This is a genomic window from Streptomyces sp. NPDC018964, from assembly GCF_044390325.1.
GTDB lineage: Bacteria > Actinomycetota > Actinomycetes > Streptomycetales > Streptomycetaceae > Streptomyces.
Genome location: NZ_JBIRYZ010000004.1, coordinates 392,489 through 447,123, shown reverse-complemented (window position 1 = coordinate 447,123; position 54,635 = coordinate 392,489). Strand labels below are relative to the sequence as shown.

The 54,635-nt window shown below is 71.1% G+C and carries 56 protein-coding genes (2 of these 56 running past the window's edge); 19 read left to right on the top strand and 37 right to left on the bottom strand.

Annotated elements, in window-relative coordinates; all coding sequences use genetic code 11:
* Nucleotides 1–1,860 carry the 3' portion of an ABC transporter permease gene (locus tag ACH5AO_RS09815; RefSeq protein ID WP_398923585.1) on the top strand. Its footprint begins 474 nt before the window's first position, so the window shows 1,860 of its 2,334 coding nt (coding positions 475–2,334); its start codon lies beyond the left edge, outside the window; the stop codon is at nucleotides 1,858–1,860.
* 56 nt (nucleotides 1,861–1,916) lie between these two features.
* Here the strand turns inward: ACH5AO_RS09815 and ACH5AO_RS09810 are convergent, their stop codons facing one another.
* Nucleotides 1,917–2,861, bottom strand: a complete 945-nt coding sequence (locus tag ACH5AO_RS09810; protein WP_398923582.1) for a LysR substrate-binding domain-containing protein — start codon at nucleotides 2,859–2,861, stop codon at nucleotides 1,917–1,919.
* Between the two features lie 133 nt (nucleotides 2,862–2,994).
* On the opposite strand from ACH5AO_RS09810, the gene ACH5AO_RS09805 reads away from it, so the two are divergent.
* Together ACH5AO_RS09805 and ACH5AO_RS09800 are read left to right on the top strand one after the other, a co-directional pair.
* The gene (locus ACH5AO_RS09805; RefSeq protein WP_398923580.1) at nucleotides 2,995–3,549 is read left to right on the top strand and encodes a peroxiredoxin; all 555 of its coding nucleotides are present in this window, start codon (nucleotides 2,995–2,997) and stop codon (nucleotides 3,547–3,549) included.
* 6 nt (nucleotides 3,550–3,555) lie between these two features.
* Complete coding sequence (locus ACH5AO_RS09800; RefSeq protein ID WP_217129338.1) at nucleotides 3,556–4,089, top strand: alkyl hydroperoxide reductase; 534 nt, start codon at nucleotides 3,556–3,558, stop codon at nucleotides 4,087–4,089.
* Between the two features lie 276 nt (nucleotides 4,090–4,365).
* Here the strand turns inward: ACH5AO_RS09800 and ACH5AO_RS09795 are convergent, their stop codons facing one another.
* The 6 genes from ACH5AO_RS09795 to ACH5AO_RS09770 form a co-directional block, all read right to left on the bottom strand.
* Nucleotides 4,366–5,751, bottom strand: coding sequence for an AI-2E family transporter (locus ACH5AO_RS09795; RefSeq protein ID WP_398923578.1), 1,386 nt, complete (start codon nucleotides 5,749–5,751; stop codon nucleotides 4,366–4,368).
* 144 nt (nucleotides 5,752–5,895) lie between these two features.
* The gene (locus tag ACH5AO_RS09790; protein WP_398923576.1) at nucleotides 5,896–6,603 is read right to left on the bottom strand and encodes a transglycosylase SLT domain-containing protein; all 708 of its coding nucleotides are present in this window, start codon (nucleotides 6,601–6,603) and stop codon (nucleotides 5,896–5,898) included.
* A gap of 446 nt (nucleotides 6,604–7,049) precedes the next feature.
* Nucleotides 7,050–8,375 carry a PhoH family protein gene (locus ACH5AO_RS09785; RefSeq protein ID WP_398923575.1) on the bottom strand — a complete coding sequence of 442 codons (1,326 nt, stop codon included), beginning with the start codon at nucleotides 8,373–8,375 and terminating at the stop codon, nucleotides 7,050–7,052.
* Nucleotides 8,376–8,681: 306 nt separating this feature from the next.
* Complete coding sequence (locus ACH5AO_RS09780; RefSeq protein WP_398923573.1) at nucleotides 8,682–9,455, bottom strand: isoprenyl transferase; 774 nt, start codon at nucleotides 9,453–9,455, stop codon at nucleotides 8,682–8,684.
* 745 nt (nucleotides 9,456–10,200) lie between these two features.
* Entirely contained in the window at nucleotides 10,201–11,001 is an 801-nt protein-coding gene (locus ACH5AO_RS09775; RefSeq protein WP_398923571.1) for a class I SAM-dependent methyltransferase, read from the bottom strand.
* Nucleotides 11,002–11,068: 67 nt separating this feature from the next.
* A complete protein-coding gene (locus ACH5AO_RS09770; protein ID WP_398923569.1) occupies nucleotides 11,069–11,944 on the bottom strand; it encodes an LLM class flavin-dependent oxidoreductase in 876 nt (291 codons plus the stop codon).
* 231 nt (nucleotides 11,945–12,175) lie between these two features.
* On the opposite strand from ACH5AO_RS09770, the gene ACH5AO_RS09765 reads away from it, so the two are divergent.
* The 4 genes from ACH5AO_RS09765 (at nucleotide 12,176) to ACH5AO_RS09750 (ending at nucleotide 15,783) form a co-directional block, all read left to right on the top strand.
* On the top strand, nucleotides 12,176–12,874 hold the full coding sequence (locus ACH5AO_RS09765; protein WP_398923567.1) for a DUF4232 domain-containing protein: 699 nt from the start codon (nucleotides 12,176–12,178) through the stop codon (nucleotides 12,872–12,874).
* 93 nt (nucleotides 12,875–12,967) lie between these two features.
* The gene (locus tag ACH5AO_RS09760) at nucleotides 12,968–14,491 is read left to right on the top strand and encodes an alpha-1,2-mannosidase (protein ID WP_398923565.1); all 1,524 of its coding nucleotides are present in this window, start codon (nucleotides 12,968–12,970) and stop codon (nucleotides 14,489–14,491) included.
* 391 nt (nucleotides 14,492–14,882) lie between these two features.
* A complete protein-coding gene (locus tag ACH5AO_RS09755; protein WP_398923564.1) occupies nucleotides 14,883–15,248 on the top strand; it encodes a DUF192 domain-containing protein in 366 nt (121 codons plus the stop codon).
* Between the two features lie 127 nt (nucleotides 15,249–15,375).
* On the top strand, nucleotides 15,376–15,783 hold the full coding sequence (locus ACH5AO_RS09750) for an ASCH domain-containing protein (protein ID WP_398923562.1): 408 nt from the start codon (nucleotides 15,376–15,378) through the stop codon (nucleotides 15,781–15,783).
* Here the strand turns inward: ACH5AO_RS09750 and ACH5AO_RS09745 are convergent.
* The 14 genes from ACH5AO_RS09745 to ACH5AO_RS09680 form a co-directional block, all read right to left on the bottom strand.
* The gene (locus tag ACH5AO_RS09745) at nucleotides 15,758–16,405 is read right to left on the bottom strand and encodes an OmpA family protein (RefSeq protein ID WP_398923560.1); all 648 of its coding nucleotides are present in this window, start codon (nucleotides 16,403–16,405) and stop codon (nucleotides 15,758–15,760) included. The genes ACH5AO_RS09750 and ACH5AO_RS09745 overlap by 26 nt on opposite strands.
* Nucleotides 16,406–16,413: 8 nt before the next feature.
* A complete protein-coding gene (locus tag ACH5AO_RS09740) occupies nucleotides 16,414–16,995 on the bottom strand; it encodes a hypothetical protein (RefSeq protein WP_398923558.1) in 582 nt (193 codons plus the stop codon).
* A gap of 34 nt (nucleotides 16,996–17,029) precedes the next feature.
* Nucleotides 17,030–17,629 (bottom strand): pilus assembly protein TadG-related protein, encoded by a 600-nt coding sequence (locus ACH5AO_RS09735; protein ID WP_398923556.1) that lies wholly within the window; start codon nucleotides 17,627–17,629, stop codon nucleotides 17,030–17,032.
* Nucleotides 17,629–17,865 carry a hypothetical protein gene (locus ACH5AO_RS09730; RefSeq protein WP_398923555.1) on the bottom strand — a complete coding sequence of 79 codons (237 nt, stop codon included), beginning with the start codon at nucleotides 17,863–17,865 and terminating at the stop codon, nucleotides 17,629–17,631. Before ACH5AO_RS09730 ends, ACH5AO_RS09735 begins: the two co-directional genes overlap by 1 nt.
* Nucleotides 17,866–18,022: 157 nt before the next feature.
* Nucleotides 18,023–18,886, bottom strand: coding sequence for a response regulator (locus ACH5AO_RS09725; protein ID WP_398923553.1), 864 nt, complete (start codon nucleotides 18,884–18,886; stop codon nucleotides 18,023–18,025).
* A complete protein-coding gene (locus ACH5AO_RS09720) occupies nucleotides 18,883–20,514 on the bottom strand; it encodes a sensor histidine kinase (protein WP_398923551.1) in 1,632 nt (543 codons plus the stop codon). The genes ACH5AO_RS09725 and ACH5AO_RS09720 overlap by 4 nt, the downstream gene beginning before the upstream one ends.
* An 11-nt stretch (nucleotides 20,515–20,525) precedes the next feature.
* Entirely contained in the window at nucleotides 20,526–21,413 is an 888-nt protein-coding gene (locus ACH5AO_RS09715) for a DUF5936 domain-containing protein (RefSeq protein WP_398923549.1), read from the bottom strand.
* A gap of 22 nt (nucleotides 21,414–21,435) precedes the next feature.
* The gene (locus tag ACH5AO_RS09710) at nucleotides 21,436–22,380 is read right to left on the bottom strand and encodes a type II secretion system F family protein (protein ID WP_398923548.1); all 945 of its coding nucleotides are present in this window, start codon (nucleotides 22,378–22,380) and stop codon (nucleotides 21,436–21,438) included.
* Nucleotides 22,381–22,391: 11 nt separating this feature from the next.
* Nucleotides 22,392–23,729 carry a CpaF family protein gene (locus tag ACH5AO_RS09705; protein WP_398923547.1) on the bottom strand — a complete coding sequence of 446 codons (1,338 nt, stop codon included), beginning with the start codon at nucleotides 23,727–23,729 and terminating at the stop codon, nucleotides 22,392–22,394.
* A gap of 21 nt (nucleotides 23,730–23,750) precedes the next feature.
* Nucleotides 23,751–24,065, bottom strand: a complete 315-nt coding sequence (locus ACH5AO_RS09700; protein ID WP_398923655.1) for a TadE/TadG family type IV pilus assembly protein — start codon at nucleotides 24,063–24,065, stop codon at nucleotides 23,751–23,753.
* Nucleotides 24,066–24,303: 238 nt separating this feature from the next.
* A complete protein-coding gene (locus tag ACH5AO_RS09695; protein ID WP_398923545.1) occupies nucleotides 24,304–24,720 on the bottom strand; it encodes a pilus assembly protein in 417 nt (138 codons plus the stop codon).
* Entirely contained in the window at nucleotides 24,717–25,970 is a 1,254-nt protein-coding gene (locus tag ACH5AO_RS09690; RefSeq protein WP_398923543.1) for a CpaE family protein, read from the bottom strand. Before ACH5AO_RS09690 ends, ACH5AO_RS09695 begins: the two co-directional genes overlap by 4 nt.
* 9 nt (nucleotides 25,971–25,979) lie before the next feature.
* A complete protein-coding gene (gene cpaB / locus ACH5AO_RS09685) occupies nucleotides 25,980–26,687 on the bottom strand; it encodes a Flp pilus assembly protein CpaB (protein ID WP_398923541.1) in 708 nt (235 codons plus the stop codon).
* Nucleotides 26,688–26,749: 62 nt separating this feature from the next.
* Nucleotides 26,750–27,583: a hypothetical protein gene (locus tag ACH5AO_RS09680; protein WP_398923653.1), complete on the bottom strand. Its 834-nt coding sequence runs from the start codon at nucleotides 27,581–27,583 to the stop codon at nucleotides 26,750–26,752.
* A 411-nt stretch (nucleotides 27,584–27,994) separates the two neighbouring features.
* Between ACH5AO_RS09680 and ACH5AO_RS09675 the strand changes: the two genes are divergently transcribed.
* Complete coding sequence (locus tag ACH5AO_RS09675) at nucleotides 27,995–29,707, top strand: chitinase (protein ID WP_398923540.1); 1,713 nt, start codon at nucleotides 27,995–27,997, stop codon at nucleotides 29,705–29,707.
* A gap of 79 nt (nucleotides 29,708–29,786) precedes the next feature.
* Here the strand turns inward: ACH5AO_RS09675 and ACH5AO_RS09670 are convergent, their stop codons facing one another.
* The 7 genes from ACH5AO_RS09670 to ACH5AO_RS09640 all read right to left on the bottom strand — a co-directional run bounded on the left by ACH5AO_RS09670 (nucleotide 29,787) and on the right by ACH5AO_RS09640 (nucleotide 37,207).
* Entirely contained in the window at nucleotides 29,787–31,109 is a 1,323-nt protein-coding gene (locus ACH5AO_RS09670) for an Nramp family divalent metal transporter (protein WP_398923538.1), read from the bottom strand.
* A gap of 161 nt (nucleotides 31,110–31,270) precedes the next feature.
* Nucleotides 31,271–31,924: a hypothetical protein gene (locus tag ACH5AO_RS09665; RefSeq protein ID WP_398923536.1), complete on the bottom strand. Its 654-nt coding sequence runs from the start codon at nucleotides 31,922–31,924 to the stop codon at nucleotides 31,271–31,273.
* A gap of 169 nt (nucleotides 31,925–32,093) precedes the next feature.
* Complete coding sequence (locus ACH5AO_RS09660) at nucleotides 32,094–33,215, bottom strand: hypothetical protein (RefSeq protein ID WP_398923534.1); 1,122 nt, start codon at nucleotides 33,213–33,215, stop codon at nucleotides 32,094–32,096.
* A gap of 137 nt (nucleotides 33,216–33,352) precedes the next feature.
* Nucleotides 33,353–34,840: a GntP family permease gene (locus tag ACH5AO_RS09655; protein WP_398923533.1), complete on the bottom strand. Its 1,488-nt coding sequence runs from the start codon at nucleotides 34,838–34,840 to the stop codon at nucleotides 33,353–33,355.
* A gap of 123 nt (nucleotides 34,841–34,963) precedes the next feature.
* On the bottom strand, nucleotides 34,964–35,374 hold the full coding sequence (locus tag ACH5AO_RS09650; RefSeq protein WP_398923531.1) for a RidA family protein: 411 nt from the start codon (nucleotides 35,372–35,374) through the stop codon (nucleotides 34,964–34,966).
* 13 nt (nucleotides 35,375–35,387) lie between these two features.
* The gene (locus ACH5AO_RS09645; protein WP_398923530.1) at nucleotides 35,388–36,146 is read right to left on the bottom strand and encodes an IclR family transcriptional regulator; all 759 of its coding nucleotides are present in this window, start codon (nucleotides 36,144–36,146) and stop codon (nucleotides 35,388–35,390) included.
* Nucleotides 36,143–37,207 carry a sugar kinase gene (locus tag ACH5AO_RS09640; RefSeq protein WP_398923651.1) on the bottom strand — a complete coding sequence of 355 codons (1,065 nt, stop codon included), beginning with the start codon at nucleotides 37,205–37,207 and terminating at the stop codon, nucleotides 36,143–36,145. Before ACH5AO_RS09640 ends, ACH5AO_RS09645 begins: the two co-directional genes overlap by 4 nt.
* Nucleotides 37,208–37,366: 159 nt before the next feature.
* Here ACH5AO_RS09640 and ACH5AO_RS09635 point away from each other — a divergent pair, with 159 nt between their 5' ends.
* Nucleotides 37,367–38,638 carry an amino acid deaminase gene (locus ACH5AO_RS09635; protein ID WP_398923528.1) on the top strand — a complete coding sequence of 424 codons (1,272 nt, stop codon included), beginning with the start codon at nucleotides 37,367–37,369 and terminating at the stop codon, nucleotides 38,636–38,638.
* Between the two features lie 9 nt (nucleotides 38,639–38,647).
* Nucleotides 38,648–40,258, top strand: a complete 1,611-nt coding sequence (locus ACH5AO_RS09630) for an amidohydrolase family protein (RefSeq protein WP_398923526.1) — start codon at nucleotides 38,648–38,650, stop codon at nucleotides 40,256–40,258.
* A gap of 38 nt (nucleotides 40,259–40,296) precedes the next feature.
* Here ACH5AO_RS09630 and ACH5AO_RS09625 read toward each other — a convergent pair whose 3' ends face one another.
* On the bottom strand, nucleotides 40,297–41,232 hold the full coding sequence (locus ACH5AO_RS09625; RefSeq protein WP_398923524.1) for a serine protease: 936 nt from the start codon (nucleotides 41,230–41,232) through the stop codon (nucleotides 40,297–40,299).
* Between the two features lie 290 nt (nucleotides 41,233–41,522).
* Between ACH5AO_RS09625 and ACH5AO_RS09620 the strand changes: the two genes are divergently transcribed.
* Both ACH5AO_RS09620 and ACH5AO_RS09615 read left to right on the top strand, forming a co-directional pair.
* Nucleotides 41,523–42,734 (top strand): pyridoxal phosphate-dependent aminotransferase, encoded by a 1,212-nt coding sequence (locus ACH5AO_RS09620; RefSeq protein WP_398923522.1) that lies wholly within the window; start codon nucleotides 41,523–41,525, stop codon nucleotides 42,732–42,734.
* Nucleotides 42,735–42,867: 133 nt separating this feature from the next.
* On the top strand, nucleotides 42,868–43,293 hold the full coding sequence (locus ACH5AO_RS09615) for a hypothetical protein (protein WP_398923520.1): 426 nt from the start codon (nucleotides 42,868–42,870) through the stop codon (nucleotides 43,291–43,293).
* A 129-nt stretch (nucleotides 43,294–43,422) separates the two neighbouring features.
* Here ACH5AO_RS09615 and ACH5AO_RS09610 read toward each other — a convergent pair whose 3' ends face one another.
* Together ACH5AO_RS09610 and ACH5AO_RS09605 are read right to left on the bottom strand one after the other, a co-directional pair.
* Nucleotides 43,423–44,709 (bottom strand): serine hydrolase domain-containing protein, encoded by a 1,287-nt coding sequence (locus ACH5AO_RS09610; RefSeq protein WP_398923518.1) that lies wholly within the window; start codon nucleotides 44,707–44,709, stop codon nucleotides 43,423–43,425.
* A gap of 334 nt (nucleotides 44,710–45,043) precedes the next feature.
* On the bottom strand, nucleotides 45,044–46,834 hold the full coding sequence (locus tag ACH5AO_RS09605) for an Ig-like domain repeat protein (protein WP_398923516.1): 1,791 nt from the start codon (nucleotides 46,832–46,834) through the stop codon (nucleotides 45,044–45,046).
* Between the two features lie 291 nt (nucleotides 46,835–47,125).
* On the opposite strand from ACH5AO_RS09605, the gene ACH5AO_RS09600 reads away from it, so the two are divergent.
* Nucleotides 47,126–47,263 (top strand): hypothetical protein, encoded by a 138-nt coding sequence (locus tag ACH5AO_RS09600; RefSeq protein ID WP_398923514.1) that lies wholly within the window; start codon nucleotides 47,126–47,128, stop codon nucleotides 47,261–47,263.
* Here the strand turns inward: ACH5AO_RS09600 and ACH5AO_RS09595 are convergent.
* Together ACH5AO_RS09595 and ACH5AO_RS09590 are read right to left on the bottom strand one after the other, a co-directional pair.
* Nucleotides 47,256–47,531, bottom strand: a complete 276-nt coding sequence (locus ACH5AO_RS09595; RefSeq protein ID WP_398923512.1) for a DUF397 domain-containing protein — start codon at nucleotides 47,529–47,531, stop codon at nucleotides 47,256–47,258. The two genes, ACH5AO_RS09600 and ACH5AO_RS09595, sit on opposite strands and share 8 nt — an antisense overlap.
* A complete protein-coding gene (locus ACH5AO_RS09590; RefSeq protein ID WP_398923648.1) occupies nucleotides 47,512–48,366 on the bottom strand; it encodes a helix-turn-helix transcriptional regulator in 855 nt (284 codons plus the stop codon). The genes ACH5AO_RS09595 and ACH5AO_RS09590 overlap by 20 nt, the downstream gene beginning before the upstream one ends.
* 180 nt (nucleotides 48,367–48,546) lie before the next feature.
* Here ACH5AO_RS09590 and ACH5AO_RS09585 point away from each other — a divergent pair, with 180 nt between their 5' ends.
* The 3 genes from ACH5AO_RS09585 (at nucleotide 48,547) to ACH5AO_RS09575 (ending at nucleotide 49,783) form a co-directional block, all read left to right on the top strand.
* Nucleotides 48,547–48,750: a hypothetical protein gene (locus ACH5AO_RS09585; protein ID WP_398923510.1), complete on the top strand. Its 204-nt coding sequence runs from the start codon at nucleotides 48,547–48,549 to the stop codon at nucleotides 48,748–48,750.
* Nucleotides 48,750–49,166: an ATP-binding protein gene (locus tag ACH5AO_RS09580; protein WP_398923508.1), complete on the top strand. Its 417-nt coding sequence runs from the start codon at nucleotides 48,750–48,752 to the stop codon at nucleotides 49,164–49,166. The genes ACH5AO_RS09585 and ACH5AO_RS09580 overlap by 1 nt, the downstream gene beginning before the upstream one ends.
* A 257-nt stretch (nucleotides 49,167–49,423) precedes the next feature.
* The gene (locus ACH5AO_RS09575) at nucleotides 49,424–49,783 is read left to right on the top strand and encodes a hypothetical protein (protein WP_398923506.1); all 360 of its coding nucleotides are present in this window, start codon (nucleotides 49,424–49,426) and stop codon (nucleotides 49,781–49,783) included.
* 131 nt (nucleotides 49,784–49,914) lie between these two features.
* Here ACH5AO_RS09575 and ACH5AO_RS09570 read toward each other — a convergent pair whose 3' ends face one another.
* The 3 genes from ACH5AO_RS09570 to ACH5AO_RS09560 form a co-directional block, all read right to left on the bottom strand.
* Nucleotides 49,915–50,172: a hypothetical protein gene (locus tag ACH5AO_RS09570; RefSeq protein WP_398923504.1), complete on the bottom strand. Its 258-nt coding sequence runs from the start codon at nucleotides 50,170–50,172 to the stop codon at nucleotides 49,915–49,917.
* Nucleotides 50,173–50,206: 34 nt separating this feature from the next.
* Complete coding sequence (locus ACH5AO_RS09565; RefSeq protein WP_398923502.1) at nucleotides 50,207–50,824, bottom strand: IS5 family transposase; 618 nt, start codon at nucleotides 50,822–50,824, stop codon at nucleotides 50,207–50,209.
* Between the two features lie 504 nt (nucleotides 50,825–51,328).
* Nucleotides 51,329–52,180, bottom strand: a complete 852-nt coding sequence (locus ACH5AO_RS09560) for an enoyl-CoA hydratase/isomerase family protein (RefSeq protein ID WP_398923500.1) — start codon at nucleotides 52,178–52,180, stop codon at nucleotides 51,329–51,331.
* 41 nt (nucleotides 52,181–52,221) lie between these two features.
* On the opposite strand from ACH5AO_RS09560, the gene ACH5AO_RS09555 reads away from it, so the two are divergent.
* Complete coding sequence (locus tag ACH5AO_RS09555; protein ID WP_382779621.1) at nucleotides 52,222–52,626, top strand: winged helix-turn-helix transcriptional regulator; 405 nt, start codon at nucleotides 52,222–52,224, stop codon at nucleotides 52,624–52,626.
* 57 nt (nucleotides 52,627–52,683) lie between these two features.
* Nucleotides 52,684–53,500, top strand: a protein-coding gene (locus tag ACH5AO_RS09550; RefSeq protein ID WP_398923647.1) for an IS5 family transposase whose coding sequence is annotated in 2 segments (ribosomal slippage) — nucleotides 52,684–53,042 and nucleotides 53,041–53,500 — 819 coding nt in all. Because the reading frame shifts where the segments join, the coding sequence is not laid out codon by codon here.
* A 34-nt stretch (nucleotides 53,501–53,534) separates the two neighbouring features.
* Here ACH5AO_RS09550 and ACH5AO_RS09545 read toward each other — a convergent pair.
* Nucleotides 53,535–54,296 (bottom strand): NUDIX hydrolase, encoded by a 762-nt coding sequence (locus tag ACH5AO_RS09545; protein WP_398923498.1) that lies wholly within the window; start codon nucleotides 54,294–54,296, stop codon nucleotides 53,535–53,537.
* Nucleotides 54,297–54,426: 130 nt separating this feature from the next.
* Here ACH5AO_RS09545 and ACH5AO_RS09540 point away from each other — a divergent pair, with 130 nt between their 5' ends.
* On the top strand, nucleotides 54,427–54,635 hold the start of the coding sequence (locus ACH5AO_RS09540) for an AAA family ATPase (RefSeq protein WP_398923496.1). It continues 988 nt past the right edge of the window; the window shows 209 of its 1,197 coding nt (coding positions 1–209); its start codon is at nucleotides 54,427–54,429; its stop codon lies off the right edge, out of view.

The window sequence follows — 54,635 nt, the reverse complement described above, 5'->3', positions numbered from 1 at the left end:
GAACTCGCCTACTACGCGGGCGCCGAGGGCCTCGCGGAGCGGCCCAGCGACGGGCTGGTGGGCCGTATCGACTCCTTCGGGAGCCCCGACCCGGTGGAGGAGGAGGCGGACCCGGTCCTCGTACTGCTGGTCCTGGTCGTCTTCGTGGTGCTGCTGATGCCGGTCGCCGTGTTCATCGCCGCGGCCGTGCGGTTCGGCGGCGAGCGGCGCGACCGCAGGCTGGCCGCGCTGCGGCTGGTCGGCTCCGACGGCGGCATGACCCGGCGGATCGCCGCGGGCGAGGCGCTCGGCGGGGCGCTGCTCGGGCTGGTGTTCGGCACCGGGTTCTTCCTGGCGGGACGTGAGTTCGCGGCGTCCGTCGAGGTGTTCCGCATCAGTGTCTTCCCGAGCTATCTGAACCCCTCGCCGCTGCTGGCGCTGCTGGTCGCGGTGGCGGTCCCGGGGGCCGCCGTGCTGGTGACGCTGCTGGCGCTGCGCGGGGTGGTCATCGAGCCGCTGGGCGTGGTGCGCACGGCGCGGCCCGCCCGCCGCCGGCTGTGGTGGCGGCTGCTGCTGCCGCTGGCCGGGACCGGCATGCTGTTCCCCATGATCGGCCAGGGCCGGGAGAACGGGAACTTCAACCAGTACCTGGTCACCGGCGGTGTCATCTGTCTGCTCGTCGGCGTCACCGCGCTGCTGCCGTGGATCGTGGAGACGGTCGTCGCCCGGCTCGGCCCGGGCAGCGTCTCCTGGCAGCTCGCGGTGCGCCGCCTGCAGCTGAGCAGCGGCGCGGCGGCCCGCATGGTCAACGGCATCGCGGTCGCGGTGGCCGGCGCGATCGCGCTGCAGATGCTGTTCGCCGGGGTGGAGGGCGACTACACCGAGGAGACCGGCTACGACACGTCACTGGCGCAGATGCAGGTACGGGTGCCGGAGGGCACCGAACTCGCCGCCGCCACCACGAAACTCGAGGAGACCGAGGGCGTCCGCAAGGTCTACCCGCTGTCCGAGGGGTACTTCGCCGACCGGCCCTGGGACAAGGATCCGCAGCGCACCGCCCAGCTGACCATCGGTGACTGCGCGACCCTGCGCGAGGTGGCGAAGCTGCCCTCGTGCGCGGACGGCGACGTGTTCACGCTCCGGGGCGGCGAGTACGACACCGACACCCCGTCGCTGAGCAGGCCGGGCCAGAAGCTGTACCTGGAGAAGTACGTCGGCGACGGCAACGGGAAGAGCGTCGCCTGGACCCTCCCCGAGGGGCTGAAGCAGGCCGACTCCATCGAGGACCCGACCGGGAACAGGCGCGGCGGCTTCCTCCTGACCCCGGCGGCGGTGCCCGCGGACATCGCGGAGGCGGTCACCGGCGAGCTGTACCTGTCGGTCGACGACTCGGTGCCGTACGCCCGCGAGCACATACGCAACGCGGCGGCCGCGATCGACCCGCTGTCCCATCCGTCGACGTGGAACTCCGTCGAGTATTCCGAACGCTACGAGTCCATCCGTACGGGCCTGTTCGTCGGCGCCGCCGCCGTGCTGGCGCTGATCGGGGCGAGCCTGCTGGTCTCCCAGCTGGAGCAGTTGCGGGAACGCCGCAAGCTGCTGTCGGCCCTGGTCGCCTTCGGCACCCGGCGCCGCACGCTGAGCCTGTCGGTGCTGTGGCAGACGGCGGTCCCGATCGGCCTGGGGCTGCTGCTGGCCTCGGTGGTGGGCATCGCCCTGGGCGCGGTGCTGCTGAAGATGACCGCGACACCGGTCGGCGTGGACTGGCCGAGCGTGCTGCGGATGACCGGCATGGGCGCGGGCGTGGTCCTCGTGGTGACGCTGCTGAGCCTGCCCCCGCTGCTGCGCATGATGCGCCCGGACGGCCTGCGCACGGAGTGAACCGTACGGGCCGCGGGGGCCGTACAGGGGGTGGGGCCGTGCGGATGGTGGGGCGCTCAGCTCCCCACCATCCGTACCGGAAGGTCCCGCATCGCCGCCCGCAGGGCCGCCGCCAGTTCCCTGTGCTCCGCCGCCCTCGCCGTGCCCGTGCGCATGGCGAGGGCGATGCGGCGGGAGGGGGCCGGGTCGGCGAAGCAGGCGGTGAGCAGCCGGTTGGAGCGGGCGGTCTCGACCTGGACGGCGGTGCGCGGCAGCAGGGTCACCCCGAGGCCGCCCGCGACCAGTTGGACGAGCGTGGCCAGTCCGGCCGCCGTCGTCGTGGCCGGGACGTCGGCCCGTCCGGCCTCCCGGCAGATGTCCAGGGCCTGATCGCGCAGGCAGTGGCCCTCGTCGAGCAGCAGCAGGTTCAGCTCGCGCAGCACCGCGCGGGGGATGCCCTCCCGGCCGCCGAGCCGGTGGCCGAGCGGGGTGACCAGGACGAAGTCCTCGTCGAAGAGGGGGATCTCGGTCACGCCGGGCACGCCGAGGGGCACGGCGAGCAGCAGCAGGTCGAGCCGGCCGGCGGCCAGTCCGTCCAGCAGGCTCGCGGTCTGCTCCTCGTGCACCTGGAGGTCGAGAAGCGGATAGCGGCCGCGGACCAGTCGCAGGACCGTCGGCAGCAGGTAGGGCGCGACGGTCGGGATCACCCCGAGCCGCAGCACCCCGGTGAACGGCGCCCGCAGCGCGTCCGCCTCCTCCAGCAGCGCGTCGACCTCGCCGAGTACGGCCTTGGCGCGGGCGGCGAGCCGCTCACCGGCCGGTGAGAGCAGCACCTTGCGCGTCGTACGCTCCACGAGGGTGACGCCGAGCGTCTCCTCCAGCGTCGACACGGCACCCGACAGCGCCGGCTGGCTCATCCCGATCGCCGAGGCGGCGTCCCGGAAGTGCAGGTGCTCGGCCACCGCGGCGAACGCGCGGAGCTGAGCGAAGCTGGGCTGCCTGCGCCTCTTGCCCACGGTCACTGATAGCTACCTCCGATCAACACGACCGAGTGTAGCTATTTCACTAATCAATGCGCGATGTGCCAACATCAACAAGGACCAACTCATGGGAAATGCTCGCAATCCGGGCATTTCCTTGCTGTAAGGAGAGCCTGTGCTCACTGTCGGTGACAAGTTCCCCGAGTTCGAACTGACCGCCTGCGTCTCGCTGGAGAAGGGCAAGGAGTTCGAGACGATCACCCACAAGACCTACGAGGGCAAGTGGAAGATCGTGTTCGCGTGGCCCAAGGACTTCACCTTCGTGTGCCCGACCGAGATCGCCGCCTTCGGCAAGCTGAACGACGAGTTCGCCGACCGTGACGCCCAGGTCCTCGGCTTCTCCGGCGACTCGGAGTTCGTCCACCACGCCTGGCGCAAGGACCACGACGACCTGCGCGACCTGCCGTTCCCGATGATGGCGGACTCCAAGCACGAGCTGATGCGCGACCTCGGCATCGAGGGCGAGGACGGCTTCGCCAAGCGTGCCGTGTTCATCGTGGACCAGAACAACGAGATCCAGTTCTCCATGGTGACCGCCGGCTCCGTCGGCCGTAACCCCAAGGAGGTCCTGCGGGTCCTGGACGCCCTGCAGACCGACGAGCTCTGCCCGTGCAACTGGAGCAAGGGCGACGAGACCCTGGACCCGGTCGCGCTGCTGGCCGGGGAGTGACCTGACATGTCGCTCGACTCCCTGAAGTCCCGCATACCGGACTACGCCAAGGACCTGAAGCTCAACCTGGGCTCGGTCATCGGCAACTCGGACCTGCCGGCCCAGCAGCTGTGGGGCACGGTGCTGTCGACGGCGATCGCCTCGCGCTCGGCCATCGTGCTGCGCGAGCTGGAGCCGGAGGCGAAGGCGAACCTGTCGCCGGAGGCGTACACGGCCGCGAAGGCCGCCGCCGCGGTGATGGCGATGAACAACGTCTTCTACCGCACCCGTCACCTGCTGTCGGACCACGAGTACGGCAACCTGCGCGCCGGGCTGCGGATGAACGTCATCGGCAACCCGGGCGTCGACAAGGTCGACTTCGAGTTCTGGTCCTTCGCGGTCTCCGCGATCAACGGCTGCGGCATGTGCCTCGACTCCCACGAGCAGGTGCTGCGCAAGGCCGGCGTGGAGCGTGAGGTCATCCAGGAGGCCTTCAAGATCGCCGCGGTGGTCCAGGCGGTCGCCGCCACGCTGGACGCGGAGGCGGCCCTGGCGGAGTGACTCCGCACGCCGTCCCACGTGTCGGGCCCGTCCACCATGACCGGTGAACGGGCCCGACCCGTACACCCCGCATACCCGGTGACCGAGCCCACCCATACACCCCACGCACCCGGCTCCGCACACTCGGTGCCCCGCTCTCCGCGTCCCGCGTGCCCCGCGCCCGCCGCGGGCAGTCGTGCCGCAGGGCGGCACGACTGCCCGCAGCTATGCGGACTGCTCGGCACGGATGCCCGCAGCGGCGGCACGACTGCCCGCAGCTACGGCGGCTGCCCGCGCCTACTCCTCGTCGGTGTCCCCCGGCCGCTTCTCCGTGTCCGGTGTCGGAGGCCGGGCCTCCGACACCGCCGGCGGTGGGGCGTCCGGTTCGGACATCGCCGTGGCACCGCGCGGCCGGGGGGCCTGGACCTCGGCCTTCTCGTGGGAGTACGCGCGCAGATAGCCGACGACGGTGTTGGTGACCGCGACCAGCGGCACGGCCACCACCGCTCCGCCGATGCCGGCCACCATGCCGCCCGAGGCGACCGCCAGCACCACCGCGAGCGGATGGACCCGGACCGCGCGGCCCAGGATGAACGGCTGGAGGATGTGCCCCTCGATCTGCTGTACCGCCAGCACCACCACCAGCGTCATGACACCCGTGAACACCCCCTGGGTGACGAGCGCGACGACCACCGCGAGCGCCCCCGACACCACCGCACCCACCAGCGGGATGAACGAGAACAGGAAGATGAACACGGCGAGCGGCACCGCCATCGGCACGTCGAGGAAGTAGATGCCGAGGCCGATGAAGATCGCGTCGATCAGAGCCACTATCACCGTGCCGCGCACGTACGCCGTCAGCGTCCGCCACGCCGCCGGACCCGCCCCGGCGACACCCGGACGGGCCGCCGCCGGAACCAGCTTCAGCGACCACTGCCAGATCCGCCTGCCGTCGTAGAGCAGGAACAGCGTCGAGAAGACCGCCAGCAGGATGCCGGTGAGCGCCTCGACCACGACGGTCACGCCCTCCAGGCCCGCCGAGGTGATCTGCTCGGTGTTGGCTCCGACCGCCTCCCGCAGGTTCTTGGCGATCTCGTTGATCTGCTTGTCGGTGACGTGGAAGGGGCTGTTGAGCAGCCAGTTGCGCAGCTCGTCGATGCCGTCCTGGATCTGGTCGGAGAGGTGGTCGATGTTCTCCATGACCTGCCAGGTCACGAACCAGCCGATGAGGCCGATCACGACGAACCCGAACAGCGCCGTCAGTGCGGTGGCCGGCCCGCGCGGCACGCCGAGCCGCTTCATCCGCGCCACCGTCGGCTGCAGCAGCGCGGTGATCAGCAGCGCGGCCGCGAACGCCAGCACCACCAGCTGTACGGCGCTGATGATCCGCATGAGCACCCAGAGCGTGCCGGCCAGCACCAGCAGCCGCCAGCCGGCCTCGGCCGCGACCCGTACCCCCCAGGGCACGGCCTGCGCCGGGTCGGGGCGGACCGGGGCGACGGTGGCCGGGCGCTCGGGCGGCGGCTCGGGGTCGGGGCGCGAGGGCTCCACCCGTTCGGGTCCGGGGTCGTCGGCGTCCGGCCGGCGCTCCCGCTCCACCTCGGCGCGGCGCTCCTCCAGCCGTTTGCTGACCTCGGTCAGTCCGGCTCCGACCCGGCCGAGCCACCCTGGCACTCGCGACATGATCCGTCCTCTTCCCCCGTTTCTCCCCACCACTCCCCCTGGAGTCGTCGGTCAGACCGTACATGGCGAAAGCCCCACACCGTAGGACGGTGCGGGGCTGTGCCGTGGTTGAGCGGGGCCGGGGGCGGCGGACTCCCGGTCGGCCTAGTAGTAGTGGTTGGCCTGCCAGAACGTCCAGGCCTCGCACGGGCTGCCGTAGCGTTCGTTCATGTAGCCGAGACCCCACTTGATCTGGGTGGCCGGGTTCGTCGCCCAGTCGGCCCCGGCGGAGGACATCTTGGAACCCGGGAGCGCCTGCATCAGACCGTAGGCGTCGGAGGTGGGGTTGTCGGCCCTGTAGTTCCAGCTGGACTCGTGGTCCACGATGGTGCTGAAGCACTGGAACTGGTCCGCCGGGACGATCTGCCGGGCCATCGCCTGCACTTCGGCGATCGTGTAGGAGGACTGGACCGGGAAGCTGGACGCGTCGCGGGTCGTGGAACGGCTGGAGGCGGTCTTGAGCTCCTCGCGCTCCTTGGCCGCCTGCTTCGCCTTCTCCGCCTTGTCGGCCGCTTCCTGCTTCTTCGCGATCGCGGTCTTGGCGGCGGCCTTGCGGGCTGCCTCCTCGGCGTCCTTCTTGGCGCTCGCGTCCGCGGCGATGGCCATCGTTTCGGCCTGCTGCGTCAGGGACGCGGTCTGCACCTGGGCCTGCTGGCCCGCGGGGATGTCCGCGAGCAGCGTGGTGCCGCTTGCCGTCGCTTCGGCGTCGTTGTTCTGCGCGGTGCTGCCCGAGGCAACGCCGACGACGCTTCCGACAGCGGTGACCGCGGTGGCCGAGGCCACTGCGAATCCCCGGACCGAGATCCGGCTCACACGGTTTCCTTCCAGCATCGCCCGCTTCGGTGACCCTCGCGGACGCAATCGTGCCCCTGGCACTGGCCTCCCCAACTACGGGTCACGGAAGGCGCGGGCCCGGTGGGCAACTCCCGTGCGGGAGCGCCGCGTGGTGCTCGGGCGGCATACGACGACGCTATGGAGTTGGAACTGTGTCCTGCTGTGGTGCCGTACCTCCCCCACTGCAAAAGTGTGGGGGTACCCCCAGGGGTACAGGTGTGTCGTATGCGGGGCCTGACAGGAGTGAGACTCTGCCGTAACCCGGCGCCGCAAGGCAATTCTCCGTTGCGTGTGAAAGCTCACATCTCGTTCGGCCCCAGGGAATCCCGGAAATCCGCCCACACGCCGACGCCGCCCGGCTAGGCTCTACGCCTTTCCGGACGGCGCCAACTATCGAGTGACCGACCCTTGTTGGAATGTGCGGATCAGATCTGCCCGTCTTCGAGCATTTCGGTCACGAGTGCGGCGATCTGGGACCTCTCGGACCGCGTCAGGGTGACGTGCGCGAACAGCGGGTGCCCCTTCAGCTTCTCGACGACGGCGACCACACCGTCGTACCGGCCGACCCTCAGATTGTCCCGCTGGGCGACGTCGTGGGTCAGGACGACCCGCGAGTTGGCGCCGATGCGGGACAGCACGGTCAGCAGGACGTTCCGCTCCAGCGACTGGGCCTCGTCCACGATCACGAACGCGTCGTGCAGCGAGCGGCCCCGGATGTGGGTGAGCGGCAGGACCTCCAGCATGCCGCGCGCGGTGACCTCCTCGATGACCTCCCGGCTGGTGACCGCCGACAGCGTGTCGAACACCGCCTGCGCCCAGGGGCTCATCTTCTCCGCCTCGGAACCCGGCAGATAGCCGAGCTCCTGCCCGCCCACCGCGTACAGCGGACGGAAGACCATCACCTTCTGGTGCTGCCGGCGCTCCAGCACCGCCTCCAGGCCGGCGCACAGGGCCAGCGCCGACTTGCCGGTGCCGGCCCGGCCGCCCATGGACACGATCCCGACGCCCGGGTCGAGCAGCAGGTCGAGCGCGATGCGCTGCTCGGCGCTGCGGCCCTTGATGCCGAACGCCTCCCGGTCGCCGCGCACCAGACGGACGTCGCCCTCGGGGGTGACCCGTCCGAGCGCCTTGCCGCGCTCGGACTGGATGGTCAGCCCGGTGTGCACGGGCAGCCCTGCGGCTTCGGGCACGTACACGTGTCCCTCTTCGAAGAGGACGTCCACCTGCTCGCCGGGCAGGGTCAGTTCGGACATTCCGGTCCAGCCGGAGGAGTCCGTGATGGCGAGCTCCGCGCGGTACTCCTCGGCGAGGAGTCCCACGGAGGACGCCTTGATCCTGAGCGGGAGGTCCTTCGACACCACGGTGACGTCGAACCCCTCGGCCTGCAGGTTGCGGGCGACCGCGAGGATGCGGGAGTCGTTGTCCCCCAGGCGGTAGCCGCTGGGCAGCACGCTGGGGTCCGAGTGGTTGAGCTCGACCCGCAGCGTCCCGCCGAGGTCCCCGGTCGGGATGGGGGCGTCGAGACGGCCGTACCGCACCCGGTAGTCGTCCAGCAGGCGCAGCGCCTGACGGGCGAAATAGCCGAGTTCGGGATGGTTCCGCTTGGCCTCCAGCTCCGTCACCACGACGACGGGGAGCACGACCTCGTGCTCGTCGAAGCGGGTCAGGGCGCCTGGATCGGCGAGCAGGACACTGGTGTCGAGAACATAGGTGCGCCGGTCGGGCTTGTGGCGCTTTGCGCTGGTCACCACGGAAGAACGTACCCCCTCGGATGAGGTCGGGGAGCGACGAGGCGGGACTGGACCGGTCGACGGCCCGCATGCACAGCGGGCCGGAAACCGGCCCTCCGCCGCTTCTTCCGTGCCGTGACCGCACGGTCGGGCTGGTGCAAAGGGCCTCCCGGGCGGACGGCTTCTGCGCCGCCCGCTGAGATCCGACACCCGTGGTTCGGGTGTCGACCTGTCTGGTCTATGCCCTCGAACGAGTGCCGCCATGCCACGGCATATGACGGCGCGCCGGTGAACTCCGTGTGACCCGCGGAGGATGCGCGGGGGTGCTCAGCCGCCGTAGCGCCGGTGGCGGGCGGCGTAGTCGCGCATCGCGCGCAGGAAGTCGACCTTGCGGAAGGCCGGCCAGAACACGTCGCAGAAGTAGTACTCCGAGTGCGCGGTCTGCCAGAGCATGAATCCGGACAGCCGCTGCTCGCCGCTGGTGCGGATGACAAGGTCCGGGTCGGGCTGGGCGCGGGTGTAGAGGTGACGCCCGATCATGTCGATGTCGACGGCCTCGGCGAGCTCGTCCATCGACGTGCCCCGCTCGTGGGCGTCCAGCAGCATGGACCGCACCGCGTCGGCGATCTCCTGGCGGCCGCCGTACCCGATGGCGACGTTGACCACTATCCCGTCGATGTCCGCGGTGGCCTGCTCGGCCTCCTTCAGGGTGGTCTGCATCCCGGAGGGCAGCAGGTCGCGCGTGCCGACGTGATGGACCCGCCAGCGTCCGTCGGCGGCGAGGGTGCGCACCACGTCCTCGATGATGCCGAGGAGCGGGACGAGCTCCTCCTTCGGCCGGTCGAAGTTGTCCGTCGACAGCAGCCAGAGGGTGACGACCTCGACGTCCGTCTCGCTGCACCAGCCGAGGAACTCCCCGATCTTGTCCGCGCCGGCCCGGTGGCCGTGGACGGTGCTGGAACCCGCGGCCTTCGCCCAGCGGCGGTTGCCGTCCATGATGACGCCGATGTGCTTGGGCACCTGAGCGGTGTCCAGGTGACCTTCCACCCGGCGTGCGTACAGCCTGACCAGCAGGCTCCGCAGCTTGTCGCGCAGGTTCACGTGATCGTCAGCCCCTCCGTGCGGATCGGACAGGCGCGGCGCTCCCCCGCCGCGTCGCGCGGCGGGCGGCCCGGTCTCGGCTGCGGGTGGCCCCTGTCCGTGTGGCGGTCCCCGAAGGCGAAGCGTACCCCTGCCGGGGCGGGGGTCCCCAAAGTCCTGGACGGTTGCGCCCGCCCGGCGGCCGTCCGGCGGCGGTGCGCGGTTCGCCGCTCGCGCCCGTACGGGTGCCGCACGCGGTTTGCCCGCCGCCCCCGGATCACCGCCCCGTCGGGCGTCCGCCCGGGGCCGAGAAAAAACGGGCCGGTCCGTGGGGGGGGGAGACGGACCGGCCCGAGGGGGGGTTTCCACCATAACCCTTCGTAAGTGATGCTGCGTACATCGGCGCGCCACAACTACTCTCCGAAACCGGCCGACAACGCGCAGACGCCCCTGGAAGGCGCTTTCCAGGGGCCCGAGGTGGCCGAAACGCGGCGAAATCGCGTGAAGAACGATCGGTGTGGGGACTCCGTGCCGCGTGGGGCACCGTCCGCCGACAGGGTGACCACACTCTCGGCCATCCCTCCGACGGGCGACCTGGGCGCGGACGCCGGATTGACCCCAAGGGGCCGAACGGGGCACCGCGCAGCCCCCTCCACTGCGCGGTACCACCACCCCCGCGCAGCTTTGCTGGCGCGAATCACCTTGGTCCGAACCTATGTGATTCCCTGCTCCGCGGACCAGCCGCATCCCATAACGATGCGGAAACTCATGGCCGCGGGGCGCCGCCCTTGCGGGCGTGGAAGAGGTGCCGGGTGCTGTGGGTTACGAAGGCTCCCTCGGTCGCGATCCGTTCGTGCAGGGCGCGCAGCCGCGGCAGATACGTCTCGACGGTGAACCCGGGGACCGTCCAGATCACCTTGCGCAGGAAGTGGACGACGGCGGCGATGTCGTGGAACTCGACGCGCAGCCGTTCGGCCCGCAGGTCGACGATCTCCAGCCCGGCGGCCTCGGCGGCGCGCCGCTCACGGTCCGGATGCCGCGCGTCGTGCCGCTCGTCCGGCAGCGCCCCGAGGAAGTACTCGGCGAGTTCGCGGACGCTGCCGGGCCCGACGTGCTGGGCGAAGTAGACGCCGCCGTCCTGGAGGACCCGCGCGATCTCCTTCCACGGGGCCTCTACGGGATGCCGGCTGACGACGAGGTCGAAGGTCCCGTCCGCGAAGGGCAGCGGCGCGTCCTCGGGCGAGGCCACGACGGCGACACCGCGCGGCCGGAGCACGGCCGTGGCCCTGGCGACGTTGGGCGCCCAGCCCTCGGTGGCGACGGCGAGCCGGGGCCGCCGGGGGGCGTGGGCGAGGGCGAAGTCCAGGACCTCCCCTCCCCCGGTCTGGACGTCGAGCACGGCGTCGGCCCGGCCCAGCCACCCGGCCATCGCCGTGGCGTACCCCCACGAGGGCCGGGCCTCGCCGGCCCGCCCCTCGAACCAGGAGAAGTCCCATCCCTCGGTGGGCACGGAGGCGCCTTCCGCGATCAGCTCCTCGAAGGTGCGGCGGCCCGCCCTATTGGTCATGTACCGATCATGCCCGGTGGGGTCCCGCACCGTCCTCCGGTTTTACGGCACCGACCGTCCTCCGGCTTTACGGCACCAGTGGCCGTACCTCCTCCGCCACGAACCGCACGAACCCCTCCGGGTCCGGTTCGTCACTGGTCGGCTGGAGGATCACCGAGTCGGCCCCGGCCTCGGCGAGCCGCCGTACGGCCTCGGCGACGGTCCCCGCGTCCCCGGCGACCCCGACGTCCGCCTTCCCGTCGGCCCCCTCGGCGACCAGGTCGGCCCGCACCCGCTCACCGGCACCGGCTCCCGTGGCGGCGAGCAGATACACGACGACCTTGTGGGGTCCGTCGGTGCGCCCCGCCGCGGCCCGCCCCTCGTCGATGAGCCGGCGCGCCTGCCGCACCCCCTCGGGCGGGGTGTCTGCGGTGAGGATGGTCCCGTCGGCGGCCTCACCGGTGAGCCGTACGGTGCGGGGCCCGGTGGCACCGGCGAGCACCTCCACCGGCCCCAGCGGCGGCCAGTCCAGGGCGACGTCGTCGAGCCTGACGTACCGCCCCGCGGTGGTGACCCTCTCCCCTCCCAGCAGGGCCCGCAGCGCGACGAGGTACTCCCGCAGCAGGGTGAGCGGCGACTCGGCCCTCGCCCCGACCTGCCCCATCCAGTCCTGCACCCCGTGCCCGACGCCGAGGATCGCGCGTCCCGGGAACATCCGGTGCAGGCCGGCCGCCTCCATGGCCGTCATGGCGACGTTCCGCAGCGGCACGGGCAGCAGACCGACCCCGATCCGCACCCGTTCGGTCCACGCCAGCGCGGCAGCGGCGGTCGAGATCCCGCCCTCCCGGAAACAGTCCTCCCACAACCAGAGTTCCTCGAGCCCGACGTCGTCGGCGAGTTCGGCGACGGCACGGAGCCGTTCGGGGGCGAGCTGAGGGCGGAAGACTGCGCCGAGTGTGGTCATGGGGGTCTTCCTACCCACCGGGGGGCGGTCGGGGAAACGTGCTCCGCCCGGCCGCTCGGCCTCGGCCGCGCGGCGGACGAATCCGTAATGATGTCACCCTTCTGCGACAGCGGTGTCGTGGAACGACGGCAGCGGGATCCCTTCGGCTCCCGGGCCCCTCATCGTGGTCAAGGAAGCACCGGGAAGCCGGAACCGCTCCGGCCTCACCCACCGACCACCAAGGGGATCTCGATGTTCGGCAACCGTCGCAAGGCCTTCCTCGTCTCCGCGGCCCTCGTGGGCGGCGCCATGCTGATGACCGCCTGCCAGGACTCGGACGCGGACACCGGTGCCGCGGGCAGTTCTTCGTCCGCCGCCTCGACCGGCGGCAAGTCCGCCTCGTCGTCCGGCTCGTCGGCCGGCTCGTCGGCCGGCTCGTCGGCCAAGGGCAGCGGTCAGGGCACCGACGAGGGCACCGACACGACGAGCGGGGGGACCGGGGACGGGGCCGGCTCCGGCGTCGACACCGGTGGCGGGAAGCGGGCGGCGGTCGAGCAGACCTGCGGCGCCAACGACATCTCCTGGAGCACCAGGTCCGAGACGCAGGGCGGCGGATACATCCTGATCACGGCGAAGGCGAAGCCGGGCATCACCTGCTACCTGCCCGCCGCGCTGCCGACCGTGGCGTTCGGGTCCGACGGCACCCAGGCCGGTCCCGCGGAACAGGCGGTCGGTGAGCAGGTCAAGCTGAGCGGGAACACCGCCGCCTACGCCGGGGTGAACCCGAAGACCACCAACGGAGACGGTGGCAAGGAACTGGACAGCATCATCGTCGGTGTCGGTGACGCCGACCCCAACCCGGTCTCCCTGCCGGTCGGCACCATCACCGTCGAGGACCCGATCGTCACCAACTGGCACACCTCCCCGGCGGACGCCGTTCCCCTCGCCTGAACGGAGATGTCAGTCCGGCCCACTAGGGTCCTGGATCACGGTCACCGCCGCACGGTGACCTCTGCTGACGACCCGTCATGACCTGGAGTGCTCATGGGCTTTGAGGCCACCTACGCCGACTTCTCCGTCGATCCGACTCGGCTGGCGAACTCCGATGTCAGGTTCCACGGGGCCCGGTTCGCCGGATCGCACGTGGCGTTGAGCGCGGGCGGGAGCGTGACGCTGGACTTCGAGGTGGAGGACCCGGAGGACGTCCCCCAGGTGACGCTCACCGTCACGGCCCTCGTCTCCAAGCTCGGCTCCGACCTCGGGTACGCCCCCATGACCGTGCTGTTCCAGGGCGAGACGCTGGCCGAGGACCTGACGGTGCCCGGCGGTGGGGACCTGCCCCAGGACAACGTCTTCGCCGTGCCCGGACGCCTGCTGAAGCCCGGCACCAACACCCTGGAGATACGCTCCTCGGCCAAGGCCGGCAGCATGCTCTGGCTCTACCGGATCACCCTGGACCCCGTCTGGGAGCGCGGCCGCTCCGAGCGCGCACGGGTCGCCGAGGCCGCCCGGGACTCGGTCTTCTCCTACCGTACGGAGCTCCGCCCCGCGCACTCCTCCTCCGCCTCCTGGCAGGCGGCCCCCCGGCTGCTCTTCCACATCGACCGGGACGAGCACTCCCTGCCCGCCCAGCTCGGCTGGCGCGGCGAGGACGGAACCGAGTCCGCCATCAGCTTCCAGTCCAACATGTCCGACTTCCACGGCGTGTACCGCGCCGCGGACGGTACGGCGTACGAGTACCGGGGGCGGCTCACCGACCGCCGACCGTTCTCGGAGGACACCACGAACCTCTCGGCGTCCCCCTTGCACCGCTTCCACACGGAGGAGGGGTGGGGCGGTCGCTGGCACGCCTCCCATGATCTGCGGCTGTTGGTCGACGACGGCGGGGCGCCCGTCGAGCGGGTGACCTGGCGCGACCAGCGGGGCAACTCCGGGGTGGCCGTGCTGCACGCCGCCGCCTCCGAGGTCGAGGTGACCGGTGTCGAGGCGAGCGACGAGTTCGACGAAGGGGGCGAGGGGGCCGACAACCTCCTCGAGGACCGGCACAGCAAGTGGCTGACGTTCGAGGAGACCGCCCACCTCGACTTCACCCTCGCCCGTCCCGCCTCCGTCGCCTCGTACTCCCTGACGTCGGCGAACGACTTCGCCGAGCGCGACCCCCGCGACTGGACCCTCCTCGGCTCCCACGACGGCCACACGTGGACGCCACTGGACACGCGCAGCGGCGAGAAGTTCACCGAGCGCTTCCAGACGAGGGAGTTCCACCTCCGCTCCGCCGCCCGGCCCCACCGCCACTACCGTCTCGACATCACCCGCAACGCCGGCGGGTCCGAGGTCCAGCTCGCTCAGGTCCGGTTCGCCGAAGCGCCCGCCGGGCGGGCGTTCACGGGCTACTACCAGCGCTACAACGAGGGCCCCATCGGCTACCGCGGCACACCGGTCGCCGCCGCGCCCTCCGCCCTCCCCACGGCTCCCCTCATCGCCTCGGAGCTCCAGACCGCCGTCGCGAGCCTCTCCGAGACCGCCCAAACGCTGGCCGCGCTGGCGGCGCGACTCCGCACGCACTGATCCCGGGCGGCCCGCGAAGACACGCCCGGTGCGGTGCGGTGCGGTGCGGCCGGCCGGGGGCGCCGCGCGCGAGTCGGTTCCGCGGGTACGCACGAGGGCGTCCGTACTCGGTCACCTCCGGGTGTCCCGCTCCGGCTCCGTCCCGTGCGACGTGGTTCACCGCTGCTCGCCGCCCGGGCCCGGTCGAGGTCGTCGGGCACCTGGCGCAGTAGGAGCAGAGCATCTCGGTCCCCAGTGTTCACATTCCGCTCATCTGAGCACGGAAGGGGCATTCAGCCGTCGGATGCTCACGTTTTTTCGCAGAGTGAGGGACAGCGCGTCCTCGGGGCGCCCCGGGGATACGTTCGGTGTGGACGTGGTGATCGGTCGGCGGTGGAGGGGGCGGTCGGGGATGGCGCGCTGGCAGGACGGGCGTGGGGAGTTGACCGTACGGGGGAACGGCGAGGAGGCACCGGTACGTGTTCCGCTGGAGGTGGCCGCCTCCTACCGGGCCCGTACCAGGGGGTTGCTGGGGCGGGACTCCCTGGACGGGGCGCTGCTGCTCTCCCCCGCCAACAGCGTGCACACCTTCCGTATGCGCATGCCCATCGACGTCGCCTACCTCGACCGGCGGCTCCGGGTCATCGCCGTCCGCACCATGCCGCCGGGGCGGCTCGGCCTGCTCCGCCCACGGGCACGGCACGTGCTGGAAGCCGAGGCCGGGGCGATGGAGGGGTGGGGGCTTCGGGTCGGGGCCCAGGTGGAAGTGAACCTTTAGGGCGCCGCCGCCTCCGCGTACGTCCGCGTGCCCTCATCCTGGAGATCAAGGCGGACAAGGCCGACCACCTGCTCCAGGAGCCTCGGAACGATCGGTGCGGAGACAGGCGCCGGAAGGGAAGTGAACCGTGTGGCCACGGGTGAACGGCATGCGGGCGCTGGAGCTCGGTACCGTCGGTGAGATGCGGGAGCGGCTCAACGCTCTCGTCCTGGCCGGGAGGAAGACCGCCACCACCGGCCTGCTGGCCGAGTACGTCGAGGAGACGGAGGGCCTGGAGTTCGAGGGTGAGCGCCTGGCGCTCCTCGGGAACGACGGAGACCGTGTCGCCACGATCGAGATCACCGGCGTCGAGCTGACTTCCTTCGGCGGTGTCACGTGGGAACACGCCGCCGCCGAAGGAGAGGGCGATCGGTCGCTGGACGAGTGGCGGACCGGGCACAGGAGCTTCTGGGAAGGCATCGGAACGCCGGTGGACGAGGACACGCCGCTGGTGTGCCTGCGGTTCCGGCTCAGCTCGCCGTGCGCGGGAACGTGATCTCGACCCTGCGGTTCTTCTTGCGGCCGGCTTCCGTGGAGTTGTCGGCGATCGGGTACTGCTCGCCGTAACCGCGCACCTCGTAGGTGATGTTCGCGTCGCTCAGCTCCTGTCCCAGGATCGCCTGTACGGCGTTGGCGCGCCGGCGGGACAGGACGTCGCCGTGGGCGGACGAGCCCAGGTTGTCGGTGAAACCGAAGACGCGGACCTTCGTCGCGTTCTGCGTCTTGATCTCACCCGCGATCGTGACGATACGGGCCTTCGCCTCCGCACCGAGCTTCGCGCTGTCCTTGCCGAACAACACCTCGGCCTGGAGCGCGAACGTCACATCGGAGTTGGTGTCCTCGCGGCGCTCGTCGCCGCTTTGGTCTTCTACGACCGTCTTGATATCCAGGACCTTCGGTTCGGCGAGGGTCGCGCCCTCCGGGAGCTTGAGGTCGGGGTCATTGCGGTCAAGTTCCACGGGGGCTGAAGCAGTGGCTTCGGTGCCTGGGGGGACGCTGGGTCCGTCGTCGGCTACGGCAGTTGTGGCGCAGCAGAGGTTGGTGGCGACCAGAAAAGTGACGGCGGTGAGTGCCCAGGTGAATCGAGGCGGCACCGGGCGCATATACGTATGTGTCATGGCCGACCTCACCCAGAGATCTGGATGGTGCCGCTGGCGAACGTCGGCAACTGGAAGGTGACTTCAGTTGTGTCCGCTGGCGGCGCGGGGAATTGCAGGAAGACAGAAAGGCTTTCTCCCGCCTTGACGGTCGAGAAGCCGGCCGTGGTCAATGGTCGGCCGTCCGTGTCGCGCAGTACGTAGTACCGCTTCTTGCTCTTTGAGTCGACCAGCGTGGCGCCGCCAAGCGATCGACCATTTCGCACGATCTCAGTCTCATTTCCACTCAAAGCCGCAGGGATTACAACACTGTCGGCTCCGTCATTCTTCAGTGTGCCGTTAACGGTGACGAACCCACCGGCGTCACGCTGCGCAGAGGAGATCTGGAGAAGCAACCCATTCGATCCCCTCAGTTCCGCCAGAGGCTCATCCGCCTGGCCGTCCTGTGCACTTGGAGCAGAACTGTTGCCCTTGGAGGCCGACGATGAGGCCTCCGGTTTCTTGTCTTCCTCTCCCTCACCACCGCAGGCGGCCACTCCGAGGGCCAATCCGGCCACGACAGCCATCGCGACCACCCCCCTACGGGCCTTCGTTGTGAACCAAACGCTCATGCCTCTGCTTCCTTAGTCACTCGTCATTCGCTTATCAGTCGGCCAGGTTGACGTCGAAGAGGTCTTCAGGTTTCGGGAGCGGATCCTCAGAGTCCTCCGGGTCCAGCTCCCACTCTGTGCCCTTACAGGTCAGCAACGGCAGCGTGCCCTCTCCTACTTCTTCCGTCGGAAGCTCGAACTCGCAGCGAGGCTTGATTACGGCAGTGGCTTTCTCCTGGGACTTCTTGCCCTCCGTGCCGGGGACGATGGACTCTCCCACGGTGTCATTCGTTTCGACCACCACCGTGTAACCCAGCAATCCGTCCGGAAGGCAGCTCAGCACAACGGCATCGTTCTGCGCCGCGAGCTGGTCTGCTCTCCAGCACGACGGGGCGATACCTTCTGCAGTGCCGTTGAAAATGTCCTGCCACTTGGCCGGATCAAGGAGGTTCTGCACCCACGCGCCTGCGAGTTGATCTCGCTGGTCCTGAGCTGCCGCAAGCGCGGCCGCATCAGCGGCGGTTTGTGCGCCGTTCCGGTTCACCGCAGCCTGGCCAACCGCAAAGTAGGCGAACGCGAGAAAGAGCAGGCCCCCCACCACCGTGATGTAGATGGGGAAAGCCTGCCCTGCATCGCCGTACCTACGTGGGCGCATCAGCCGCCGGTAACCCGGGCAATCTGCGTCGTGATCGCGTCGTAGATCGACTGACCGATGCTGGTGCCGGTGATCGCCAACACGATCAGCACCACCACCGCGATGATGCCCAGGTACTCGACCGCCGTCTGCCCCTTGTCGGCGTTGCGGCGCCGCAGGGCCTCGGCCGTCGTGTTCTTCCAGCCGTTGACGCGGACCTTGGTCGCGACGGCGGTCTTGATCATCAGGTCGCTCATGGTGTTCCCCTCCGGCTGACGCGGTGGCGGCCTGCTTCGCAGGGCCGTTTTCGGCGTCTGCAACGTACGGGCGGGAACCCCGTCCGCCGGAGGGCCCCTGGGCCCAATCCCGGGCCCAGGCGCGGGCCCAGCTCCTCGTCCCCCTCGTCACCGGAGGTCACCCCACCCCTCGGCCCGAGCCCGGTGCCGTGCCGAGCCACTTCGCCGCGGCCTCGGAACGGCTCGTGCTGTGGAGCTTCGCGAAGATGCGGTTGATGTGGTTCTTGACCGTCTTCTCGCTGATGAAGCACGTGGCGGCGATCTGCTGGTTGGTCATGCCGGATGCGATGAGGTCCATGATCTCCGCCTCCCTCGTACTGAGTCGGTACCCCGACCTGTCGGGAGCGGCCGGGCGGCCGCCTGTCCGACCAGACGACGATCGTGCCACATTCGGTTGCAGTCGCGAAAGGTTTTCCGCAGAAGTAGGCGAGGGTGGGATGTGGGGGAGGTCGAATCCGTTTGTGGCGGGGTTAGTTGTGCGTGCGGCACCCAGTCCCTCCGGGAGGGTCCCGGGCGGGCGCGGGTCTTGGCGTAGTTGCGAGAGCAACGCTCCCGCCGCCGTCGGGGTGAAGTGGGGCCTGCCTTCCCTGATGTCGCGGATCGCCGCAGCCAACTGGTCCGCCGTGAACTCACCGTGGACCAGGTAGCCGCCCGCTCCCCTGCGCAGGGCCTCCTGGACGATCTCCGACTCCCCGCTGTACGTCAGCATCACCACGGGGGCGATCCGTACCAGGTACGGGAGGGCCGAGATGCCGTCCACGCCGGGCATGCGGACGTCCAGGAGGACCACGTCGGGGCGGTGGGTGCGGGCCGCCTCGCAGGCCTCCCGGCCGTCGGCCGCCTCCGCCACCACCGTGATGTCCTCGCGGCCGGTGAGGAGGGCGGTCAGGCCGGCGCGGACCACCGGGTTGTCGTCGGCCACCAGCACCCGGAGGGAAGCCGGGGGCGGGACGTCCGCGAAGGGGTTCGGGGGTGTCGTCACGGGGTGGCCTCCGTGGGAGTCGTCACGGCCGCCAGCGGGAGTTCCAGGCGGACTTCGGTGCCTCGGGCGTGTTCGCCCCGGCCCATGCTGATGCGGGCGCCGACCGAGGCCGCCCGCTCGACCATGCCGACGAGGCCGAAGTGACCGGCGCGGCGGAGCTGTTCGAGGTCGGTGCCGGGCGGGAGACCGGTGCCGTCGTCGTACACGCTGATGCGGAGCAGGTCGCCGTGGACGCCGGCGTGGACGTCGACCCTGGTCGGCTCGGCGTGGCGGTGGGCGTTCTCCATGGCCTCCGAGGCGATGGTGAGGAGGTGGCGGGCCACGGCGGGCGGGACGGGCGGGGCCGTGTGCTCGCCGGTGGGGTGGTAGGTCGCGGGGACGCCGGTGCGGGCGGAGAAGTCGCGGGTGCGGGCGGCCAGTTCCGCCAGGACGTCCGTGCCCTCGTCCGGGTCCGACTCCCTGCGCAGGTCGGCCAGGAGTTCGCGGGATTCGGCGGCTGCCCTGCGGGCCGAGCGGGCCACGAGTTCCGCCTGTCGTCTCACCAGGGCCGGGTCCGGGTGCGGGGCGCCCGCCGTGCCGGCCAGGCCGTCCGCCGCCAGGGCGACTCCGTGGAGGGTCTTGGCCACCGAATCGTGCATCTCGCGGGCGAGGCGGGCGCGTTCGGCGCTGACCGCCTCCGTGACGGCCAGGCGGGCTCGGACGGTCGTCAGGGCCTGGGTCGCCGTGCCCAGGCGGAGCACGAGGTTGCGGAGGCTGGAGCCGACCGCGCCCGCGATCACGCAGAGGCCGGGGAGGAGGAGGGCTTCCGCCGGTTCCGTCCGTGGGTTGTCCAGGGCCGCGTGGACCAGGAGGAGGATCAGGCCCTGGAGGGAGGCGAAGACCGCCGCGCCGCGCCAGCCGTAGATCAGGCCCGCGAGGAGGGGGGTGCAGACGCTGACGTAGGCGAGGGTGGTGTCGGGGCCCGCGGAGATGAGGAGCAGGGCTCCGAAGAGGGTGTCCGCCGCGAGGAGGGTGGGGTGGCGGAGGAGGAGGGGGCCGAAGCGTTCCCAGTCGCGGAAGAGGACGTAGGAGGCCATGAAGGTGACCACCACCGCCATGCCGACCAGGCGGGTGCTCCAGCCGGGGGCGGCGTTGAGGAGGGCGGAGGGGGTGGCCAGGGCGATCATCGCGAGGCGGAAGCCGAATGCCTGCCGGCAGAGGGCCTGGAGGGCGTTGACCTGGATCTGTACGTCCGGTGCGGGGTGCGAGGGGTGTGCGGGGTACGTCCGGTCTTCGGCCGGGCGAGGGTTTCCGCCCGTACCGTCCGTGCGGGTCCCGTCGTCGGGTGCGGGTGGCCCCTGCGGGGGCTGACCGCCGTCGGTGGCCGCCGCTTCATGGACCGGTGAGAGCTCCGCCCCGTCGGTGGCCGCCGTTTCTTGGACCGGTGAGAGCTCGGTCCCATCGGCGACCGCCGCTTCGTGAGCCGGTGAGGGCTCCGCCCCGTCGGTGGTGTTGCCGTCGTGCGGCGGGCTGTCCGGGGTGCCTGTTCCGGTGGGGGGCGGGAGGGCCGTGGCCGCCGGCGGGGTCGTGGCCGCCGGCGGTTTCGCGGGACGGCGGAACCGCCTCGTGCGTTCCCTTGTCGTCGTCATCGCCCCCTGCCCTACTCGCCCGTGACCGCGCCGAAGTCGATGCCGGAGCCGAGGATCAGGCCGGCGCCGAGGAGGATCATCGTGGCCGGGACCATGAACGTGGTGATCATCATGGTGGCCTTCGGGACCGCGCGGGCCGCCTTGCGGCGGGCGTTCTGCGCGTCCGTGCGGCGCATGTCCTTGGCCAGGGACACCAGCGTGTCGACGATCGGCGCGCCCAGTTCCTCGCCCTGCTGCAACGCCGTGACGAACATCGCGACCTGTTCGGAGTCGTTGCGGCGGCGCAGTTCCGCGAAGGCCTGGCGGCGGCTCATACCCAGGTCCATCTGGCGCAGGGTGATGCGCAGTTCGTCCGCCCACGGGCCCTCGTACTTCGACGACACCCGGTCCAGGGCCTGCCGGAAGCCCAGGCCCGCGCTCACCACCACCGCCAGTACGTCCAGGAAGTCCGGCAGCGTCCGTTCGATGACGTCCCTGCGGACGCGGATCGCCGACCAGATGCCGACCTCCGTCCAGAACGCGCCGAAGGCCAGGAGCAGTAGGGCCATGAGGAGTTGGCCGCGCATCAGGAACACCAGGAAGCCGACGACGCCCAGGAAGCCGTAGACCGCGCGGCGGGCGGCGTAGCGGTCGATGGTGAGGCCGCCGGGGTTGCCCGCCAGGTCGATCTTGCGGCGGTACCTGGCGACCTGCTTGGGGCCCATGGCGCGCAGCACGGCGGGGGCGTAGCGCATGCCCATGCGGTCGACGAGGGAGTCGACCGCGCCCGTGCGGGTGGCGCCGACCTCCAGGGCCAGGGCGAGGTCGTCGGGGAGTTTCGCCTCCGCCCGGTACATGCGGATGCCGGCGAAGACGCCGTAGACGGCGAGGCCCATCAGGAGGGCCAGGAGAAGTGCCATGTCGGTCGGTCCTCCTCGCCGTTCAGACGTCGATGCGGGACAGGCGGCGGATGAGGACGAAGCCGGTGGCGTACAGGCCGAACGCGATGATCACCGCGGCCTGGCCCGCCGGGGAGCCGGTCATGCGCTCCAGGGCGCCGTCCTTCACCCCGTTCATCAGGAAGAGGGAGCCGACGCCGAGCACCGGGACGGCGTACGACGTCATGCTGACCTGGGAGAGCTGGGTGCGGACCTCCCGCCGGGTCTCCTTCCTCTCCTCCAGCGTCTCCGTCAGGTTCCGCAGGGCGCTCACCACCTGGCCGCCCGCCCGGTTGGACAGTACGAGGGTGGTGACCAGGACGACGAGCTCGCGGGAGGGGAGGCGGTCGGCGAGTTCGCCGAGGGCGTCGTCCATGGAGGCGCCGACCGCCAACTGGTTGGCGACCTTGGACAGTTCCTCGCCCGCCGGGGCCTCCAGTTCCTCCGCGGCCATGCCGACGGCCGTACGGAGGGCGAGGCCGGCCTGGGTGGCGTTGGCGAGGATGCGGGCCAGTTCCGGGAGCTGGTTGATGAACTTCTCGATGCGTTTCTGCCGCTGCCAGTTGAGGAATTGCAGCGCCACCCCGATGCCGAGCAGGCCGGCGATCGGGCCGAAGAAGGGGGCGAGGGTCGCCTGGCCGACGAGCCACAGGCCGGCGACCGTGGCGAGCATGTAGACGAAGAACTCGCCGGGGGTGACGTCCAGGCCGGTGGCCGCCAGGCGCAGTTCGAGCTTCTTGCCGAGCCCGGTGCGGCGCAGGCGGCGGTCCAGGGTGGGGAAGTGGCGCCGGCGGCCGGTGCGGGGGATCCGGCCGGTGGCCGACAGCCGGTCCACCAGCGCCTGCCGCTGTGCCCTGCCGGTGGCGTACGCGTGCACGCCGGCGACCGCGAGGACGCAGGTCAGCAGCGTGATGCCGGTGGTCAGCGTGATCAGGTTCTGCAGCTCCATGGGGGCGGTTCCTACCTGGCTTCTCGGGTGGCGAGCTGGTCGTAGGACTGGGCGATGCCGAACGCCTGGGGGATGGGCTGGCTCGCCATGTAGAGGCGGTCGGCGGTGCGGCGCGGGAGGGGGTGGTGCTCGTAGACGCCGTGGACGCGGCCGTCGGCGGTCATGGGCTGTGCGTGGAAGCGGGCGACCGTGGTCAGCCGGTACGGCTCCGAGGCGTGGCTCTCCAGCAGGGCGACCTCGGTGATGCGGCGGGCGCCGTCGGCGAAACGGGTGAGCTGGACGATGACGTCGACGGCGCTGTTGATCTGGTCGTGGAGCGCCACGAAGGGGATCTCCACGTCCGACATGGAGGCGAGGGTCTGCAGCCGCATCAGGGCGTCCTCGGCGCTGTTGGCGTGGACGGTGGCGAGGGAGCCGTCGTGGCCCGTCGACATGGCCTGGAGCATGTCGAGGGACTCGCCGCCGCGGACCTCGCCGACGACGATGCGGTCGGGGCGCATGCGCAGGGAGTTGCGGACCAGGTCGCGGATGGTGACCTGGCCCTTGCCCTCGACGTTCGGCGGGCGGGACTCCAGGCGGATGACGTGCGGTTGCTGGAGCTGGAGTTCGGCGGAGTCCTCGATGGTGATGATGCGTTCGCGCTCGGGGATCAGGCCGGAGAGGGCGTTGAGGAGGGTCGTCTTCCCGGTGCCCGTCGCGCCGGACACGATGACGTTGAAGCGGGCCTGCACCAGGCCGGCGAGCAGGTACAGCATGTGCTCGTCGAGGGAGCCGAGGCCGATGAGTTCCTGGAGGGTGAAGGAGCGGGGGAAGCGGCGGATGGTGAGGGTGGCGCCGGTCAGGGAGAGCGGCGGGATGATGACGTTGACGCGCTCGCCGGAGGGGAGGCGGGCGTCGACCATGGGGTTCGACTCGTCGACGCGGCGGTTGACGGTGGAGACGATGCGTTCGATCGTCTGCATGAGCTGGTCGTTGGAGGCGAAGCGGAGCGGGAGCTGTTCGACGCGGCCGCCGCGCTCGACGAAGATCGCGTCGGGGCCGTTCACCATGATCTCGGTGATGGACGCGTCCTCCAGCAGGGGTTCCAGGATGCCGAGGCCCAGGGCCTCGTCGACGACCCGGCGGATCAGCTGGGAGCGCTCGACGGTCGACAGGACCGGGCCCTCGCGGCTGATGATGTGGCCGAGGACGCGTTCCAGCCGGGCCCGGCGCTCGGCCGCCGCCAGCGAACTCATCTCCGCGAGGTCGATCTCCTCCAGGAGCTTGGCTCGGTAGGAGGCGACCAGGTGGCCGTCCTCGCCCCGGCCGGTCGTCTCCTCGGGGGAGTTGATGCGTGCCCGCAGGCTCATGGGTCGCTCGCTCCTCGGTCCTCAGTGGTCTCGCGGCATCGTGGCGGACTTGCGGGCGGGGCCGAAGTCCCAGCCCGGCACGATCGAGGGGATGTCGACCGTGGCGGTGACGGTGATCTCGTCGCCACCGGGATAGCCCTCGCAGGAGGTGCCGTCGGCGAGCCAGTCGCTGACGGCGGCGGTGCAGGCGTAGCCGTACGCCTGGTCCAGCGACGCGCTGCGCGCCGCCGCGCGGGCCGCCGTGCCGGCCTGCTGGGCGGTGTAGGCGATCAGACCGAGCTGGACGGCGGCCATGGCGACGACGAGCAGGACCGGGAGGAAGCCGAGGTACTCGATGGCGACCTGGCCGCGGTCGCGGGACCGGGGCCGGGGGTGGGTTCGGGGGTGGGTTCGGGGTCGAGAGTGGGTCCAGGTCCGGGAGTGAGGCCGAAGCCGAGTCCAGGTCCAGGTCCGGGGTCGGGAGTGAGACCGGAACCGGGCCCGGGTCCAGGTCCGGGAGTGGGACCGGAGCCGGGTCCAGGTCCGGGGTCGGGAGTGGGACCGGGGCCGGGGTGTGTGCGGCGTGTACGGCATGTCAGTCCGTCTCCTCCTCGACCGCGCCCGCGTGTCCCTCCACGTCGAGCGGGAGGGAGATGACTCCGGGGAAGAGGAGGGGGACGCTCAGCTTCACGTCGGCGGTGACGAGACCGCCCCCGGTCGTGCAGTTCACGGTCGCTCCCTCCGCCCACGCCCCCGACAGCTTGTCCCGTCCGGCCGCCTGGCAGGCGCCCTGGCGTGCGCCCGGTGCCGCCGCCGTGCCCGCCCGTACGGCCTCGTCCGCAGCATTCCCCGCGAGCGTGAACGCGTACCCCACCAGGACGAGCTGCCACAGCACCACCAGCGTCACCAGGATCGTGGGGGTCATGCCGAGGAACTCGATGGTCACCTGGCCCCGGTCACGGCCCCGGCCCCGGTCGCCGTCCCGCACGGGTGCCGCCGCCTCCCCGGTCATCCCCCTCCGTCCCTGCGCCGCCGGAAGCTCACCGATCCGCGGTCGCCGCGCAGCCGGCCCGCGCGCCGGTCGCCCACCGCGGCCTTGACCAGGCCGAGTTCACCGGCCAGGCTCCACAGGGCCTGCTTCACCGCGCTCTTGTTCTCCAGTTCGTGGACGCGGCCGGCGTCCACGACGGCCTGCAGTTCCTTGAAGTGGGCGGGGATCGCGGTGGCCGCGACCGCGGTGCCGGTGATCTTCCGGATGAGCGGGGGCTGGATCTCCGTGGACCGGGTGTGCCGGTTGACGACCACGGTGGTCTCCTCGGCCTTGCGGATCTGCAGCCGGTCCCACATCCGCACCGCCCGCTTGGCGCCCCGTACGGCGATCACGTCGGGGGTGGTGACCAGCAGGGCGGTGTCGGCCATCTCCACGGCCGCCGCGCCGGCGCCGCCGAGCTGGGCGCCGCAGTCGATGACGACGACCTCGTAGCGGGAGCGCAGGGCGCCGACGATCTGGCGGGCGGCGCGGTCGGTGACGTCCTCGCCGCGTTCACCCTCGCCGGGGGCGAGCAGCAGGGCGAGACCGGTGTCGTGGCGGAAGACGGCGTCGGCGAGGACGCGCGGGGAGATGTCGTTGATGGCGGCGAGGTCGACGACGGAGCGGCGGAACTGGACGTCCAGGTAGGCGGCGACGTCACCGGTCTGGAGGTCCATGTCGACGAGGGCGGTGGTGCGGCCGGAGGCCTGGGCGGCGAGGGCGAGCTGGACGGCGGTCAGGGTCGTGCCGACACCGCCCTTCGCCCCGCTGACGGTGACGACGGTGCCGCCGGAGCCGGTGAACACGTCGCCGCCGGAGCCGAGGTGGCGCCGTACGCCGACGGACCACTGGGCGACGGCCTGGACGCGGCTGGCGAGTTCCTCGTAGCTGAGCGGGAGGGCGACCAGGCCGCGGGCGCCGTAGTCCATGGCGGCCTGGAAGAGGCCGGGGCTCGCGTCGGAGGTGACGAGGATGACGCCGACGGCGGGGAAGCGCAGGGCGACTTCGCGGATCAGCTCCAGGGCGGGGACGGGGCCGATCCGCTCGTGCACGACCACGACCTCGGGCAGTTCGTCGACGGACTCGGCGGCCAGCCGGGCGAGGGTGTCGACGAGCTGGGTGGAGTCGGCCACCGGGGCCACCGGCTCGGCGTCCGGGAGCTGGCTGAGCAGTGTGGTGAGGGACCGGACCGCGTCCGCGTCGCCGACTGCCGGGAGGATCCTCGTGGGCATGCGGGCCTCTCACTTGTCCTTCGCGAGTTCGTACGTCCGGTCCTGCTCCGGGACGGTGGTGTCGGTTCCGGGTGCGACCAGCGCGAGGCGTACCCGCTGGGCGAACGACTCGGCGTAGGTGATGCGCTGGGCGTCGACGGCGGACAGCGCGAAGGTGATCGGGACGGCGTCGGTGGGTTCCCGGCCGCGGTCGTTCTCGTCGGGCCGGAGGGCGGTGAGCCTGCCGACGTCGAGGACCTTGGCGTTGGTCACGATGACCCGGGACTGGTCGGGGTCGCCCTCGCGCTCGCCCTCGAAGGTGGCGTAGACGTTGACCGAGGCGCCCGGTGTGATCTTGCCGGCGACGCCGGTCGCCGCGTCGATCATGATGGCGACCTCCTGCTGCCCGGGCCGCAGGGCGGGCTGGTCCACGATCATGTCGCTCTGCAGCAGGGAGCCCTCCCGCAGCGTGGTCACGGCGATCTTGCCCCGGATCTCGTCCAGGTCGGTGACGGCGTTCTTCGACAGCCACCGTTCGGGCATGGAGAACTTCTCGAACTGGTCCGTGGCGAGGGGGGTGTAGGGCGCCACCTCCGTCCTCAGCCGGTACGCGGTGACCTCGGGGCCGACCTTGGACTCCACGTCGCTGATGACGGAGAGCACGCCGGCGAACGCGCCGAGGGCGCACAGGACCGACAGAAGGAGGAGTATCACGCCGCGGCGCTGACGGGAGTTCATGAACCGTGCAACCTCATCGGGGATATCGGTCGAGCGGAATCGGGACCGTGCGGTGGACGGGGTCAGGTGCCCCGGGTGAGGGCCGGGGTGCCCTCGGGGGCGGGGGGTACGGCGGAACAGAACACGCACCGGTCGCCGATGACGTCGATGCCGCACCAGTGGCAGCTGCCGCGCCGTACGGAGGTGACCAGCTGGTACAGGACGGACAGGTCGGGCAGGTAGGCGCAGAACTCGACGATCCGGCCGGTCCCCCACCAGCCGGGGGACTCGGCGGGCAGCGGTGTCTCGCGCAGGCCCTGGACCTTCCAGGAGGGGGCCAGGGCGGTGGTGACCCAGTCGGACTGGAGCTGGCCCTTGGCGACGAGCATCCAGGTGCCGAACTCCGGTCCCTCCAGGCGGGTTTCGGGGCCGAGGCGGGCGAGGTGCGGGCGCGGGTGGGCGAGTACGGCAAACTGGCTGCCGGGCATCCAGGACTTCGCGTGCTGCTTCAGGTCGACGGGGACGCGGTCGAGGCGGGCGACGGAGCCGAGCAGGGCCCCGGAGTGGATGTAGTGGATCAGCAGCCGGCCGGCGGAGGCGAGGACGCCGGGGCTGAGGTCGCAGGAGGCGAGCTGGCGCAACTGGCGGATCAGGACCGCGAGTCCGAGGGGCGGGAGATCGGGGCGGAAGAGGGCTATCCGGTCGCTCTCCAGCAGGGAGCGCAGGGTGTGCAGGCGCCGCCGGACGGCGAGGGGGGTGGCCTGGGAGCAGACCACGATGACGTGCCCGTGGTGCTCGATGAGCAGTTGCAGCTCGGACAGGACCTGCTCGAGCGGGCGGGTGTCGACGTCCCGCAGCACGACGGCGGGCAGGGTGCGTTCGTCCTGGGCCGGCAGCGCCATGTCGGCGCCGGTCACGGCAATGGCAGTTGGCACGCGCGGCTCCCCGTTCTCCCCAGGCCCCTCGGCCCACCGGCGTCACTCCGATGCACCCCGGTGACTTCACTGCGTGACTACGTCAGCACTGTATCCGCGGGCCTGTGGCCGGAGAACAGCGTTTGGGCAGCCGGACGGCAACTGCTGACATACAAGGTGCGCCAAAACGGGACAGGTTGAACATCTCACCGGTCTCGATCGGGCCCCGTGAGTGTGGATCCCGTGCACCGCCTTGACGCCGGACGCTGACCCGGGGGCGGCCCACTGGTCGATTTTGGTCTGGACCTATTGACAACCGCATTGGTCTGGACCACCTTGTGCTGCACACGGTGGCCACCGTCGCTCGCTCCTCCCCCCACTCTCCTCCTCCCTTCTCCCCCACCGGAGGCCCCCATGAACCGCGTACCGGGAACACCCGTACGCCGCAGACGCCCCTGGGCCGGAGCCCTCGTCTCCGCCCTCGCCCTCGCCCTTCCCCTCGTCGGCGCGGGCCAGGCGTCCGCGGCGGACGTCAACAACGCCAAGAACGCCGGCTTCGAGGCGGGCCTGAGCAACTGGACCTGTTCGGCGAACAGCGGCACGGTCGTCTCCTCCCCGGTGCACGGCGGTACGGCCGCGCTCCGGGCCACGCCCGCCGGGCAGGACAACGCCCGCTGCACCCAGACGGTCGCGGTGAAGCCGAACTCCACGTACGAACTGAGCGGCTGGGTGCGGGGCGGGTACGCCTACCTGGGCGTGACCGGCACCGGCACGACGGACGTGTCCACCTGGACCCCGGACTCCGGCAGCTGGAAGCGGCTGTCGACGAACTTCACCACCGGCTCCTCCACCACCTCGGTGACGGTCTACACCCACGGCTGGTACGGCCAGGCCGCCTACCACGTGGACGACCTGTCGGTGTTCGGCCCCGACGGGGGCGGCGGCGGTGACCCGGAGCCGACGGTCCCGGGCACGCCGGGCGGTCTGTCCGTCTCCGGTACGACGCCGTCGTCGGTGTCGCTGGCCTGGAACACGGTGTCCGGGGCGACCGGATACACGGTCTACCGCGACGGCACGAAGGTGACGGCCGTGTCGGGCACCTCGGCGACGGTGACCGGGCTCGCGGCCGACACCTCGTACTCCTTCCGGGTCGCCGCCACCAACGCGGCGGGCGAGTCGCCGAAGTCGGCGGCGGTGACCGCCCGCACGAAGCAGAAGGACGACGGGGGCGGAGGCGGTGACCTGCCGAAGCACGCCGTGACCGGCTACTGGCAGAACTTCGACAACGGCGCGGCCGTGCAGCGCCTCTCGGACGTCCAGGACGCCTACGACATCATCGCGGTCGCCTTCGCCGACGCCACCGGCACACCGGGCGCCGTCACCTTCAACCTGGACTCGGCGGGCCTGGACGGCTACACCGTCGACCAGTTCAAGGCGGACGTCCGGGCCAAGCAGGCGGCCGGGAAGAAGGTCATCATCTCGGTCGGCGGCGAGAAGGGCACCGTCGCGGTGAACGACTCCGCCTCCGCGACGAACTTCGCGGAGTCGGTGTACGCGCTGATGCGGGAGTACGGCTTCGACGGCGTCGACATCGACCTGGAGAACGGCCTCGACCCGACCCACATGACGCAGGCGCTGCGGTCGCTGTCGGCCAAGGCGGGCCCGTCGATGATCCTGACGATGGCCCCGCAGACCATCGACATGCAGTCGACGTCCGGCTCGTACTTCCGCACCGCGCTGAACGTGAAGGACATCCTCACGGTCGTCAACATGCAGTACTACAACAGCGGTTCCATGCTGGGCTGCGACGGCAAGGTCTACAGCCAGGGCTCGGTCGACTTCCTGACCGCGCTCGCCTGCATCCAGCTGGAGGGCGGCCTCGACCCGTCCCAGGTGGGCCTCGGCCTGCCCGCCTCGACGCGGGGCGCGGGCAGCGGTTACGTCTCCCCGGCGGTCGTGAACAACGCCCTGGACTGCCTCACCAGGGGCACCGGCTGCGGCACCTTCAAGCCGTCGCGGACCTACCCGTCCCTGCGGGGCGCGATGACCTGGTCCACGAACTGGGACGCCACGGCCGGCAACGCCTGGTCCGGCGCGGTGGGCCCGCACGTCCACGCCCTGCCGTGACCCGTTCCGCCCTTCACACCACCACCACCGCCCCCGCCCCCGCTCACGATCACGTGAGCGGGGGCGGTGGCGTGAGGCGCTAGAAGAACTCCGACCACGGCTGGTCCCAGACCTGCTTCACGCACAGGACCAGGAACAGCAGGCCCGCGACGGCGAGCATGCCGTTGCTCAGCCGGCCGTTGCGCCATTCGCGCGGTGTGCGGGCGGAGTTGAGGAGCCACAGCAGGGTGAGGGCGAGGAAGGGCATGAAGGCGGCGCCCAGGACGCCGTAGATGATGATCAGGCGGAAGGGCTGGCCCTGGAAGAGCAGGACCATGGGCGGGAAGGTGAGCCAGAGGAGGTAGGCGCGGAAGGCCCAGGAGCGTTCGCGGCGCCCCGAGGCCAGCTCGTCGCCCCGCGCCTCCCGCTCGCCCCGCCGCCGGGCCAGGAAGTCGGCGAACATCAGGCTCACTCCGTGCCAGACGCCGATCAGGGAGGTGAAGGAGGTGGCGAAGAAGCCGATCAGGAAGAGCTTGCCGGTGGCCGTGCCGTACTGCCGCTCCAGGACGTCGCCGAGCTGGATCAGCCCCTTGTCGCCGCTCGCGATCGCGATGTTCGCCGAGTGCAGCAGCTCGGCGCCGACGAAGAGCATCGCGACGACGAAGACGCCGGTGGTGGCGTAGGCGACCCGGTTGTCCAGGCGCATGACCTTCATCCAGCCGGTGTCCGTCCAGCCCTTGGCGTTGACCCAGTAGCCGTACGCGGCCAGCGTGATGGTGCCGCCGACGCCGCCGATCAGGCCGAGGGTGTTGAGGACGGAGTCCTTCTCGTCCGGGAGGACCGGGAGGAGTCCGGCGAAGGCGTCGCCGAGGTTCGGGGTGACGCGGACCGCCAGGTACACCGTCACCACGAACATGACGCCCACCAGGACCGTCATGACCTTCTCGAAGACGTCGTACTTGTTGAACCAGACGAAGACCAGGCCCACCAGACCGCAGGCGATGCCCCACCACTCGAGGTCCATCACGTCCGGGAAGAGGGCCTGGAGCGGCAGGGCGCTGGACGACATCGCGGCCGCGCCGTAGACGAAGCCCCAGATCACCGCGTAGACGGCGAAGAACCAGGTCGTCCAGTTGCCGAGGCTCGCCCAGCCGTCGAAGAGCGTGCGGCCGGTGGACAGGTGCCACCGGCCGCACGCCTCGGCGAGGGAGATCTTCACCAGGCAGCCGATGATCGCGGCCCACAGCAGGGTGTAGCCGAAGTTGGCGCCCGCGATGAGAGTGGCCACGAGGTCGCCGGCGCCGACCCCGGTCGCGGCGACGACGATGCCCGGACCGATGGAGCGCCAACTGGACCTACGGGGAGCCGGGCCGGTCCCGCCTGGTGCGCCGGTGTCTCTGATGTTGCCCGTGGTGTCCGCCATGGGGGTCAAGAAAGCCCATGGCCGCCGGTCGGACAAGAGGGCGTGCGGGGATCTTCACGGGATGCACCTGGTCGAGTGACCGACCGGACACCCCGTCCCGGCCGGGTCGGGCCGCTCCGTCGGCGAGGAGGCGCGGTACGCCGTGAGCCGGCGGGTGCGCGCTACTTGCCGTCGGCGGCGGTCTCCTCGGCGCCCGCGGCCTTCAGGACCTCCGTGGTCTCCTCGGTTTCCGGGGTTTCCGTGGTTTCCGCGGCTTCGGGGGTGTCGGGGGCATCGTCGTCCTCGGGCTTGTCGGCGTCCTCGTCGAAGTACTCGTCCAGGACCGCGTCCAGAGCGGTGTCCCACTCGGCGAAGCGGCTCCTGGACGGGGCCTCGACCTCCAGCGGGTACCAGCGGCGGTCCGGGGTGTGGACGGTGACCGTCCAGCGCTTGCCGAAGCGGGCGGTCTCCGTCTCCACCGCGCCGATCTCGTCCCAGCGGAACTCGCACTCCTGGTCGTCCAGGCGCAGGCGTACGCCGTTGTGGTCGGCGACGATCCGGGCGCGGCGGTCGGACGCCTCGAAGACGGGGCCGTCGGGGACCGCGTCCTCCTCGGGCGCGGCCTCCGCCTCCGGCTCCTGCCCCGGCTCCGGTTTCGGCTCCGGGGTGGCGTCCTGCTCAGGGGCCGCTGCGGGGGCGGTGTCCTCCGGCTCGTCCGTCTTCGCCTTCGCGTCCACCTCCCGGTCGGACGCGGGTGAGGTGAGCCCGGGAATGAAGGCCGGGTCGAATCCGGCGCCCCCCAGGGGCTGGCTGCTCGAACCTATGCGCTGCTCCACACCGCAGGAGTATGGTCGATAAACCTGTGCCGGGAACAGTCACCCCGCCGTTCGTCCGCGCTCCCCCACGTCACAGTGGTGCATCGGCCGTCACTCGTCCATGAACACGATGCGCCGCGTCCTGCTCCCGTCACCCGGCACGGGCGTCACCGCGCCCCGGCCGGCGGGGCTACGGACGCCTTCCGGTCAGGAGCCGTTCCACCAGGTCGGCGCGGGCGTGACGGCGCATCACCAGGTGGACGTCCCAGGGGGCGCCGCGCGCCAGTTCGGCCTCGACGGCCGTCCACAGCGCGCCGAAGCTCTCCAGGGCGGACAGCCCGCCGCGGCCGGCCCCCAGCAGGGGCAGGCAGATGGAGGTGAGCGGCGGGTCGTGGCGCCGGGACTCCGCGGTCAGCTGCCGGAAGGCCCGGGCGACGGCGCGGGTGACGTCGGCCGGCTGGACGTCGTAGTCGTTGGTCCCGGGGCGGGGCACGGCGACGGCCAGGTGGTAGACGCGGCGGACGCCCTGGTCCGCGAGGGCGCCGGCGGAGGTGACGGCGACCGTGCCGGGCAGGGCCGCCCGGCCGGGGATGCCGTGGTGCGCGGCCCAGGCGCGCAGTTCGTCGTGGACGTGGTCCTCGACGACACCGCCGGTCGCGTCGGTGCGCGCCCCGGCCCGGCGCAGTGTCGCGGCGACCGAGTCCTTGTAGGGGGCGGGTAACGCGAAGTAGGTGTTGGAGGGGGAGACGACGACGTCGACGCCCCGCAGGAGGTCCACCGAGTGGACGTGCAGGGTGACCGCCACGGTCCGGCCGTGGACGCGCGGGGTGATCACGCGGTGCGCGGGGGCGAGTTCGGGCCGCCCGGCGGCGGGCGCGTCGTGTCCGGTGCGGGGAGCGGGGAGCCGCACGGTGTCGGTGGTACCGGCCGCGAGGCCGAGGATCCGCTCGGTGATCTGTCCCAGCACCATCAGCTCGTGGTGCTTGCGGAAGCGTTCGACGCTGACGCCGTACACCTCGGCGGCCCGGCGGCGCCGGTCGGCGGGGGGCCAGTCGCGGGTGCCCTGGGCGAGGCCGAGGGTGTATTCGGCGGCGTCCTGCAGGGTTCCGCCGCCGATGCCGGCGACGGCTTCCCGGAGCAGCCGCTCGACCGCGAGGACGGGTGACTCCCCGGTCGTGCCGGGGCGTTCGCGGGCGATGCGGGAGAGCTCCGGGGTGTCGAGCCCTCGGAGCCTGACGACTCCGGCCCGCCGCACCGCCCTCACCTCTGCGAGCACCGCGGCGTGATCGGGCCGGTGAGGGGGATGTGACATGGCGTCAAGAATTCCATCGTCACCTCCACCCTCACAAGCCCGATCCGGTGCTTCCCCGGTTTCCATTGCAGCGCACGGGCCGGTCGGGTACGGGTCTGCCTCAGGTCACTTCCCGGTCGTCCGAACGCCCGGGCGGCTCATACGACGAGGCTGAGCGCGGCGGCGACCACGAACCCGGCCACGGACAGCACGCTCTCCAGTACCGTCCACGTCTTGAGCGTGTCCCGCTCGCTGATGCCGAAGTACTTGGCGACCATCCAGAAGCCGCCGTCGTTGACGTGCGAGGCGAAGATCGAGCCCGCCGAGATGGCCATGATGACCAGCGCGACGAACGCCTGCGAGTGGTCGCCCTCGGCCAGCAGCGGGGCCACGATGCCCGCCGTCGTCACGATCGCCACCGTCGCCGAGCCCTGCGCGACCCGCAGCACCACGGAGATCAGGTAGGAGAGGACGATCACCGGGAGGCCGACGTCGTTGAAGGTGTCCGAGAGTGCCTGGGCGACCCCGCTGGCCTTGAGGACGGCGCCGAAGACCCCGCCCGCGCCGACCACCAGCAGGATGTTGCCGACCGGCTTGAGGGAGGACGTGGAGACGGTCTCCAGGGACTTGCGGGACCAGCCGCGCCGGATGCCCAGCAGGTAGTACGCGAGGAACAGGGCGAGGGTGAGGGCCACGAAGGGGTGGCCGAAGAACTCGATGACCGAGCGGAGGGTGGAGGGGTCCAGCGCGATCGAGGAGAAGGTCGCCGCGAGGATCAGGACCAGCGGCGTACCGATGATGCCGAGGACCGTGCCGAGCGGCACCGGCGCCTCCCGCGGTGTGACACCGGAGGCGCGCTGCTCGGCGGCGACGGCGTCCTTGGCCTCCTGGGCGGCCTCGACCATGTCCTGCGGTACGGCGACGAAGATGCGCTTGCCGATCCAGGCGGAGTAGACCCAGGCGGCGGCGACGGCCGGCAGACCGCAGACGACGCCCATGAGGATGACCCAGCCGAGGTCGACGTGGAGCAGTCCGGCGGCGGCCACCGGGCCCGGGTGCGGGGGCAGGAAGGCGTGGGTGACGGAGAGGCCGGCGAGGAGGGGGAGGCAGTAGAGCAGGATCGACTTGCCGGAGCGCTTGGCGGCGGCGTACACGATCGGCGCGAGGACGAAGATGCCGACGTCGAAGAAGACCGGGATGCCGAAGATCAGACCGGTGAGGCCCATCGCGAGCGGGGCCCGCTTCTCGCCGAACAGGCCGAGCAGCCGTCCCGCCAGCACCTCGGCGCCGCCGCTGACCTCGAGGATCGCGCCGAGCATGGTGCCCAGGCCGATGATGATCGCGACATGGCCGAGGATGCCGCCCATCCCGGACTCGATGGTGGACACCGCGTCCGACCGCTGGACCGTGCCGAAGAGTTCGGTGACCGACAGACCCGCCAGCAGGCCGACGGCTATGGAGACGGCGAGCAGCGCGACGAACGGCTGGAGCCGGACCTTGATGATCAGGAAGAGGAGCAGCGCGATGCCGATGGCGGCGACGGTCAGCAGGCCCGCCGTGCCGTCGAGGAGGACGAGCAGTCCTCCGGTGTGCGGTGGTGCCTCGGCCGGTGCGGAGGCGGCGAGCGGGAGGAGCGGATGGGACATGCGGGGGTCCTCTGGGTAAGGGCATGGGGCTTTCGGGCAGGGGGGATCGCGGCACGGCGTCCCAGGGGTGCGGGACGCCGTGCCGTGACGTCGTACGGCGGTGCGGGTGGGGGGCGGCGCGGGTCAGCCGAGGACGGCGAGCGCGTCGATCTCGATGAGGAGGCCGGCGGGCAGACCGACGTAGACGGTCGTGCGGGCGGCGGGCGGCTGGGTGAGGCCCTGCTCCTCGAAGTAGGCGTTGTAGATCTCGTTCATCTCCGCGAAGTGGTCCACGTCGGTGAGGTAGACGCGGATCATCATCACGTCGTCCCAGCTCGCGCCGCCCTCTTCGAGGATCGCCTTGACGTTGGCGAGGGTCTGGAGGGTCTGCTCGCGCAGGGTGGGGCCGGCGGGGGTGGGCGGCTTGCCCTCCTCGTGCGGGAGGAAGCCGACCTGGCCGGCGACCTGGAGGATGTTGCCCTTGCGGACGCCGTGGGAGAACTTCGCGGGCGGGGTGGTGTGGGTGGCGGGGGTGAGCGCGGTCTTCTCGGTCATGCGGGGGTGTCCTTCACTGGGGTGCTGCCGGGGTCCGGCCGGAGTACTCGCCGCTGATCGCGTCCGCCGTACGGCGCACCAGCGGGAGCAGGGTGAGGAGTTCGTCGGCGGTGACGACGACGTTCGGCGCGGAGACCGACATCGCGGCGACCACCCGGCCGTCGGCGCCGCGGATCGGCGCGGCGACGCAGTTGATGGACTCCTCGTGGCCGCCGAGGTCGGTGGCCCAGCCCTGTTCGCGCACCTTGGCCAGTTCCTGGAGGAACGCGGCGGCGTGGGGCGTCGAACGGGACGTGTACATGGGGTAGTCGAGCTTCTCCGCGAGGGCGCGGCGCTCGTGTTCGGGCAGGTCGGCGAGGAGGAGTTTGGCGACGGCCGCGACGGTGATGGCGACCGGTTTGCCGATCCGTGAGTACATGCGGACCGGGTAGCGGCTCTCGACCTTGTCGATGTAGAGGACCTCGTTCTCCTCGTGGACGGCGAGGTGGACGGTGTGTCCGCAGGTCTCGTTGAGGCGTACGAGGTGGGCGTGGGCGATCTCGCGGACGTCGAGGTTCTCCATCGCCTCCTGGGCGAGGGCGAAGAGGCGGGCGCCGAGGCGGTAGCGCTGGTCGGACTGGCGGTAGACCAGGCCGTGCTCGTGGAGGGTGCGCAGGAGGCGCAGGGCGGTGGACTTGTGCACGCCGAGCCGGTCGGCGACCTGGCCGAGGTCGGCGGGGCCTTCCGCGAGCAGGGGGAGGATGCTCAGGGCGCGGTCTACGGTCTGGCTCATGGGGTGCGTGCCTCCTCTTCGGCCTGTTCATCGGCTTGGGTCCAGCCGGGGCCGAGTCGCAGTCTCCCCCACTCGGTGTCGTCGAGGGCGACGAGGCGCTCCGCGAGGGCGCGGGGTGGGGGTGGGGCGAGGTCGCCGGGGGTGGTGAGGGTGGCGGCGGCGGTGAGGTGGCCGTGGCGGAGGCGGGTTTTCAGCGGGAGGTTGCGTAGGGTTGCTGAAAGGAAGCCTGCTGCGAAGGCGTCGCCTGCGCCGGTTGTTGCGACTACGTCGACTTTGAGGGCGGGCGCGGCTGTGGCTGGGCGGGGGGACGTTGCGCAGCCCGGCGCTTGCGGGGTGCCGTCGCGCCCACCCGTGCCGCCCCAGCGGCACGACTGCCCGCGGAGGGTGGGGAACGCGACTGCTCCACGTGCTCCTTGCTTGACCACCAGGATGTCGGGTTCCGGGAGGGCTTCGCGGATGGAGGACGGGCCGCCTGTGATGCCCCAGGCTTCCTCTGCCTCGTCCTCTCCGACGAAGACGATGTCCGCGTCGCGGGCCAGGTCCAGGAGGACTTCCGGGCCGTGGGCGTCGCGCCACAGGGCCGGGCGGTGGTTGACGTCGAAGGAGATCAGGGGGCGGCCGGGGCGGGGAGCGGTGAGTTCGCGCATCAGGGTCAGGCAGTCGGCCGACAGTGCCGCCGTGATGCCGGACAGGTGCAGGATGCGGCCCGCGCGTACCGCCTCCAGGTCGAGGTTCGCGGCCGTCATCGCGGAGGCCGCCGAGCCCGCCCGGTAGTAGGCGACCTCGTGGGCGTCGGTGGAGCGGTCGCCGGCCGTGCGGAAGTAGACGCCGGTGGGGCGGTCCGGGTCGCGGCGGACGTGGGAGACGTCGACGCCGTAGCCGCCGATCGCCTCGACGAGGTGGTCGCCGAAGCCGTCGGCGCCGACCCGGCTGACCCAGCGGGTCGCGTGGCCCGCCGCCGCGAGCGCGCACACCACGTTGGACTCCGCGCCGCCGATGCCCCGGTCGAAGGAGGGGACGTCGGCGAGGCGGCCCGGCCGGGTGGGCAGGAACGTCACCATGGACTCGCCGAGCGCGACAACGTCCACGGCGTGGCTCCTTCTCTTCTGCGGGTGGGGCGGTCTCCGTTGACCGCACGTGGCCGAGATGTTAGACAGCGTTAAGCGATATACGCAATGGGTGTTGCAAGCAATGCAACATGCCTGATCAGGGAGGTTCCGATGGTCCTCGACGCTCTCGCCCACCTCACCGAGGAACGGGTCGACCACCGCTTCAAGGGCCTCCCGCCGGACGCCGAGGGGCTGACCGTCGGTGAGCTGGCCGCGCAGCGCCGCAACCTCTTCACCGACGGCTTCACCACCCCCGTGCTCGCGCTCTCCGCCGAGCGCCTGGAGCACAACCTGAGGCTGATGGAGACGTACGCGGCCCGGCACGGGCTCGCCTTCGCGCCGCACGGCAAGACGTCCATGGCGCCGCAGCTCTTCCAGCGGCAGATCGAGCACGGGGCGTGGGGCATCACGCTGGCCGTTCCGCACCAGGTGCGGGTGGCGCGGGCGTTCGGGGTCCGGCGGGTCTTCCTCGCCAACGAGCTGGTGGACGCGGCGGCCCTGAAGTGGATCGCCGCCGAGCTGGACGCCGACCCCGGCTTCCGGTTCGTCTGCTACGTCGACTCCGTGCGCGGGGTCGAGCTGATGGACGCGGCCCTGAGCGAGGCGGGAGCCTCCCGCCCCGTGGACGTCGTCGTCGAGCTCGGCGCCGGTGAGGGGGCCCGCACCGGGGCGCGGACGGAGGACGAGTGCGCCACCGTCGCCGACGCGGTGGCGGGCGCGCGCCGGCTGCGGCTGGCCGGGGTCGCCGGGTACGAGGGCGAGGTGCCGCGAGCCGATCCGGAGCGGGTGCGGGCCTGGCTGCGGCGGCTGGTGGCGCTCGCCGTGGACTTCGACAAGGCGGGGCGGTTCGCGGGGCTCGACGAGATCGTGGTGAGCGCGGGCGGCAGTGCCTGGTTCGACGCGGTGGCGGACGTCTTCGCCGAGGTCCCGGAGCTGTCCGCGCCCGTGCTGAAGCTGCTGCGCTCGGGCGCGTACGTCTCGCACGACGACGGCCACTACCGCGAGCTGACCCCCTTCAACCGGGTCCCGGAGGAGGGTGCGCTGGAGCCGGCGTTCCGGCTGTGGACGCAGGTGGTGTCGCGGCCGTCCGACGGGCAGGCGTTCGCCAACGCGGGCAAGCGGGACGCGGCCTACGACCTCGATCTGCCGTTCGCCCAGGTGGTGCGCCGGGACGGGAGCGAGCGCCCGGCCACCGGGATCTCGGTGACCGGGCTGTCCGACCAGCACGCGTGGCTGCGCACCACCGGGGAGGCCGATCTGGAGGTCGGGGACTGGGTGGGGCTCGGGCTGTCCCACCCGTGCACGTCCTTCGACAAGTGGGAGCTCATCCCCGTGGCGGAGGCGGACGGCACGGTGGTCGACTACATCCGTACGTTCTTCTAGGAGGCCGGCATGGAAGAGCTCGTCATCCGGGACGCGGACGTCGTCGACGGCTCCGGCGCCCCTTCGTACCGCGCGGACGTGGTCGTGGACGGCGGCCGCATCGTCTCCATCGTGAAGGAGGCGGCGGACGCGGGCTGTCAGCGCCCGAAGGCCCGCCGTGAACTGGACGCCGAGGGGCTGGTGCTGGCCCCCGGCTTCATCGACATGCACGCCCACAGCGATCTGGCGCTGCTGCGCGACCCCGACCACAGCGCCAAGGCCGCGCAGGGCGTCACCCTGGAGGTCCTGGGCCAGGACGGGCTGTCGTACGCGCCGGTCGACGACCGCACGCTCGGCGAGGTGCGCCGGGCGATCGCCGGCTGGAACGGCCCGGGCGACGACGTCGACTTCGACTGGCGGTCGGTGGGCGAGTACCTGGACCGGCTCGACCGGGGCATCGCCGTCAACGCCGCGTACCTGATCCCGCAGGGCACGGTCCGCGCGCTCGCCGTCGGCTGGGAGGACCGCGCGGCCACGCCCGCGGAGCTGGACCGGATGCGGCGGCTGGTCGCGGAGGGCATGGAACAGGGCGCGGTCGGCATGTCGTCGGGGCTGACGTACACGCCCGGCATGTACGCCGAGGGCGCCGAACTGACCGAGCTGTGCCGGGTAGTGGCGTCGTACGGCGGCTACTACTGCCCGCACCACCGCTCCTACGGCGCCGGGGCGCTGGAGGCGTACGAGGAGATGGTGGCGCTGACGCGGGAGGCCGGCTGCCCGCTGCACCTGGCGCACGCCACGATGAACTTCGGCGTGAACAAGGGCCGGGCGCCCGAACTGCTGGCCCTCCTCGACGACGCGCTCGACGCCGGCGCCGACATCAGCCTCGACACCTACCCCTACACCCCGGGCTGCACCACCCTCGTGGCGCTGCTGCCGAGCTGGGCGAGCGAGGGCGGTCCGGAGGAGGTCCTGCGGCGGCTCGCGGACGACGACACGGCCGAGCGGATCCGGCACCACCTGGAGGTCACCGGCTCGGACGGCTGCCACGGCGTGCCCGTGGAGTGGGAGACCATCGAGATCTCGGGCGTCGGCGACCCGGCACTGGGCGCGTACGTGGGCCGTACGGTCCTGGAGTCGGCGCGGGCGCGCGGCGCGTCGCCCTGGACGGTCGCGCGGGAGCTGCTGCTGAAGGACAGGCTCGCCCCGACGATCCTCCAGCACGTCGGCCACGAGGAGAACGTACGGGCGATCATGCGGCACCGGGTGCACACCGGCGGCTCGGACGGCATCCTGCAGGGCGCGAAGCCGCATCCGCGGGCGTACGGGACGTTCCCGCACTACCTCGGGCACTACGTACGGGAGTTGGGGGTGCTGTCGCTGGAGGAGTGCGTGGCGCACCTGACCTCGCGCCCGGCGGCACGGCTGCGGCTGCCGGACCGGGGGCTGGTCCGCGAGGGGTACAAGGCGGACCTGGTGCTGTTCGACCCGGGGACGGTGGCCGCGGGGTCGACCTTCGCCGAGCCCCGGACGCTGCCGACGGGCATCCCGTACGTGCTGGTCGACGGGCGGTTCGTGATCGAGGACGGGCGGCGCACGGACGTACTGGCGGGGCGGGCGGTCCGCGGGACTCCCCGCTGACCGCCCGCCCCTGCCGCCCGCCCCCGCCGGCCGGCCCTCTACGGCTTGGGGACGGCGCAGCCGCTCGCGCGCAGGTCGAGCTTGTTGCCCACGCCGAAACAGGCGGGGAACAGGTGCGTCTGCTGGGCGTAGTTGATGCCCTGGCGGACCGTGACCCTCCCGTTCTCGTCGACCTCGCACGGGTTGTCGAGCGTGCAGCGCTCGCCGTCCGTGTTGCCGGTGTTGTTGACGGCGACCACCCGGCCAGTGGCGTCGTCGACGACCGGTGAGCCGGAGGTGCCGCCGATGGTGTCGCAGGCGGGGGTGTAACGAACCGAGTCCTTCCAGGTCCAGTCCCCCTCCTTCACGCGGTACGCGAACCCGTCGATGGAGCAGTTGTAGATCCGCTTCCAGTACCCGGACACCACACTGATGGCCGTACCGGCCGTCGGGCGGGTGGCGCTCAGGGTCAGCGCGTCGATGCCGTACGCGCTCTTGATCCGCGCGTACGTCGTGCCCAGCCGGTAGATCGCGGCGTCCGTGTCGGTCATGGTCGCGTAGACGAGCCGGTCGGCGCGCAGGGTGGTGACCCTGGAGCCGGCGGAGTTCAGCAGTCCGAAGGTGCGGCTGGACGCCCGGTCGACGAGGACCTGGCCGGGTTCGAGGAAGCCGCTCTCCAGGCAGTGGCCGTTGGTGAGCACGAGTGCCGGGTCGCTGTCCGCCGAGCCCGGCATGCGGACGACGGAGCCGGAACAGTTGCTGAGCGAGACGGTGCCGGCGAAGTCCACCGTGCCGGCCTTCGGCGCGGTGAGTCCGGACAGGAGGTCCGCCGCGGCCCCGACCGTGTCGTCGACGAGATCCGTCAACGTGGTGGCCGGGGCCGCGTCCGTGGTCGTGTCCGCGCCCATGGGGGAAGGCGCGGCGGCGACCGCGGGGGCCGCGCCCGCCCCGGCGAAGGCCAGGGCGCAGAGCGCGACGACGAGAGGTTTTCTCATGGGGTCCCCTCTAGCGGCGTCGGGCGACCGGGAATCCTCCGACCGCCCACGAAATTGTCATGCGCATTGTCAGCATGCGGACGACGAGGGGACAAGGCCTTGTTTCCAGCCGGTAACCGGGCGCCCCCAGGGTCACCCGAACCCGCGGAGGAAGAGGGGGTCACGGCGGGGAGGGCCGGTGTGAAGGTGATGAAGGCGCGCCCCCCTGGGGACACAACCGCCCGAAACGACACGTCTCACGTGGCGGAAGACACGGCCCGAAGGGCCATACCGGGCCGTAAGCTCCCAGCATGCAGGTGATCCAGTCGACCAAGCTCGCCAACGTCTGTTACGAGATCCGGGGCCCGGTGCTCGAGGAGGCGATGCGGCTGGAAGCGGCCGGTCACCGCATCCTCAAGCTGAACACCGGCAACCCGGCGGCGTTCGGCTTCGAGTGCCCGCCCGAGATCCTGGAGGACATCCTCCGCAACGTGTCGACGGCACACGGCTACGGCGACGCGAAGGGCCTGCTGGCCGCGCGCCGGGCGGTCGTCATGCACAACCAGACCCTCGGCATCGAGACCGACGTCGAGCACGTCTTCATCGGCAACGGCGTCTCCGAGCTGATCGTGATGGCGATGCAGGGCCTGCTGGACGACGGCGACGAGGTGCTCGTCCCCGCGCCCGACTACCCGCTGTGGACGGCGGCCGTCTCCCTCTCCGGCGGCACGGCGGTGCACTACCGCTGCGACGAGCAGTCCGACTGGATGCCGGACCTCGCCGATGTGGAGCGCAAGGTCACCGACCGCACCAAGGCGATCGTCATCATCAACCCGAACAACCCGACCGGCGCGGTCTACGACGAGGCGGTCGTCAAGGGCCTCACCGACATCGCCCGCCGCCACAACCTGCTGGTCTGCTCCGACGAGATCTACGACAAGATCCTGTACGACGACGCGAAGCACATCCCCACCGCCTCCGTCGCCCCCGACCTGCTCACCCTCACCTTCAACGGCATGTCGAAGGCGTACCGGGTGGCCGGCTACCGGGTGGGCTGGATGTCGATCTCGGGCCCGCGCGCCCACGCCGACTCCTACATCGAGGGCCTGACCATCCTGGCGAACATGCGCCTGTGCGCGAACATGCCGGGCCAGCACGGGGTGGTCGCGGCGCTCAGCGGACGCCAGACGATCAACGACCTGGTGCTGCCGGGCGGGCGGCTGCGCGAGCAGCGGGATGTGGCGTACGAGCTGCTGACCCAGATCCCGGGCGTGAGCTGCGTGAAGCCGAAGGGGGCGCTGTACCTCTTCCCGCGGCTCGACCCCGACGTCTTCAAGATCAAGGACGACCGGCGGATGGTGCTGGACCTGCTGCGCCGCGAGAAGATCATGGTGGTCCAGGGCACCGGCTTCAACTGGCCGGAGCCGGACCACTTCCGGGTGGTGACCCTGCCGTCGGTCACCGACCTGCGGGACGCGGTCGGGCGGATCGCCCGCTTCCTGGACGGTTACGGCCAGCACTGAGGCCCCCTCCCCGGGCGGCCCTTCCGCGAACCGGGCAACCTTTCCGTGAACCGGACGGCCCTTCCGCGAACGACTCAACTTTAGACTGAATCCAATGTAGGATGGTTTCCTGTTGCATCACAGGAGGCCATCCATGTACGAACCGATCCGCGCCAAGTCGGTCCACAGCACGATGGCCGGCACCCCGCACGACTTCCCCCACCGTTCCCGTGAGGAAGAGCTGGACATCCAGCTCGCGGGGCATCTCGCCGCGCTGCTCGCCGTCACCGACGAACTGCGCGCGGTGGCCCCCTCGGCCGATCTGGACGCCGCGGCCGAGCGGCTCGCCGGGCAGGTGGCCCGCCTGCGGGGAGGACGTACGCCGGCCCGCGCGTCGGCGACCACGACGGGCCGCGCGCCGAACGCGGCGGCCCTGCACCGGCGGGCCCACGCGCTCGCCGGCCGCGCCCTGGTCGTCGCCGCCTCCCGCGCCGACACGGCGGCGGCGATCCTCGCCGCCGAACGGATGGACGCGCACACCGCGGCCCTGGAGCCGCGCCCCCTCGCGTCCTCCCACTGAGCCCCCGCGGGGGCTCCCCCGACGGCCCCGGTCCGCGTGCACCCGCAGAGACGCGCGGACCGGGCGCCACCTTTCCTCCCGGCCGGGGCATACCACCGTCGTGCCACGCCGGCCGGCTCGCGAGCGGGACTAGACGGACGGACGGCCCGCCGGGACACCGCCGGTCAGCGGGGAGTCGTCGATGCGGGGCAGCCGCGTGAGCCGCTCCCGGCGGGCCTCCGGGCTCGCGGCCCCGGCCTCGGCCGGACAGAGCGCGCCGACGACGTACGCGCCGAGGGCGTTGTCGATCGGGTGCACCCGCGGTACGCCGTTCTCGTCGAGCTCCTGGTACTTCATCAGGTTCTGCGCGACGGCCATCTGGCGCTTGCCGTCCCGGCTGGACAGCGCGATCGTGCCGGCCCCGAACACCGCGCCGTCATGGCCCCAGAAGCGTCCGCAGGGCAGGTCCAGGGCGTAGATGCCGAGGCCGTAGTCCATGCCGGAGACGGGGACCGTGCGCGTCATCTCGTCGAGGGACGCCGCGCCGACGAGCTTCCCGCCGAGCAGGGCGCGGTAGAAGCGGTTGAGGTCGTCGGTGGTGGAGACGACCGATCCCGCCGTGTACGCCCACGACATGTCGTAGACGCTGTAGTCGCGGGGCGGGTCGATCAGACCGTAGAACGACTCGTACATCCGCGGGTGCGGGCCCTTGATGTACGGGGTGCGCGGCAGGTACGTGTGACGCAGCCCGGCCCGGTCGATGACGTGGCGGGTGAGGTACGTGGCGGCCTTCTGGCCGGTGACCTTCTCCAGGAGGAGCCCGGCGATGACGTAGTTGGTGTTGGAGTACGTACCCGGCACCGAGCCGGGGCTTCCGGTCGCGGGGGCCGCGAGGCCCAGCCGGACCAGTTCCCGCGGGCCGACGGAGCGGAAGCGCTCCTCGTCGAGGCTGGCCGCCGAGCCCCGGGTGAGGGAGGGGAAGGCGCCCGCGATGTAGTCGCCGATCCCGCTGGTGTGGTTGAGGAGCATGCGTACGGTGATCCGCCGTCCGCGCTCCCCGGGTATCAGGTCCGGCAGGTAGTCGGAGACGGGCGCGTCGAGCCGGATCCGGCCGCGCTCCGCCTGTTGGAGCAGACCCACGGCGGTGAAGGTCTTGCTGATGCTGCCCACCCGCTGCCGCATGCCCGGCGTGACCGGGCGGCCGGTGTTCACGTCCGCGACGCCCGCCGCCCCGGTCCACCACTCGCCGCCGTCCCGGACGGACGAGAAGACGCCGTACATGCCCGCCTCGTGGACGGCGTCCAGCGCGTCGTGCAGCGCGGTTCCGTCCAGGGACGTGGAGCCTTGGGGGCCGGCGACGGCCGGTTGGGTGAGAACGGCGGTGGTCGTCAGCAACGTGGTGCCCAGGATGGCTCCGAGAAGTCGGGCAATGCGCAACTTCCTGTCCTTTCAATCGCCTTCGAGACCGACGGATGATCGATCCGGATCATCTTCAGGGGGAACGGACGGCCCTCACATCCGTCCGGGGAATGATCGGAAACCGGCCTCCGGCCACCCGCGCGTGCGGACGACCGGCCGCCGCGAAGGGGACTTGAAGGACGTCTCCCCCCGTTGTCCCGTGCGGGGGTCCGCGGCTGACGCCGGTTCACGGGGGCCCGCACGGCATACGCGCGGTCGGGGGCCGGGGATGCCGACGCCGACGCCCGCGCCGGCCCGGGATGCCGGGCCGGCGCGGGTCCTCCCGGGAGCACCCCTCCCGGGAACCGCGGGGTCAGCGGGTGACGTAGACCGTCGCCGACGCCGTGGACGCCTCGTGCAGGTCGTCGCCGGGCCAGCTGACCGTGTAGGTCGTCTCCTTGCGGGTGCGCGGCAGGTCGTCGATGGTGAAGGTGCCGTCGGCGGCGACCGTCACCGACGACAGCGTGCCGGTCCCCTTCCGGTCGGTGCGCTCCACCTCGAGCACGGCCCGCTCCGGCAGCGCCTTCCCCTGCGCGGTGAACGTCCCGGTGATGTGGACGCCCGTGCTCATCGACGCCTCCTCCGGGGCGGTGAGCGCGATCGAGCCGGCCGCCTTGCCGACGGACACGGTGTGGGTGACGTCGGTGGCCGGGCGGTGGGTGAGGTCGCCGAGGTAGGAGACGGTGTAGGTGGCGTCGCCGATCAGGCCGGGCTCGTCGAGGACGGTGTAGGAGCCGTCCTCCTTGACGGTGAAGGTGCCCAGGTCGTGGGTGCCGTCCGCGTCCGTGCGGGTCGCCTTGACCTTCAGCGGCTCGGCGGGCGCCGGTCCGTCGTGCTCCAGCCGGCCCCGCACCGACAGCGGCTCGCCCACGACGGCCCGGGCGGGGCTGTGGGTCAGCGTTTCACCGAGGCGGACGTCGTACTGGACGGCGGGGGGCCGGATGATGTGCAGCCAGTACTGGTTGCCGGCCGCGTTGGTGGTGACCGCGAAGAGCCGGGAGCCGTCGGCGGACCATTCCGTGCCGCGCGGTACGACCCGGTCGCCGTCCTGGCTGCCCTCGAAGGCGAACTCCAGCGGCGCGGTCGGATCGGTCGGGTCGGCGGGCTGGACCAGCAGGTCGGGGGTGGCGCCGGTGGCCGAGGCGCCGCGTGCCACGTACTTTCCGTCGCCGCTGAAGGCGACCGAGCTGGCGGTGGCGCCCGCGGGCAGGGCCTGGTAGCCGTTCGCGGCGTCCGACAGGTCGCCGGTGTTCAGCAGCCGGGTGCCGGCGGAGGCGTCGGCGAGGGCGACCTTCGTGCCGTCCGGGGAGACGGCGATGTCCTTCAGGTTCAGGGCGCCGTTGCCCGCGCTGTCGGCGAACCGGCGGGTGGCGTTCCGTACGGGGGTCTCTCCGCTGCCGTCGAAGACGCTGACGAACGGGTTGGGCGCCGAGGAGTTGAGCACCCCCTGGCCCATCACAAACGTGTCGTTCGGGCCGCCCTCCAACAGGAGCTTGCCGGAGTCGTTCCAGCCGGTGCGCTGCCAGCCACCGTTGACGACCGCGTCCACGTGGGACGTGGCCGTGGAGCACAGGGGGAGAGGGTCGGCCACCTGCGAGGTGTAGTACGGCTTACCGCCCGCGACGACGACTTCCCGCCCGCAGTAGTCGTTGTTGGCGTTGGCCGTGCTCTTGAGAGCGAGCGTGGTGGTGTCGTACGCGGAGATCCGGTAGCGCTCGCCGGCGTAGAGCGTGCTCGCGTCGGCGCTGAGCGCCAGGCCGGAGACGTGGTAGTCGGTCCTGATGGTGGAGATCCGCTCGCCCTGGAAGGTGTAGACGGCGATCTGACCGTCGTTGGAGCTGGAGCCCACGGCGGCGTCGGCGAGGAAGACGCGCTGGTGGACACTGTCGACGGCCAGCGCCGAGTACGTGGTGAACGGCAGTTTGGCGACGGCGTCGGCGGTGGCCGCGTGCGCCGCGGGCGCGACGGCGACGGTGAGTCCGGTCCCGGCGAGTGCGGCGGAGAGAACGGTGGCCGAGAGACGTCTGGATCGTCGTGCTGTATTCAACTGTGCCCCCCACAGGCTGTGTCGGCGACCCGCACGGGAAAGCCGCCCCCCAACCATGGAACGGGGAACAGCCGTTCGGGTCGTACAAGATCGGGAGCGTACACCGGCACACCGCGCGTAACGGCGGGTTTCCGACGGCGTGGCGCCGCGCCGGTCGCACGCCGAAACGGCGCTGTCAGCGGCCGTCCTCGGGGTCACTGCCGGATTCACCGCATCAGGGTGACCGGAAAGGGGCGACTCCACCCGCGTGTTCACGCATGGGTGGTACGGCGACCTGGGCGCTGCACCACAAGCCCTACCGGTGCCGTACGGCGTGGAGTTGGTGTTCGGTGTCCGCCCCGGAGCCCGGTGCGACACCACGGCCTCCGGGACGACGCCTACATGCTGTTCCTCGGCAACGAGGTCTACCTGCCGGCCTGCCCGAAGCGCTGCGACCCGGCGGCCGTCCTCCCGGTGAACCAGAGCTGCCGGTCTCGGATCATTTGAGGGAGTCGACGAAGGACGTCCAGGCCGGGGCCGTGATGGTGAGGACCGGGCCGTGGGGGACCTTGGAGTCGCGGACGGGGACGACGGTGGTGTGGGCGTCGCAGACCTCGAGGCAGTCGCCGCCGTCGCCGTTGCTGTAACTGCTCTTGCGCCAGCGGGCGGCGGCGGGGAAGACTTCGGCTACCTCCACACAGTTGCCGCCGCTGCCGTTGCTGTAGCTGCTCTTGCGCCAGACGGCCGTGCTCAAGTCAATCTCGTTGCTTGCCATTTCCGCCATCCTCAGCCGCTTGCTCGATCAGGGCCAGGGACGCCTCCGGTGGCAGTGCGGCGGCCCTGAGCAGATCGTACGACCATCGGTACTCCTTCACGAGGCCCGGATCGTCGATGGTGTCTCCGCTGTGCAGCGCCTCTGTGTAGACCAGCGGTGGCGCGTCGGAGAACGTCATGATCATCGCAGTGCCCAGCATGAACGGGTGCGCTCCACAGTTCCACGGAAGGATCTGGGGAACGATCCGGTGCCGCCTTGCCAACGCGGCGATGTGCTCCCACTGTTCTGACGCCTGGTCCGGCGGAACAATCGGCTGCCGAAGCAGAGACTCGGACAGAATGGCCCAGTACACCGGAGTCTTGTGGTTCTCCTCGAAGAGACGGGCACGCGCCAGTCGGGCTGTGGCCTTCTCCTCCACCTCCTCACCCGGCGCCAGCGGGTGGGTCGCCCGCACCACCGCCCGCGCGTACGCCTCCGTCTGCAACAACCCCGGAATCAGCGTCGGGCACCACTCCTCGATGGTCTCCGCGTGTTTCTCCGCCTCCAGCACCCGCTCGAAGTAACTCGCGTGCCCCCGCCGCTTCGCCCTCCGCACGTCCTCGCACCGTCGCCGGAAGAACCCGTCCGTGCCGAGCACCTTGTCCACGTGCTCGGCCAGTTCCGTCGGCATCCGCCGCGTCCCGCGCTCGATCTCGCTGAGGTGGCTCGGGCCGTAGAAGCTGCCCTCGACCAACTGCTGGAGCGTCAGTCCCGCCTCCTCCCGTTTCCAGCGCAGCTCGCTGCCGTAGAAGGTCGGGACGCCCGTCGAACCGTCGATGTCCTTGCGCTGCCCCATCATTCACCGTCCTTGGTGTTCCGTTACCGCCCGCTTCCCGGTGTTTCCCCGGCCCCTACCAACCTCCTGACCGCATACGTGCAGTTCAGGACCGGGATGCCGAAGGGCTGTCACGCTACGCCGAACGGCGGCAGAGTGTGAGCGGTTCGTCACACAGAGCACCGAAAGGCGTGAACCCCCATGCACAGCCCCACCGAAGCCGACGCCTGCGCCGAGGAGTTGCGGGCGGCGCTCGCCGCGCACGGCATCACCCTGCCGTCCCTCGGCGTCGACCTCCCGACCCTCGCCGCCGGCTGCCCGGTCCGGCCGCTGATCGCGCTCGGCAACTGCAACCTCCTCACCGCCCGGGCCCTGACCGCCGCCCTCCGCGAGGGTGCCGCGTGATGCGACCGGAGACGACGCTCGAACTGCTCGCGACACCGGCCGAGGTGTCCGCCGTACGCCGTGCCCTGCGCGACTACGGCGACGACGTCCAGCTCTGCGCGAGCGAACTCGTCACGAACGTGGTCCAGCACCTCGGCGAGGGCGTTCCCGTCACCGTCCGGGTCTCGTGCGACGACGGCGGACGCACACGCCTGGAGGTGACCGATCCCGACCCGCGTGCGCTGCCCGTCCTGCGGGCGGCCGTGGACGTCGACGCGGAGTCGGGGCGGGGGCTCGCACTGCTGGACGCGCTCGCGGTGAGGTGGGGCGTGGCGCACGGGCCCGGCGGCAAGACCGTGTGGTGCGAGCTGGACGCGGAGCCGGGAGGGGGAAGCGCTGCCTCAAGCCATGGGCCGGTGTCAGTGGTATCCGGTTGAATGACGGCCACGGACGACGCGGGGAAGCTGGAGCGGGGAGCTTGGCACAGTAGTCGCGGTAGCGGGCGACGGGGCCGTCGAAGGCCCAGGGCTCCAGTCCGGTGAGGCTGGGGCGCAGCCAGGTACTGAAGGTTGTCCCGTGACTGCCGACTACAGCCGCTGAGCGAAGCCGGAAACCGGGTGGCCGTCGTGCTCGAGCTGTCGATACCGTCGAGCTCCCGGCCGGCCGCATCGGCGGTTGCTTCGTCCAGAGAGTGATGTCCGTGAGCAGCCAGCGAGCAACGACGACCCTGTGGCGTCCCACCGGACCCGAGGAGCTGGCGCTGGTGCAGGAGCTGGACTGGCGTGCCTGGCCGCCCCGGCTCCCCGAGCAGCCGATCTTCTACCCGGTTCTCAACGAGGACTACGCCGTCAAGATCGCACGGGACTGGAACGTCAAGCATGACGGCGCGGGCTTCGTCACCCGCTTCGAAGTCGAGTCCGACTTCCTGCGCAGGTATCCGGTCCAGCAGGCAGGCGGACGGACGATCCTGGAGTTGTGGGTACCGGCCGAGGAGCTTGACGAGTTCAACGCCCATATCGTCGGCAAGATCCAGTTGGTTCACGAGTTCCGCTGAGCCGCGGAGGCTCCGTGGAGTGGCGGACCGACCCGATGCGGTGATCAGTCGGGCTCTTCGAAGGAATCGGCTTCGGAACGCGGGGCTGGTGCGAGGGCCGGCGGTGAGTTCGGTGTCGGTGTGCCGCGGGCTCATGAGCCGGTGTAGAGCCGTCGCAGGTCGACCAGGACCACCTCGCCCCGGTCCGCGGCCGCACGCAGTTCCGGTTCGAAGCCGGCGCCGCTGTAGCAGGCGGGTCTGGCGTGGCTGGTGTCGACGCCCCGCGCGGCGAGCAACTCCAGCATGCGGCGCAGGCGTTGCAGGTGCCCGAGGTGCATCACCTTGTTCCACTTCGCCTCGCCCACGGACAGCAGGATGCCCTGGTCCTGACCGATCGCGCCGTGCACCACGACATCGGCTTCGATGCCGGTGTAACTGATCGTTTCAGAATGAGGTTCGTGGGCGTCGCAAGCAGATGATGCTGCAGGCGAGTGGGGGCAGGCCAAGGTGGAGGTCGGCGCGTATCTCGTAGCGGATGCGCAGGCGTTTGAACTGGTGGAGCCGGGCGAAGGTCCGTTCCACGACCCAGCAGGTCTTGCCCAGTCCCGATCCGTGCGGGACGCCTCGGCGGGCGATCTTGGGTGTGATGTCGCGGGCTCGGAGGATGCGGCGGTACTTGTCGTAGTCGTAGCCGCGGTCGGCGAAGAGCCGGCCTGGCCGGTGCCCCGGTCGTCCGCGAAGTCCTCGGGTGCGGGGGAGCGCGTCCAGTAGGGGTGTCAACTGGGTGACGTCGTGCCTGTTTCCGCCGGTCAGGGTGATGGCGAGAGGGGTGCCGTGCCGGTCGACGATCAGGTGGCGTTCGCTGCCCGGCCGTGCGCGGTCGACCGGCGAAGGCCCGGTGTGAGCCCCCCCCTTTGAGGGCTCGAACGTGTGAGCAGTCGATCGCAGCGTCGTCCATGTCCAGCAGTCCTGCCTTGCGCAGCTCGGCCAGGAGCACTTTGTGCAGGCGGGACCACACCCCGGCCTCGGTCCGGTCCCGCAACCGCCGCCACGCTGCTGCACCCGGTCTACTCGGCGGGTACATCTCTCCAGCTCACGTTCTTACGCAGTACCTAAAACGATGCCTCGCAGGGCCGCGCGGTCGTCCGCCGGCAGGCGTCCGGGATACCGATGACGGCGCGGCGGCCGGGTCGGCAGCAGCGGAGCGATACGTTCCCACAGATCATCCGGCACCTGGATCACTCTGCCGCCACCGGATCCGATCGCCAAGCCCTCACACCGAACTCATTCCGAAACAATGAGCCTTTTCCAACCCGGCTGCCAGCTCCGCTGACCATGGTCAGCGGAGCGTCCGGGCGCCATGACCAGTTACAAATTTACTGGTCACGACCTTGCTGCGGACCGGTGCGTTCAGCCGTCAGCAGGCCGCTGACCAGCACAGACGCGAGGTTGAAAAAGGCTCGATCAGCTTCACAGAGTTGAAGGCGGCCCGTACGGTCGTTCGACCCGAATTGCCAAACGGACCGTACGGACAACTTCCGCACTCCACCCGCGCAGGGCGACTCGTCACGAATGTCGGACGAGGTTCGCGCGCAGCACCTTTTCGAGGTTCAGCTCCACCTCGCGCGTGTGAACCCCGGCCGCGAGCGCTGCCCGGGCAAGCTCTCCGGACGCGGGAGTGAACGTTTCGCCGAGCAGGCGGTTTTCCGCGCGCAGTGCGTCCTCAAGCGTGCCGTCGGCCGCGTCGATTGCTTCGATAGCCGCGGCGCGGACACCGTCGGGCAGAGACGCGATGGCCAGTGCGACCCACTCGACATATTCATCCAGTTCTGCGGCGGGCAGAGCTCGGTTCACCCAACCCCACCGCTCGGCAGTCGCCGCGTCGACGAGCCCGCCTGTCAGCACGATCTCGAGAGCGCGAGCGCGGCCCACGAGGCGGGGCAGGTGGGCAGTTGCACCGGCTCCAGGGACGATGCCGATCAGTGCCTCGAACTGGCCGAACGCCGCAGTCTCGAGGGCCGCGAATCGCAGATCCAGGCTGGAGACCAGCTCGGCTCCACCGCCACGGGCGAGTCCCGCGACCTTGGCGATGGTGGTCTGAGGCAGACGCCGCCAGCGTTCATGAAGCCGCATCATCGGGCCCGTCCCGACAAGCGTCTCCTCCGCGACCGGGAGGGCGGCGTAGGTCGCGGGGTCCTCCACGAATGACAGGTCGCCGTGCGCCAGGAAGAACTCCGGATTAGCGCTCTGGACCACGATGACGTGCAGATCGGGATCATTCTCGGCCGATGCAGCGACGGCGTCCAGGTCGAGCATGAGCTGCGCCGTCATCAGGTTGACGGGCGGAACATCAATCGAAACCCATAGCACTCCGTCCTGGCGCTTGAGATTGAGGCTGGGCAGGGACCGTTCGGTCATGAGATTCCTTTGCTTGCCGGTATATCTGGTATACCTGGTGCATGGCAGGTACTTCAAAGAAACCTGGTATCCACGAAGATCGGGCCGGTCACGAGACCATCGTCGGCCCGCAGCGCGAGCTCCTGGATCAGCTGCTGGACAAGTGGGGTCATCTGCTGCTGGCCGCGTTGTGCCGGCAGCCGCGACGCTTCAACGAGCTCAAGAGAGAGCTCGATGGGGTCACTCAAAAATCGCTGACGCAGGCACTGCGACGGTTGGAACGCAACGGCCTCGTCGAGCGCCGGGTACTGATGCAACGCCCCGTTGCTGTGGAGTACCGGATCACACCGCTGGGCCGCACGCTTGAGGAGCCCTTCTCGATCCTGCGCTCCTGGACCGCCGACCACCTCCCCGAAGTCGAACGACACAGGGAGGCATTTGACAAAGGCGCGGACACCCTTCACTGAATTTTTTCGGGATGAGTTCGGTGTGAGGGCTTGGCGATCGAATCCGGTGGCGGCAGAGTGGTCCAGGTTTCGGATGATCTTGTGCCTGATGATCTGTGGGAACGTGTCGCGCCGCTGCTCCCTCCTCGCCCGCCGAGGCGTCGGCGGTATCCGGGCCGCCTGCCGGTGGATGACCATGCGGCTCTGCGCGGGATCGTCTACGTCTTGCGCACGGGTGTGACCTGGGCGGATGTGCCGACCGAGACGATCGGCCGCAGCGGGGTGACGTGCTGGCGGCGCCTGCGGGACTGGACCGAGGCCGGCGTCTGGCCCCGCCTGCACGAAATCCTCCTCGCGGAACTCCGCAGAGCCGGCCTGCTGGACATGGAGGACGCCGCGGTCGACACCTCGCACGTCCAGGCCCTCAAGGGGGGCTCACACCGGACCTTCGCCGGTCGACCGCGGCCGCCCCGGCAGCAAGCACCACCTGATCACCGACCGGCACGGAACGCCGCTTGTGGTGTCGCTGACCAGCGGAAACCGTCACGACGTCACCCAGCTCATACCCCTGCTGGACGCAATCCCCCGCATTCGCGGCCTGGTGGGCTGGCCCCGTCACCGGCCGCGGCGGCTGTTCGCCGACCGCGGTTACGACTACGACAAGCACCGACGACTCCTCCGCGCTCGCGGCATCACGCCGAAGATCGCCCGCAAGGGCACCGCCCACGGATCCGGCCTGGGCAAGACCAGGTGGGTCGTCGAGCGCACCTTCGCCTGGCTCCACCAGTTCAAACGCCTGCGGACCCGCTACGAGACACGCGCCGACCTCCACCTCGGACTGCTCCACCTCGCTTGCAGCATCATCTGCTTGCGACGACTCCGAACCTCATTCTGAAATGATCAGTAAGAACGAGCGGAACCGGTCCGCGTCACTCCCCCAAGCGTGCGGACGCGGTGCGTGGAGGGCCGGGGACGGGCCCGCGGCCGCCGTGGCGGCGGAGGACCGGTGCCAGGTAGGGCACGTGCGGGCCGGTGAGGTCCGCCAGGTCGGTGGGGGTGCGGACGAGGGCGAGCCGGTCGAATTCGGGAACGCGGCCGAGGGCGCGCTCGGCCGCCGTGAGGGCCGTGTAGCGTTGGCGCAGCCAGGCCGCGGGGCGGGGCGGGGCCAGGAACAGGACGCCGACGCTGCCCTTCGCGCCCCGGGTGACCTGCCAGGGGGTGAGGTCGTCGGCCGGGATGTCGATGCCGGTCTCCTCGGCCAGTTCCCGGGCCGCGTGGCGGCGCAGGGCGGCCGGGTCGAGGGGCTCGCCGTCCGGCGGGGGCTCGACCGAGCCGCCCGGGAGCTGCCAGCGGCCGGGGGAGGCCGTCCAGGACGCCGGCCGCCCGATCAGCAGCCGCCCGTCGTCCGCCGGCTGCGCCACCGACACGAAGAGGGACGGCAGTCGTACGGTCGCGCCGGGCACCTTGCGCAGGACGTAGTACCGGTACGTCGCCCGGACCCAGGTCAGGACGAGCCCGTGGCGTGCGTCGCGCTCCAGGCCCGTGCATCCGGCCACCGGTCCGTCGAAGAGGGCGGGGTTGGCCCGGACCGCGGCGTCCCAGGCGTCGTCCATGGCGCGACGGTCCCGCGGGGACAGCCGGGGCGGCGGGGCTTCGACCAGCCGCAGCCGGTCGGCGGCGAAGAGATCCATGCCGGGACCGTATCCGTGGCCGGGCGGTGGCCGCCGCAGACGACGCCTGGTGCGGCAGGCACTTGGCGTAGTTTCGGGGGAACGGCCGTATCGGCAAGCCCCATGGGGCGTCACAGGCGAGGAGTGGAGCATGGACGACGCGCGGGACACGGCCCGGCGGCTGCGCGCGATCTGCGACGAGTTGTCGGACCGGTTCTACGAGCGGGCGGACGTCGTACGGACGCTGGTGGTGACGTTGCTGGCCGGGCGGCACTCGCTGGTGCTCGGCCCGCCCGGTACGGCCAAGTCGGAGCTGGCGCGGGAGCTGACGGGCCGGATCGAGGGGGCCTCGTACTGGGA

Bases quoted from the DNA above. Each gene is read 5' to 3' on its own strand.
- ACH5AO_RS09580 (WP_398923508.1), top strand. From the start codon at position 48,750: ATGCGACCGGAGACGACGCTCGAACTGCTCGCGACACCGGCCGAGGTG.
- ACH5AO_RS09800 (WP_217129338.1), top strand. From the start codon at position 3,556: ATGTCGCTCGACTCCCTGAAGTCCCGCATACCGGACTACGCCAAGGAC.
- ACH5AO_RS09555 (WP_382779621.1), top strand. From the start codon at position 52,222: ATGGCAGGTACTTCAAAGAAACCTGGTATCCACGAAGATCGGGCCGGT.
- ACH5AO_RS09765 (WP_398923567.1), top strand. From the start codon at position 12,176: ATGTTCGGCAACCGTCGCAAGGCCTTCCTCGTCTCCGCGGCCCTCGTG.
- ACH5AO_RS09635 (WP_398923528.1), top strand. From the start codon at position 37,367: ATGGTCCTCGACGCTCTCGCCCACCTCACCGAGGAACGGGTCGACCAC.
- ACH5AO_RS09645 (WP_398923530.1), bottom strand. From the start codon at position 36,146: ATGAGCCAGACCGTAGACCGCGCCCTGAGCATCCTCCCCCTGCTCGCG.
- ACH5AO_RS09650 (WP_398923531.1), bottom strand. From the start codon at position 35,374: ATGACCGAGAAGACCGCGCTCACCCCCGCCACCCACACCACCCCGCCC.
- ACH5AO_RS09760 (WP_398923565.1), top strand. From the start codon at position 12,968: ATGGGCTTTGAGGCCACCTACGCCGACTTCTCCGTCGATCCGACTCGG.
- ACH5AO_RS09630 (WP_398923526.1), top strand. From the start codon at position 38,648: ATGGAAGAGCTCGTCATCCGGGACGCGGACGTCGTCGACGGCTCCGGC.
- ACH5AO_RS09625 (WP_398923524.1), bottom strand. From the start codon at position 41,232: ATGAGAAAACCTCTCGTCGTCGCGCTCTGCGCCCTGGCCTTCGCCGGG.
- ACH5AO_RS09690 (WP_398923543.1), bottom strand. From the start codon at position 25,970: ATGCCCACGAGGATCCTCCCGGCAGTCGGCGACGCGGACGCGGTCCGG.
- ACH5AO_RS09735 (WP_398923556.1), bottom strand. From the start codon at position 17,629: ATGCGCCCACGTAGGTACGGCGATGCAGGGCAGGCTTTCCCCATCTAC.
- ACH5AO_RS09695 (WP_398923545.1), bottom strand. From the start codon at position 24,720: ATGACCGGGGAGGCGGCGGCACCCGTGCGGGACGGCGACCGGGGCCGG.
- ACH5AO_RS09740 (WP_398923558.1), bottom strand. From the start codon at position 16,995: ATGAGCGTTTGGTTCACAACGAAGGCCCGTAGGGGGGTGGTCGCGATG.
- cpaB (WP_398923541.1), bottom strand. From the start codon at position 26,687: ATGAACTCCCGTCAGCGCCGCGGCGTGATACTCCTCCTTCTGTCGGTC.
- ACH5AO_RS09675 (WP_398923540.1), top strand. From the start codon at position 27,995: ATGAACCGCGTACCGGGAACACCCGTACGCCGCAGACGCCCCTGGGCC.
- ACH5AO_RS09755 (WP_398923564.1), top strand. From the start codon at position 14,883: ATGGCGCGCTGGCAGGACGGGCGTGGGGAGTTGACCGTACGGGGGAAC.
- ACH5AO_RS09620 (WP_398923522.1), top strand. From the start codon at position 41,523: ATGCAGGTGATCCAGTCGACCAAGCTCGCCAACGTCTGTTACGAGATC.
- ACH5AO_RS09705 (WP_398923547.1), bottom strand. From the start codon at position 23,729: ATGAGCCTGCGGGCACGCATCAACTCCCCCGAGGAGACGACCGGCCGG.
- ACH5AO_RS09640 (WP_398923651.1), bottom strand. From the start codon at position 37,207: ATGGTGACGTTCCTGCCCACCCGGCCGGGCCGCCTCGCCGACGTCCCC.
- ACH5AO_RS09775 (WP_398923571.1), bottom strand. From the start codon at position 11,001: ATGACCAATAGGGCGGGCCGCCGCACCTTCGAGGAGCTGATCGCGGAA.
- ACH5AO_RS09590 (WP_398923648.1), bottom strand. From the start codon at position 48,366: ATGGGGCAGCGCAAGGACATCGACGGTTCGACGGGCGTCCCGACCTTC.
- ACH5AO_RS09655 (WP_398923533.1), bottom strand. From the start codon at position 34,840: ATGTCCCATCCGCTCCTCCCGCTCGCCGCCTCCGCACCGGCCGAGGCA.
- ACH5AO_RS09660 (WP_398923534.1), bottom strand. From the start codon at position 33,215: ATGTCACATCCCCCTCACCGGCCCGATCACGCCGCGGTGCTCGCAGAG.
- ACH5AO_RS09615 (WP_398923520.1), top strand. From the start codon at position 42,868: ATGTACGAACCGATCCGCGCCAAGTCGGTCCACAGCACGATGGCCGGC.
- ACH5AO_RS09670 (WP_398923538.1), bottom strand. From the start codon at position 31,109: ATGGCGGACACCACGGGCAACATCAGAGACACCGGCGCACCAGGCGGG.
- ACH5AO_RS09575 (WP_398923506.1), top strand. From the start codon at position 49,424: ATGTCCGTGAGCAGCCAGCGAGCAACGACGACCCTGTGGCGTCCCACC.
- ACH5AO_RS09730 (WP_398923555.1), bottom strand. From the start codon at position 17,865: ATGAGCGACCTGATGATCAAGACCGCCGTCGCGACCAAGGTCCGCGTC.
- ACH5AO_RS09715 (WP_398923549.1), bottom strand. From the start codon at position 21,413: ATGGCACTTCTCCTGGCCCTCCTGATGGGCCTCGCCGTCTACGGCGTC.
- ACH5AO_RS09795 (WP_398923578.1), bottom strand. From the start codon at position 5,751: ATGTCGCGAGTGCCAGGGTGGCTCGGCCGGGTCGGAGCCGGACTGACC.
- ACH5AO_RS09595 (WP_398923512.1), bottom strand. From the start codon at position 47,531: ATGGCAAGCAACGAGATTGACTTGAGCACGGCCGTCTGGCGCAAGAGC.
- ACH5AO_RS09770 (WP_398923569.1), bottom strand. From the start codon at position 11,944: ATGACCACACTCGGCGCAGTCTTCCGCCCTCAGCTCGCCCCCGAACGG.
- ACH5AO_RS09720 (WP_398923551.1), bottom strand. From the start codon at position 20,514: ATGACGACGACAAGGGAACGCACGAGGCGGTTCCGCCGTCCCGCGAAA.
- ACH5AO_RS09745 (WP_398923560.1), bottom strand. From the start codon at position 16,405: ATGACACATACGTATATGCGCCCGGTGCCGCCTCGATTCACCTGGGCA.
- ACH5AO_RS09545 (WP_398923498.1), bottom strand. From the start codon at position 54,296: ATGGATCTCTTCGCCGCCGACCGGCTGCGGCTGGTCGAAGCCCCGCCG.
- ACH5AO_RS09585 (WP_398923510.1), top strand. From the start codon at position 48,547: ATGCACAGCCCCACCGAAGCCGACGCCTGCGCCGAGGAGTTGCGGGCG.
- ACH5AO_RS09710 (WP_398923548.1), bottom strand. From the start codon at position 22,380: ATGGAGCTGCAGAACCTGATCACGCTGACCACCGGCATCACGCTGCTG.
- ACH5AO_RS09560 (WP_398923500.1), bottom strand. From the start codon at position 52,180: ATGACCGAACGGTCCCTGCCCAGCCTCAATCTCAAGCGCCAGGACGGA.
- ACH5AO_RS09605 (WP_398923516.1), bottom strand. From the start codon at position 46,834: ATGGTTGGGGGGCGGCTTTCCCGTGCGGGTCGCCGACACAGCCTGTGG.